The sequence below is a fragment of the Nonomuraea sp. NPDC050680 genome, from assembly GCF_040654555.1.
Lineage (GTDB): Bacteria > Actinomycetota > Actinomycetes > Streptosporangiales > Streptosporangiaceae > Nonomuraea.
Map to the genome: position 1 here is coordinate 905,700 of NZ_JBFAIF010000003.1, position 55,052 is coordinate 960,751.

Consider the following 55,052-nt stretch of genomic DNA (forward strand, 5'->3'; position numbering starts at 1 on the left):
CGCATCGGATGGACGGCCGTCGGCTGCGAGCAGTGGAACTGCCTGCCTCCGGCGCTCGGCACCCTTCTAGTGATCACCGTGGGCATGTTCGCCCTGTCGGCCGTGGTGCTCAACCGGGTGGAGGTACGCCCGGGCTTCCGCGTGGCCTGGGTGACGGCCGCCATGCTGATGGTTTTCCGGGTGGCGGGTGAGGTGCTCCCGTCCTCGTCGTCCAGATTCGCCCACGTGGTGATGTCGGCGGTGGCGTTCGCGATGGCGGGCGCCATGGCGGCCTTCGCGACGGACGTGGAGGTCGCCAAGAGGAGGCGGCTGCTCGTGTCGCTCGGTGTCCCGGCTCTGGTGTTCGTCGCGATCGCGGTGTCCTGGTGGTGGCGCGGTCCTTGATCCGGCGACCCGCCGGACGCGGAGTGGCGCGAAGGGCGCTGGGAGAGCCCTTCCTACGGCTACGGTTGGACCCGTGGCCTTTGACGAGCTGTTGCGTGACCTGCGGGAAGGAGCCAGCGCTCAGGCGGCGGGCATCAGGCGCGGCTACGGAGGCCCGCCCGCCCGCGCGGTGAGCGTCCGCTCCGGCCTGGCCCGGCTTCGCTGCGCCTCGCTGCTCAAGCCGCTGTACGCGTGGGTGTCGGCCGCGCACATCCCCGACGCCGAGCGCTGGCGCCGCCACGCCGAGCCCGCGGTGGTCGTCTCGTCCAACGCCGACACGCTCAACCTCTGGCTCGCGGTCGGGCCACGGGTCATCCTGGACGACATCTACCAGCGCACGGGCGTCGTCTGGGCGCCGCCCAACGGCGATCCGTCGCGCTTCGGCTCGGTCGAGGTGGCGGCCGACGAGGTCGCCATCGCCTACGCGTCGCTCGCCCAGACCGCCGCCGCCGGCGACCCGGTGGCGGCCACGGTCCTCGACTGGATGCGCGAGGTCACGGGCCAGCAGGCGTTCGGCGCCCGCGAGGCGCTCGGCTCGCCGGAGGCCGGGGTCAAGTGCGGCTGGTACGGCGCGCCGGACGAGACCTGCCTGCGCACGCATGCCGTGGCGGTGCTCCCCAGAGGCGGCACCCGGGCGGCGGTCGTGGTGGGGATGACGGCGCAGCCCTACACCGACCCGGGGGAGCGGGAGAACTACCAGGCCCGGGTGACCGAAGGGCTGCCGGTGGAGGGCGAGCACGAGAAGGTGGCGGGCGAGCTGCTGCGCGGGCTGATGCGGACCACGCTGACGGAGCTGGGCCACCGCCACACGTCCTGAGCCCGCTATATTTCCCTGTTCATGGTGAGAATCACGGTGCTGGGCGGCTGCGGGGCATGGCCGGCGGCCGGGCAGGCGTGCAGCGGCTACCTGGTCGAACACGACGGGTTCCGGGTGCTGATCGATCCCGGTTACGCCACCCTGCCCAGGCTGCTGGTGTCGACGGCCGCCGAGGAGATCGACGCGGTGCTGGTCACGCATGGCCACCCCGACCACTGCGCCGACCTGAACCCCCTCCTGCGGGCCCGCGCCCTGGGTGACGCGCCGCCGGCCGCGCTGCCGGTGTACGCGCCGCCTGAGGCCCTCACCGCCGTGCTCGCGCTGGACAAAGCCCGGATGCTGGCCGGTAGCTTCGTCTCGTACGACCTGGCTCCCGACAAGCCGTACGAGATCGGGCCCTTCCGTCTGGACACCTGGTCGCTCCCGCACCATGTGCCCAACGCGGGACTCCGGCTGACCGGCGGCGGCCGGGTGGTCGCGTACACGGGAGACACCGGGCCCGCCCCCGAGCTGGCCGAGCTGGCCCGGGACGCCGACGTGCTGCTGGCCGAGGCGACCTATCCCGAACAGGTGCCCGACGAGGACGCGCCCTACTTGTCGAGCGCTCTGGACGCGGGTCATACGGCGGCCCGCGCCGGGGTGGCCCGGCTGGTGCTCACCCACCTGTGGCCGGACACCCCGCCCGAGCCCGCGCTGGCGGCGGCCGCCAGGACGTATGGCGGCGAGCTGGCCGTGGCCACGGGCGGCCTCACCCTGGACTTCTGATCGTGCGTCAGGTCGCTCGTGGCCATCCGTTGCCTCACGCTGGACGTGTGACCGTGGGTCAGGCCGGTCCCGTCAGCTTGGCTATCACCTCGGCCAGCTCGGGCGGCTCGACGCCGTGCGGCAGCTCGTCGGCGGCGAACCACCGGTAGCCGAGGTAGGCCCGAGCCTCCTCGTCCGTGAGCTCGCCGGGGTCCACCTCGGGGGCTTTCCCGGGGAAACAGGCCAGGTAGAACGGCTCGGTCTTCACGTACCGCACCCCGAGCCAGCTGAAGTCCCGATGCACGGGCACCCACTGATCACGCACCGCCGACCCCGGCAGGCCGGTCTCCTCGGTCAGCTCCCGGGCGGCCGCTTCCAGGGGCGTCTCGCCGGGATCGATCCCGCCACCCGGCGGCTCCCAGATCGCCTCGCCCCTGATGTGGTCATGCCAGCGCACGAGCAGCACCCGGCCCTCGGCGTCCACGCAGACCACCCGCGCTGCGGGACGGTCGCTGCTGATCTGGTGGGACTCCACGCGTCCTCCTCACGCACGTACCGGGTCAGCGTTTCATGGAGCCGTCGGCGATGGCGTCGGCGGCCTCGCCGATGGCCATGCCGACGATTTCCAGGCGGCGCACCAGCTCACGTTGCTTCATCGCGTCGGACGTCAGCTCGCCCGAGAAGATGCGGGCGATCTCGTACTGGTACATCCGCCTGATGGACCTGCCGGTCTTCTTCGCCTCCAGCGCGTCATGGAGCACGGCCGAGGGGCGGGAGGCGAGGTCGCGGACGGCGTTCTCCAGGGCGTCGATGCCATCGATGACCTGGTCGAGCAGCGGTGCGAAGCGGAGCTGGTCCGGCACCCGGTAGAGGTGCGACTCGCGCACGAAGTCGCGCAGCGAGTCCAGGACGTCGTCGATCGAGCGGGAGAGGCGGTAGAGGTCCTCCCGGTCGATCGGCGTGACCAGAGCGGACTTGAGCTCCTCCACCAGGGCGCGCCGCTCCTCGTCGCCGAGGTGCTCGATCACCCGCATCTTCTCGTGGGCGCCCGTCCTGCCCACCTCCCCGCCGATCATGGCCATCGCCAGCCAGGCGCCCTCCTTGGTCGCCGCCAGCTGGCCGAGCAGGGCCTCGGTGAGCGCGCTGTCCATGCGTCCCGACAGCAACGCCTGGGCCCGTCGCAACCGCTTCATAGCGCCTGGTCCCGCCGCGACCGCTTCATGCCGTCACCTCCCTCACCGCGTACGACGCGACCGCGGCCACCAGCGCGCTCATCGGAAGCGTCAGCACCCAGGCGATGACGATCTTGACCGCGGCGTGCCAGCGGACGCGGCCGGCGCCCTGTGCCACCCCGGCGCCGATCAGCCCGCCCGCGATGGCCTGGGTCATGCTCACCGGCATACCCAGGGCCGAGCTGCCGATCACCGCGAGGCCTGAGGCCAGTTCGGCCGCCACACCGTGCAGGGGGCGGAAGACGATGAGCTCCCGGCCCAGCGTGCGTCCCGCCTTGGGCAGGCCGTACACGGTGCCGAACCCGAACAGCACCGCCACCAGCGAGGTGTAGATGAGCGGCGCGTTCGAGAAGCCCCCCGCGACCATCAGGACGGCCAGCACCTTCTGGCCGTCGTTGGCGGAGTAAGCGACGGTCTGCAGCAGGAAGCCCGCCCAGTGCCAGCGCGGAAGCCCCTTGCCGGTCGTCACCAGGAGCAGCAGAAGGATCACCACCCAGCCCAGCAGCCCGCCCGCGACGGGCGCGGCCAGGGCGAAGGCCAGCACCTGGGCGACCGACCCGGCCGAGACCGGCAGCCCCCAGCCCAGGCCGGCCCCGGTGAGGCCGCCGACGATGGCCAGGGTGAGGCTGGTCGGGAGGCCTTTCGCGCTCAGCGTCATGACCACGATCAGCGCGGCGGCCACCGCGACCGTCATCGCGATCTTCGCGCCCGGACCCTGGAACGTGGCCAGCCGGGTCACGAACGTTCGCGCGACCTGATGGGTCACCAGCGGCACCAACGCCATCAGCACCACCAGAGTGAGGGTGCCGACCGCCGGACGGATCGCGGGCAGTTTGAGCCCGGTCGCGAGCAGGGCGCCGCCGTCGTTCATCCCGGACACGAACGCGAACAGACAGGCGATCGCGATCAGTACGGAAGCATCCAAAGGCGGGGACTCCATCCCATTCGGGTCGATCTAGCGGGAGAGGCGCTCCACGTGCGCTGCCCGTCGGCCGTGCCGCCCGCCGGACGGCGATGTGGAGTCCGCCGCTGAGAGGTAGTCTGCCCAGGTCAGCCGGAAGCCACCCCGTGATCTCCTGTCCGCGAGAGTGAAAAGATGAGCTCTGCCGAATACATCCTCACCTTGTCCTGCCCCGACCGACCCGGTGTGGTGGCCGCGGTCTCGGGCCTGCTGGCCGGGCACGGGTGCAACATCATCGAGAGCCAGCAGTTCGGGGACCGGGAGGCGCAGCGGTTCTTCATGCGGGTCCAGTTCGCGGCGCCGCTGCCGGAGGACGAGCTGCGTGCGGCCTTCGCCGCCCTTGCGCCGGAGTTCGGCATGGAGATCAAGCTGCGCGACGTGGCCAGGAAGCCGCGGGTGCTCATCATGGTCAGCAAGTTCGACCACTGCCTCAACGATCTGCTCTACCGGGTGCGCGCCAAGGCCCTGGACATCGAGATCGTCGCCGTCGCGTCCAACCACCCCGACCTGCGTCCCCTGACGCAGTCGTACGGCATCGACTACCACCACCTGCCCGTCACCCCCGAGACCAAGCCCCGGCAGGAGGCGGAGGTGCTGGCGCTGGTCGAGCACTACCAGGTGGAGCTGGTGGTGCTGGCGCGCTACATGCAGGTGCTGTCGGAGGACCTCTGCGAGAAGCTGGCGGGGCGGGCCATCAACATCCACCACTCGTTCCTGCCGTCCTTCAAGGGCGCCCGGCCCTACCACCAGGCGCATGACCGGGGCGTCAAGCTGATCGGCGCGACGGCGCACTATGTCACGTCCAACCTGGACGAGGGGCCGATCATCGAGCAGGAGGTGGCCCGGGTGAACCACAGCCACTCCCCGGCGGACCTGGTGGCGATCGGGCGGGACGTGGAGTGCGTGGCGCTGGCCAGGGCCGTGAAGTGGCACGCCGAGCAGCGGGTGCTGCTCGACGGCCACCGGACGGTCATCTTCCCCCGCTGACGGTCCTCGCTACAGGCCGGTGTGCCGGGCCAGGAACGTCAGCGTGTCAGCCGACAGATCGACCGACCTGCTGATCGAACGGGCGCCATGGCCCACCTCGCTCTCATTGCGCAGCACGATCGGCCCCTCACCCGTGGACGCGTGCTGCAGCGCCGCGCACATCTTCCAGGCGTGCAGCGGGTGCACGCGCGTGTCCGACTGGAAGACCGTGAACAGCGTCGCGGGGTACGCCACACCCTCGCGAACCTGGTGATACGGCGAATAGCCCGCCAACCAGCCGAACCCCTCGGCGTCGGCGGCGGAGCCGTACTCGACGTTCCAGGTCGCCCCCAGCCCGAACTGCTCGTAACGGATCATGTCCAGCAGCGGCGCGGAGCAGGCGACGGCCGCGTACAGCTCGGGACGCTGCGTCAGCGCCGCGCCCACCAGCAGCCCGCCGTTGGAGCCGCCGGAGATCGCCAGCTGCTCGGAGGTCGTCACGCCGGTCGCGATGAGGTGCTCGGCCGCGGCGTGGAAGTCGTCGAAGACGTTCTGCTTGTTGCCGAGCATGCCGGCGCGGTGCCAGTCCTCGCCCTCCTCGCCGCCGCCGCGCAGGTTGGCGATCGCGTAGACGCCGCCCGCCTCCACCCAGGCGAGCACCGAGGCGGAGTAGCCGGGGGTCATCGACAGCCCGAAACCGCCGTAGCCGTACAGGATGGTCGGGCGCGGCCCGTCGCCGTCGACCGGCGAGATGACCAGCATGCGGACGTCGGTGCCGTCCTTGGACCGGTAGACGACCTGGGACGTGCGCACCGGCGGCACGTCCACCACGCCCGGCGAGGCGGCCCAGAGCGTGGTCTCGCCGGTCCTGGCGTCGTAGCGCTGGATGGTCGGCGGCGTGGTGTTGTCGGTGTAGCCGAACCACGCCTCGTAGCCGCCCTCGGGACGCTCGGAGATGCCGCCGATCGAGCCGAGGCCGGGGGCCGGCACCTCGCCGATCCGCTCGCCGGTGGCCAGGTCGTGCACCGTGATCTCGCTGATCGCGTGGCGGGTCCAGCCCACCAGCATGACCGGGCGCTCAAGGTCGTCGAGGATCGCGAAGTCGGACAGCACCGCTTCTGAGTCCTCCGGGATCAGGTCGCGCCAGCTGTCGAAGCCGGGCGTCTCCGGGTCGGTGACGCAGATCCGGACGCGCGGCGCGTCGCGGTCGGTGTGGACGTACAGCCTGCCGTCGCGGCCGAACGAGAGCCCCGTCTGGGCGTCCACGCCCTCCTGCACGACCTGGAGGTCGGGCCTGTCGGGCGAGGACGCGGTCAGGTCGGCCACCCACAGGTCGTTGCGCGGCGCCGTGCCCTCGCTGGCGGAGATCTGGAGCCAGCGGCCGTCACGCGAGACCGAGACGCCGTAGTAGTTGGTCATCTTCAGGCCCTCGCCGAAGATCATCACGTCGTCCTCGGTGGACGTGCCGACGCGGTGCAGGTAGACGCGGCGGTGGAACTGCGACTCGCCCTCCGGCAGCTCCGTGCTCGGCAGCCGGCGTACGTAGTAGAACGCCTCGCCGCCGGGCAGCCACGCGATGGGGGAGTAGCGGCACCGGTCGATCGGGCCCTCGACGCGGGCACCGGTGGCCACGTCCATGACGTAGAGGACCGACTCCTCGTTGCCACCCACCGAGATCTGGTAGGCGAGCAGGCGGCCCTCCTTGTCGGGCTGGACGGCGTCGAGCGTGGTCAGGCCCGACGGGTCGATGGCCATGGGGTCGATCAGGACCCGCTCGGTGCCGCCGGTGCCGCCGGTGCCGCTGGCCCCGTCGTTCTCGGTGTTCTCGTCGTTCTCGGCGACGTAGTAGACCGCGTGCTCCTGGTCCGGCGTGCGGCGGCTGAAGAAGTGGCGGCCGCCGCGCCACGCGGGCACCCCCACGGAGCCCGACCTGAGCAGCTCGGCGATGCGGTCCCCGAACCGCTGCGGCTTGCTCTGCCGCTTGAACAGGTCGGCCTGCGCGAGCAGCCATCCCTGCGTCTCCGGGCTGTCGGGATCCTCAAGCCAGCGATAGGGGTCCGCGACGGGAGTGTCGTGCAAAATTTCGGCGCGTTCCTCGCGGCGTGCTGTGGGGTAGGGCTCTCGCGTCATGCCCGAACCTTACTGCCAAGCAGGGCGCGTAAAGCCCTGGTGAAGTGGGCATAAAACGTACCGTGCGTCCCTCTGGTCATTCCGGCTGGGGGTTATGGGGTGGCGGGGACCACGCGGTAAACGTCAGACTTGGTGACAGGACGGTGCCGTGGTGACCATCCGCTGGACCGTCCGGCGGAGGTCCACGTGACGGAAGCACCAGTGCCCCAGGAGGGGCCGACAGCCGGGACATGCCACGGCATGTCCCCCTTGATACCCATGCAGCAGGGAGAGGCCCGATGACGCGCCAAGTCCTGCTGCTCAACGCTACTTACGAGCCACTCACCACCCTGTCGCTGCACCGAGCCATCGTGCTCGTGCTGCGGGAGAAGGCCGACATCGTCCACCGTGACGGCCGCGGCGCGGTCCTGCGCTCCGCGACGTGCACGCTGGAGGTGCCCTCGGTGATCCGGCTGCGCAGATACGTCCGTATTCCGTACCGGTCTCGCATCCCCCTGACCAGGGCCGCGTTGATGCGGCGCGACGACTACCGCTGTGCCTATTGCGGCCTGCGGGCCGAGACCATCGACCATGTCGTTCCCCGATCCAGGGGCGGCCCCCACACGTGGGAGAACTGCGTCGCCTCGTGCACGCCGTGCAACCACCGCAAGGCCGACAAGTTCCTGGAGGAGCTGGGGTGGACGCTGCGCGTCGCCCCGGCGGTGCCACGGGGCGCTCACTGGCGGCTCATCGGCGCCTCGCTCGTCGGCGATCCCCAATGGGCGCCCTACCTGGAAGCGGCTGCCTGACCTTCGGGCCCGGATCCCTCGGATCCGGGCCTGAAATGTCTTTGTCGTGCTTCACGACTCCTGGCAGGATTTCAGGGCATGTGGACCTTCACCGCCGACGTCGAGGAGTACGCGACCGCCGCCGAGGCGTTCCTGCTCGCCGACCCCGTGGGCAACACGGTGCCGCTGACCGTGCTGGCCAACATTCGCGCCGGGATGCCGGCCGATGACGCCTCCTTCGGCTGGTGGACCACCGACGGCGAAGTCCGGGGGGCGGTCTTCCGTACGCCGCCGCATCCGATCGGCCTGGCCCGCATGCCGGTCGAGTCCATCGGGCCGCTCGTCACGGCGTGGAGGGGCGAGATCACAGAGGTCCTGGGCCCGCTGGAGCTGACCGGCGCGCTCGCCGAGGTTCTGGGCGAGCCCCGCTCCGTGCTGTCGGAGCGCCTCTACCGCCTCGGCACCCTGATGGTCCCCGCGACGGCGGGCCACGGCCGCCTGGCGGGTGTCGCCGACTTTCCCCTGCTGGTCGCCTGGTTCCAGGCGTTCGGCGAGGAGGTGGGTCTGGGCGTGGGCGGGGATCCCGTTCAACAGGTCGAGCACCGGCTGGCCGGGCGGCAGCTGTACATGTGGGAGGCGGACGGGGTTCCGGTGTCGATGGCCGCCCTGTCGCCCGCGGCGGGTGGCGTCTGCCGCATCGGGCCGGTGTACACACCGCCGTCCTGCCGCAGACGGGGGTACGGCGCCGCGGTCACCGCGTTCGCCAGCCGGGTGGCGCTGGAGACGCGCTGTGAGCAGGTGGTGCTCTTCGCCGACCTGGCCAACCCGACGAGCAACGCCGTCTACCGGTCGATCGGCTACGAGCCGGTCGACGACTACGCCCAGGTGACCTTCGGATCTTTGCCGTAGCCGTGTTTGCCGTAGTCTTGGGGGCATGCCGCGCTATGACTTTCGCTGCCGTGCCTGCGGGTCGACCTTCGAGGTGACCCGTCCGATGGCCGCCTCCGACGAGGCGGCCGCGTGCCCCGAGGGGCACGACGACACCGTCAGGTTGCTCTCCACGGTCGCGATGACCGGCGGCGCCGCCGCGCCGAGCTCGGGCGGCAGCTGCTGCGGCGGGGGTTGCTGCGGCTGACGCCTGGCTTCACCGGCCGGCCCGCCGCGCCGACGGTTAGGGCGCCGCAGGTCGTCCGGCTTCACCGGCCGCCCAAGCCCGCCCTGCGGTGCCTCAGGCCGCCCAAGCCCGCCCCGCAAGCGCCGGAGGCCACCAGGCCGACCCGCCGCGCGCGGACGGCTGGGGCGCGACGGGTCGAGCCCCGCCCAGCCTTCCAGGCGGGGTGCTCGCTGGGCGGTTCGAGTGTCTCCGGGCGTGCGCTCCTTAGGCGGCGCGAGCCCGCTTGCGTCGCTGGAACGGCAGGAACCGGTCGGCCAGGTGCGGCCGGGACGGGGTCAGCGTCGGTTCGACCGCGAGAATCCGGTCGAACCGGAACGCCCGAATGGCCCGCCGCATCCGGCAGATCCCGACGAGATACCAGTATTCGCGATGCACCAGACACGTCACCGGTTCGACATCCCGAACCGTGACATGTCCTGAGGCATCGCGATAGTGCAGACGAATCATCAGCCGGCTGGTGATGGCGTCCGCGATGAGCCTGGCCCGCGACGCGATGTCCACGGGCAGCGGCTCGGTGAGCGTCGTGAGGGTGGTGGCGATGACCTCGTCATCGAGCTCCAGATGCTCGAGCGCGTGTTGCAGACCGCGCCTGGCGGTGACGGCCTGCGGACCGGACCCCAGATGAGCGAGGGACAGAGCGAGGGCAGCGATCTCGGCGGTGGTCAGCGGGCGAGTGTGGGAGTTCACGCCTGTAGCCATACCCCCACAATAGAGATGACCACCGACAGTTTTCGAAAGCCTGTACGGCTGGTAAGTACCATGTATCGAACGGATAAGGCCCATCAGCCGCCACGTCACCACTGACGAAATGACGGAGGCCATGGCCGGCAAGACGCACGTCACGGCGCTCAGCCGGTGAACCGGAGGAGCGTGCCCCTGGACAGACGCCAGCAGGCACGGTGGGTGGGGCCCACCGTGCCTGCCGTAAAGAAAACTTATCGAGACAGCTGGGAGAGGTCGCGGGAGGCGCCGGTGGAGGCCGAGGTCGTCATGGCCGCGTACGCTTGGAGGGCGGCGCTGACGGGACGGTTGCGGTCGCGGGGCCGGTAGCCGCCCAGGTCGGCGAGCAGGCGCGTACGGCGCGTCGCCAGCTCGGCCTCGGAGACCCGGAGCTCCATCGACCGGTTGGGGATGTCGATCTCGATCGTGTCGCCGTCCTCGACCAGCGCGATCATGCCGCCCTCGGCCGCCTCCGGAGAGGCGTGCCCGATCGACAGCCCGGACGTGCCGCCGGAGAAGCGGCCGTCGGTGACCAGCGCGCACGCCTTGCCCAGGCCCCTGCCCTTGAGGAACGACGTCGGGTAGAGCATCTCCTGCATGCCCGGCCCGCCCTTCGGCCCCTCGTAGCGGATGACGACCACGTCGCCCTCCTTGACCCGGTCCCCGAGGATGCCCTCGACCGCCTGCTCCTGCGACTCGAACACCACCGCCGGCCCGCTGAACTTCCAGATCGACTCGTCGACCCCGGCCGTCTTCACCACGGCACCGTCACGTGAGATGTTGCCGTAGAGCACCGCGAGCCCGCCATCGGAGCTGTAGGCGTGCGCCAGGTCGCGCACACAGCCCTCGGCCCGGTCGGTGTCGAGGGAGTCCCAGCGGTTGTCCTGCGAGTATGGCTTGACCGTGCGGACGTTGCCCGGCGCCGCGTGCCACAGCTCCAGGGCCTCGGGCCGCACCGTGGGCGACTGGGGGTCCCAGGCGGCGATCGTCTCGCCGAGCGTGGCGCCGTTGACCGTCGGCACGTCGCGGTGGAGCAGCCCGGCGCGGTCGAGCTCACCCAGGATGGCCGGGATGCCGCCCGCGCGGTGCACGTCCTCGACGTGGTACTTGCTCGTCGCCGGAGCCACCTTGCACAGGCACGGCACACGCAGGGAGATCTCGTTGATCTCCTTGAGCCCGAAGTCGACCTCGGCCTCGCGGGCCGCGGCCAGGATGTGCAGGATCGTGTTGGTCGAGCCGCCCATCGCCACGTCCAGCGCCATCGCGTTCTCGAAGGCCTCGCTGGTGGCGATCGAGCGCGGTAGCACCGACTCGTCGCCGTCCTCGTAGTAGCGGCGGGTGATCTCCACGAGCTGGCGCCCGGCGTCCTCGAACAGGTTCTTGCGCGCCTTGTGCGTGGCCAGGATCGTGCCGTTGCCCGGCAGCGCGAGGCCGATCGCCTCGGCCAGGCAGTTCATGGAGTTGGCGGTGAACATGCCCGAGCACGACCCGCAGGTCGGGCAGGCGTTCTCCTCCATCTCCAGCAGGTCCTCGTCGGAGACGCTGCTGTCGGCGGCGGCGATCATCGGGTCGATCAGGTCGAGCTTGCGGCCGGGCGTCTTGCCCGCCTCCATCGGCCCACCTGAGACGAAGATCGTCGGGATGTTGAGCCGGAAGGCGGCCAGCAGCATGCCCGGCGTGATCTTGTCGCAGTTGGAGACGCAGATCATCGCGTCGGCGCAGTGGGCGTTGACCATGTACTCGACGGAGTCGGCGATCAGCTCGCGCGACGGCAGCGAATAGAGCATGCCGCCGTGGCCCATCGCGATGCCGTCGTCGACCGCGATCGTGTTGAATTCGCGCGGGATCGCCCCGGCCTCGCGGATCGCGGCGGACACCACGTCGCCGACGTCGCGTAGATGAACGTGGCCCGGCACGAACTGCGTGAAGCTGTTGGCCACGGCGATAATGGGTTTGCCGAAATCGCTCCCGGCTACGCCGGTCGCCCGGAGGAGGGCGCGGGCGCCGACCATGTTCCTGCCATGGGTGACCGTACGAGACCTGAGGGCGGGCATTGAACTTCTCCCATCGTTGCGAGTCCTCACATCGTACGACCATTTGCCCGGTTGCTGAGACAGCTGTCCATCGCTCGGAACGCGTACGGCGGCGAGCTGGGTGGATCCCGGAATGCCAGAGGCACGCCCGCCGGGACTGCCGACGGGCGTGCCTTCAGGAGATCAGTCGGTCAGTCCTCGCCGTATCTCGCGGGCAGGACCCTGGAGGCGATGTCGTGCAGGCGGTCGATCTCGGCCTTGGTCAGCGCCCGCTCCCGCTTGGTGATCCACTTGCGGGCACGGGCGCCCTCGTAGACGTCCACGCCGCGGATCGTCATGATCTTCCACGGCACGGGCGGCCCGTAGATGGCCAGCGAGGGCACGACCGAGATCTCCTTGCCGTAGGCCTCGCTGATCAGCTCGCTGGCCCGCGAGGCCTCCCACTTGGCCTCGGTGAGACGCGGCTTCATGTCGAACGGCCCATGGAAGAGCTTCTTGCCCATCTGGACGCGTACGGGCAGCCGTTTGTCCCACTTCTCGGAGTCGACCGCGTAGACGCCCGTCGGGCCCACCACGAGGTGGTCGATCTGAGCTTCGCTGTCCGGGATCGCCCGCGCGTGGAGTGTGCGATAGCCGTTGCGTTCGAGCTTGCGTAGTTGGGCCTCGGTGCGGCGCTCCGCGATGGAGGAACGGCGCCAGGCCGGCACGGTCGAGTTGGACCGCGCCCGGTAGACAGTGTCGAGGATGGCCGCGATCACGCCCGCGGTCACGCCTACCCGCCAGTCGCCCACGAGGATGCCCACGACCACGCCAACCAGGATCGCCAGCAGAGCGCGGTTGCGCATGCGGCGGAAGCGTGGCTGTTGGAGCAGGCTGCGCACGGATGCGCGCTCGATGGGTGCGTAGGTTGACGTGGGCGCCGATTGCTTCGCGGGGGCCGGCTCGCCTTCGGGTCGGTCACTCACCCAGATGGGTGACGCGTTCTGACCGTCTTCTCGCTGATGGTCGGAGTCCACGTAACTCACCGTAGCCCGTGGTTCTTGTCGATTCCTAGTGCTGCCTTGTCCATAGTTTTATGGCCCAGCTCACCGTGTTCTACGCCCGTTTTCCGGGTATCTATTACGTTCTTCTCTAGAGATGCCTAGTGTGCGGTAGCCCTCGAACAGGCGCACCGCCTGGCCAAGTAGCTGCCAGCCGGACCCCTTGCCGGAGTGCCGATCCCCATAAAGGATCTTAACCTGGTGAAGGACGTGCCCATCATGTTCGGGTCGTCGACATACCGGGGTTTCGTCGCCCCGGTGGACGACACGGTGGTCGAGCGCCTGCGTGACGCGGGCACGGTGATGCTGGGGAAGACCGCGACACCGGAGTTCGGGCTGCCCTGCTACGCCGAGACCGCCCTCTCGCCGCCCGCCCGCTCGCCATGGATCCGCGTACCTCCGCGAGGACCGGCCAGCCCGCCGCGAACCTGCCACTGCACTGGACGGCCGACGGGCTGCCGATCGGCGTCATGGTGGCGGGCCGCCTGGGCGCCGAAGGCACGTTGATCTCCCTGTCGGCCCAGGTTGAGGCGGCCAGGGGCGGCTTCTGGGGCGACCGGCGATCCGGCGGCCCTGGAACCTTATCGTTGCCGGTGTGCTGCCTGCTGTCGCTGTCGCTGTCGTTGCCGCTGGCGTGATGGTCGGTGGTGGCTGTCAGGACTGATACTGATCCCGATATTTCAGGACCTGCTGTACGTGGGCCTTCCACTTGGACGGCACGCCCTGTTCCCGTCTCACGGGCACCACCCCGGACACGTAGAGAGCGGCCAGGTTGGCGGCCGGGTCCCCCGGCACGTCGGCGATCTGAGGGCCGAGCCCGCAGAAGAAGCGGCCCATCGCGGGCAGGGACAGTTCGGGGGAGAAGGGCGGCTTCGGCATCGGGTCGTTGATTCCGTTGGGCTGCCAGTACTGGAGGACTCTGGGGGTCCATCTGGCGATGCCGTACTCGTCGGCGACCGGGTCGCTCAGATTGGGGTCGAAGTCGCTGGCCGCCTTGACGACTCCCGCGACCAGCGCCGGCGACAGGCCCTTGACGTCGTGGCACCAGGTACCCGCCTGGATGATCAGCGCCCGGTACTGAGGCGGGATGTCCGCATTCGCCCGCAACCCCATCCCCGCCTTCGGCGACTCCGGTTCAGACGCCCGTGGCGTCCTGACCGCGCCCGGAGATCCGGCCGGTGAACCGGACGCCGTGGACGACCGGTCGGTGGGACGGAGCGTGAGCACCGCGACGACCACGACCAAGGCGACAGCCACAGCGCCCACCCCGGCCAGCGCCGCCTTGCCCCGCCCCGCACCCGTCTCCACGCCCGCGCCAGCGCCGCCACCCGCGCCCCCAAAGGGGTCTCCGCCTGGGGCTGCACCTGCGTATGCGTCTGCATTTGCGCCCGCATCCGCACCCGCACCCGCATCCGCATCCGCACCCGCACTCGAACCCGAACCCGCATCCGCACCCGCATCTGCACCTGCGGTCGCACGGCCGCTCGCGTCCTCGCCGGTGCCCGTGTTTCGGTGCGCGGCGGTCTCGTCATCCGTAGGTCCGGGGTGCGCGGTGCCCGGTCGCCGCTCCGAGTCTGCCCCGCCCACCGGTCGCGCTCTCTCCGGCAGTCTGTCCTCCGGAAGTCCGGCCCCCGGGAACTGGACGTCCGGGAGCGCTCCTTCCGGGACCTGGACGTCCGGGAGGGCCCCCTCCGGGAGCCCGTCGCCCGCGTACTCCGGGAGCCCGTCGCCCGGGGGCGCGTCGTCCCGGGCGCATAGGGCGGCGGCGAAGGAGGTGATGCTTGGCCAGCGGCGGTCCGGGTCCGGGTCGATGGCCTTCATGATGGCCGCCCCCACCCGTACCGGAACCTCTGGTCGCAGCCGGTGCGGTGCCGGCCGTACCGAGCCCGAGGCGGGCAGCCGGCCCGTGAGCAGGTGGTAGGCCATGGCGCCCAGCCCGTGCACGTCGGCCCGCTCGTCCGGTGCGCCGTCGAGGCGCATCTGCTCCGGCGCCATGTACCCGGGCGAGCCCGCCGCGATGGTGTGGCTCGTGGCGTCGGCCAGTGAGCGGGCGACCCCGAGGTCGGCCACCATGAGGCGTTCGCCACCCCCCGGTAGCGCGCGGAACAGCACGTTCGACGGCTTGAGGTCGCGGTGCACGATGCCGAGCCGGTGCAGCACCGTCACGCCCTCGGCGATCTCGCCGAGGACGCGGAGCGCCTCGAGTAGCGGCAGCGGGCCATCGAGGACGCGCCCCGCCAAAGACCCCATGTCGGCATAAGTCATGACGAAGTACGGGCGGCCATCCGGCAGTTCGCCGATGTCGTGGACCTGGACGATGCGCGGCGAGTCCGCATGGCGCAGCAGCCGGGCCTCCTTGACGAACCGCTCGCGTACGGCCGGTTCGGCGGACCAGTTGTCGGCCAGCACCTTGATCGCCACATAGGAGTCGAGCCGGTCGTCCCGCCCGAGCCACACCGTCGCGAACGCGCCCGCGCCCAGAACGCGCTCGACGGGATATCTTCCGATCGCATCCACAGTTGAGTTGACCTTGTCTGGGGGATCTTGAGTCAGACTCTCTCACGACCGGGTCTGGCCGGACAGCCGAACCGGGATTACGTTCGTGGGTGTGGACAGCGCGCTGGAGATTCTGGCTTTTCTCATGGGAGTTTCGCTCGCTCTGTTCGTGCTGATCAGCCTGGCGGTCCTGGTGCCGGGGCGGGGTTCGGCGCGGAGGATGGAGACGGGCCCGGTGTGGCTGGGCGGTCCGTCCAGGAGTGAGCACGGCGTGAGCACCTCGGGCCTGGTGCTGGCCGACCGGGTCGCTCATTGGGCGCCGGTGCCCGAGTCCGACTGGGTCGCGATGGCGGAGACGGCCGAGCCCGGCAGGCGCGTCGGCGGCGCTTCGGCGGGATGGTGATGGCGATGCGTGGACTGACCTCGGCCCAGGCCGACGACATCAGGCAGGCGCTCACCGTCGCCGAGCGGCGCAGCGGCCTGCGCTTCGGCGCCTTCCTCGGCGCGCCGGTCGGCGGCCGGCGACACTTCGCCGAGCGGCTGCACGCCGCGCTCGGTGAGGAGGCCGACGAGGCTGTGGTGATCTTCGTGGACGTCGCCGGACGGGCCCTGGAGATCGTGACCGGCGAGAACGCCCGGCGGCGGCTGCCCGACACCACGTGCCGGCTGACCGCTATGTCGATGGCCACGGCGTTCAGCGCCGGCGACCTGGTGGGCGGGCTGCTGTACGGCATCGGCATGCTGGGCGAGCAGGCCACCGCCAGGCGGTAGAAACGGGCGTCGCCTGCGCCCCCGCGGTAGGCGACGCCCACTCCGCCTTTGAAAGCGAGGCGGGCGGCGGGGTCTTCCAGGGGGTCAGCGTTCGGGAAAGCCCAGGGTCAGCCTGGAGGGCTTCCAGGGGGTCAGCGTTCGGGAAAGGCCCAGGGTCAGCGTTCGGGAAAGGCCCAGGGTCAGCGTCCGGGAAAGCCCAGGGTCAGCGTTGGAGCAGGCCGGCGACGTGCTCGCTGACGCCCGCCAGCAGCGTGGCGGGCACGATGGGGGCGCGGCCGATGGCCGAGAACAGCGCGGGCAGGCCGGGCAGCGGGAACCCGTCATCCTGGAGCGCGGCCGAGCCGATCTCGTTCTTGTCGAGCGCCGACCGGCTGCGCTGCCAGGCGTCGAGCACCTCTTCCGGCGAGGGCACACCGAAGCCGTGGCCGACGGGCGCCGCGTGCCGCAGGCGTACGAGCGGCGTCTCCGCGAACGCCAGCGCGGTGCGGGCCCGTACGTGCAGGTCGGCGCGTTCTTCCGGCTCGATCCAGTGCATCGCTGTGCACGGGTTGCGGCAGGTGGCGACGCAGACGGCCATCGCGCCCGCCACCTGGCTGTGCTGCCGGTCGAAGTACGCGCGCCAGCCCTCGGGCGGCTCGCTCGCCACCCGCAGGGTCCGGTTGGTGGCCGACTGCTCGGACTTGGTGTGGTCGCACTCGCGGTCGCCGATCACGCCGAACCTGCTGCCCGGCGCGCTCAGCTCCGCGGGCCAGCGCGCGGGGTCCCCGGCGTGGCCGAGGTGTGGCTCGTAGGCCAGCAGCGGCAGGTATTCGCTGGCGATGTGGACGGCGGCGATCATCGAGCTCAGCTCGCGGCGTTGCCAGCGGATGGCGATGACCTCCAGCAGCAGCCCGTAGGCGGGCCGCAGCGACTCCAGCGCGCCGCGTGGCTGCTCGCGCGCGGTCTGCGGCATGTGGCAGGCCCGTGCCCGCCGCCGCAGGTCCGCGGGCACGGACCTCGCCTCGGCCGCGAAGTCCTCCGCGTCCAGCGAGAGCAGTCGGCTGCCGAACTCGCACACGTCGGCGATCTCCTCGGATGAGGCCAGTGCCCCGAGGTCGGCGAAGGCGTAGCGGCGGGCCAGCGCTACGAGCAGATCGCGAGTGGTATCCACCCGATCACCCTACTCATGACCGGATAGTCGCCTGTCCGGCCGAGACTGCCGGGAGGCTGCTAGGTGTGGCAGGGCGCCTTGATGCACTGGATCGTGTCGGTCGGCGGCTCGCTGACCGGGGGCTCGATCGTGGGCTTCGTCGGCTCGGGCGTGGTGGGCTTGTCGGTCGGCTCGGGGTCGTCGGAGGTCGGGGTGGCCGTCGGAGCGGTCACGGTCGGTCGGGCGGTGGCCGTCGCGGTGGCGGTCGGTGTGTGGGAGACGACCGGCCGCGCGCTGGGGGAGTGCTTCGACGGCGGCGCCAGCGGCTTCTTGCTCGGCGTGGCAAAGGTAGAGCGTGCGCTCGTGGCGGTCGTGGCGGTCGTGGCGGGGGGCAGGACGCTGCCGCTCTGCTCGGCCATCTGGTCGCTGCGGACCCACACCGAGCCGGCGACCGCCAGGGTCACCAGGACCGCGACGGCCACGGCGAGCCCGGCGGCCAGCGCGCGGCGGCCGCGTGGCGTCGGCGGCAGGTCCGGCGTGGGCGGCAGGTCCGGCAGGTCTGGTGTGGGCGGCAGGGCCGATGAGTCCAGCGAGTCAGGCGCGTCATAGGCCTTCCTCGCCGCCTCGGCCATCAGTGTGACCGTCGGCCAGCGCCGGTCCGGCGTCTTTTCCAGCGCTCTCGTCACGACCTGGCGCGGCCCCGGCGGCACGTCGGCGGGTAGGTCTGGGACGGGGGCGTGCAGGTGCTTGTAGATGATCTGGACGGGAGTGTCGCCATCGAACGGCAGCTGCCCGGTCAGGCACTGATAGGCGACCACGCCGAGCGCGTAGATGTCGACGGCCGGGGTGACGTCGCTGGCCGTGGCCATCTCGGGGGCGCAGTAGCCGGCCGAGCAGAGCATGGCGCCGGTGGCCGTGAGCTGGACCGCGGAGACCGAGTGGGCGATGCCGAAGTCGGTGAGCGCCACGCTGCCGTCGGGACGGACCATCAGGTTGGCCGGTTTGACGTCGCGGTGCACGATGCCCTGCGCGTGGGCGGCGGCCAGCGCGTCGCCGACCGCGGCGACCAGCCGCATGGTGGCCGCCGGCTCGAGCGCGTTTCGGCGCAGGACGCGGTCGAGCGACTCGCCCTCGACGAACTCCATCACCAGGAAGCTCACCTGGCGCCCGTCCACTTCGGAGGTGCCGTAGTCGTAGACGTCGACCACGCCGGGATGCCGCAGCGTGGCCATCGCCCTGGCCTCGTTCTGGAACCGCTGGGCGAACTTCGGGTCCTCGGTCAGGGCGGGGATCAGCACCTTTACCGCGACGGTCCGGCCGAGCACCGTGTCAGTGGCCCGCCAGACCTCGCCCATGCCGCCGCCGCCCACGCGGCTGATCAGCGTGTAGCGATCGTTGAGGCTGGTCCCGGATCCGAGCACGTCTTCGAGGCTAACACCGCGACCTCGATGGACGCGCCGGATCCGGCGCTCAGAACGCCCCTGTGGTAGTGCCTCCCGCGCCCGAGGCGGGGCTGGTGAAGGTGCTGTTGCCACCGGACCGCCACTGGTCGGCGGTGTCGGGGAAGTTCGCCGTGCTGCCGCTGAGCTGCTGGCTCAACAGCGTCGTGCGTACGGCCCCGCTCTGGTAGCCGGTCGTCGCCCCGTCGTCCTCGTACAGGGTGGAGTTCGAGGCGGCCGGGCCGGCGTAGACCCGGGCCACCAGCTCGTTCCTGGTGGTGGAGTCGGTCCGCTTGTCCACCAAGCGTCTAACCGCGTGGGCCGGAAGGCCAACCGCCAAGCAACAGCAGCCCAGGCCACCGCACAGACGGAGCCCGAGCTGGCTGGAATCCCCCGACCTTGGTTGTGGAAAGCGCTTCAATCCGGTCGGGTTGTGGAGGTGGCGAACACGGGTGAGAGATGAGGCCAGTGCTCCGCCGCGCAGAGGACCGGCGGGCGGTCGAGCGGCGCGGGCAGCGTGACCTCGCGCCCGCCGCGATGGGCGCGGCCGGTCCAGACGTCGACCCAGTCGCCTTCGGGCAGGTAGACCGGTTGCTCCGCGACCTCGGGCACCGTCACCGGGGCCACCAGCAGCGCGTCGCCCAGCTTGTACTGCAGCGGATGCTCCCAGACGCGCGGGTCGTCCGGGTGGTCGAAGAACAGCCCGCGCATCAGCGGCGCCCCACCGCCGACCGCCTGGCGGGCCTGCCCCGCCAGGTACGGCACGAGCCGCTCGCGCACCTTGGCCAGCCGCCTGAAGACGGGCAGCACCCGGTCGTCGCCGGTCCGCTCGGCCACGTTCCACGGCGTGCGGTCCCTGAGGGGCAGGCGGTGGTGGTTGAACTCCGAGTGGTACTGCATGATCGGCATGAACGCCGCCGCCCCGGCCGCCCGCAGATAGAGCTCGGCATCCGGCAGGTCACCGGAGAACCCGGCCAGGTCCCAGCCCCAATAGACGATCCCGCAGGCGGAGGCGGTGATCCCCGCCCTGATGGACGACCGGAACGCCGCCCAGGTCGAGTCCTCGTCCCCGGCCCAGAACGCCCCGTGGGGCTGGGACCCGGTGAACCCGGCCCGGCTGAAGGTCACGGGAGCCTTGCCGTAGCGCTCCAGCAGCTCGCCGAAGGCGCGCGCGTAATGCACGGGGAACAGGCCGTTGCCCTCGTCGCCCCGGCGCCCGTCGGCGTAGCGCAGGTCGTGACCCCACGCGTGCTCGCCGCCGTCGGTCTTGAACCCGTCCACCCCCACCTCGTCCACCAGGTAGGCGCGCTTGGCCGTCCACCAGTCGCGGACCTCGGGCGAGGACAGGTCGGGCATGAGCGCCAGTGGGAACCACCAGCCCCGGTTCCGGTAGGGCCGGCCGTCGGCCTCCCTGACGCCGTAGCCGCGCTCGACCAGCTGCCGGGCGTCCACGGCCGCCTGGTGCCGGGGATGTGGGCGCATCTTCTGCAGCGGGATCTGCCAGAGCAGCACCTTGACGTCCCGCTGGTGCAGCTCGTCCACCATGCCCTTGGGGTCCGGCCACGGCCCGTCCGGCGGGAAGGCGTAGTCCGCCAGCCGGTGCGGCTCCTCCGACGGCTCGTACGCGGCCCCGCGGAACGCCGTGAACGTCGTCTCGTCGCTCCACGCCTCGATTACCAGCGCGCCGACGGGGATGTCGTGCTCGCGGTGCCGGTCCATCTCGGCCATCACGCGCTCCTGCGTGTTCCACTCGTTGCCGCTGGCCCACAGCCGGAACACCCACGAGGGCAGCTCCGTCGGCCGCCCCACCTCCTCCAGGAAGTCCCGCAGCACGTCGGCCGGGGTCACGCCGTCATAGAGCCGGACCGAGGGCTCGCCGTCCGGTCCCACCTCCGCCTCCACGACCAGCCGGTCCGGGGTGGACGCGCCGACGTCGTACCAGGTCCGCCTGGACGTCTCGACGTGGAACCCCCAGCTCGCCGCCCCGCCGACCACGAGCGCGAACGGCATCGGCAGGTACGTTCTGCCGTGCGCCCCCTGGGCCTTGTACTGCTCGAACACGACCGCGTCCAGCCGCCGCCCGCGCTGGTCCACCGCGTCGAACCGCTCGCCGAACCCCACTACGTGCTCACCGCCGGCCAGCGCCAGCTCGAACCGCACCCGCCGCGCCCCGTCGCCGCCGACCAGCCACCGCACGCTCCCCGGCACCACCCGGTCGGCGCCGCGCACGACGAGCTTCCCGCCGGTCCGGCCCCACGTCGCCGCCGTCACCTCGAACCACCTGCTGGTACGGCTTCCCCCGCCGTCCAGCGCGGCCCGGAAGCGGTAGGCGTACCGATGCCCGGCGCGCAACACGGGCGAGCGCACCACCCACGATCCGGCGGCGGCCCGCGCCGCTCTGGCCTGCGCGCCGGCCAGATGCCCGCCGTCAACCGTCTTGGCCGCGTCCGGGGTCGAGTCCGGGCCTTCGTCCGGGCTCGCGTCCTGTGCTGTGTCCTCTGCGGTGGCACTCGATCTGGTCAGCGGGAGGTCTGCCGACGCGCCGTCGGTGGCCCATTCGCACACCACCGAGACGACCTTCGCCGAGGCCCGCACCCGTAGCTCCACCGCCTCGCCGTCCATCGGCCAGGCGGGCACGCGCTGGTCCTCGGTCGTGGCGTACGGGTGCCCGGACCCGTACGGCCGATGCCGGATCATGCCCGCACCCCCAGCTCATTCAGCTCATCGGGCTTGTCCAGCTCATCCATCTCGTCGGCGAGGATCAGGTACATCCCGTGCGACCACAGCAGCGGCGTGGCCACGCTGCCCCATCGGTCCAGCCACTCCTGGAGCCGGTCGGGCGCCAGCAGCCGGTCGGACACCTGCTCGGGCAGGTCACCCTCGGGGGTCGCCTGGGCCGCCATCCAGTCCAGGTATCGCCGGGCCTCCGTGCGCCGCCCGGCTCGCGCGTGGTTCCAGCCGAGGAACCCGGCCAGCAGCACCCAGCGCCCGCCGCCGTAGAAGGTGTCGGCCAGGTAGCGGTACACGCCCCCATCGACGGCGAGCTGCCGCTCCACCTCGGCCACCGTCGCCGCGCCGACCGGGTGATCGGCCGCGTAGAGCCCGAACGGCTCGACGCACGCGAGCAGACTGGCGTCCACGGCCTCACTGCCCAGCCATTTCGTGAGATATCCGGACTTCGGAGCCCCAGCCTCGGACGCCCCGGCCCCGGACGCCTCGGCTCCGGACGCCTCGGCTCCGGACGCCGTGGCGGAGGTGGCGCCCGAGACGCCCTCGGCGGCCACCAGGGCCGCGATGCCCTCCACCGCGCGCCCCGCGGCCTCCGACTCGGGCCCGCTCAGCACACCCAGCGCGACGGCCGCCCGCAGCCCCGCGTGCACCGCGCCCAGCGTCGCCACGTGCCGCTGCTCGACGTGCTCCTCCCACCAGTCGTAACACGGCATGTCCCAGAACGAGGTGAGATACCGGACCGCCGTCCGCACCCCCTTCTCCACCCCCGGGACCGCCCGGCCGTGCCGGAAGGAGTGCTCGCGCAGGGCCCACAGCCACGTGCCGTACCCGTCGAGCTGGAAGTCCCACCAGTCGACGTCCCCGTCCACGCCGTCGAGTGTGAACCGCGTCGGCAGCATCTCGGCGGGCGAGACCGGTTCACCGCGTCCGGCACGCGAGACGAGCGAGTCGACCTGCCCCGCCCGGTCGCCGATCACCCTGGCGCACCAGGCGTGGAAGGCGTCCGCACCGGCGGCGTCGCCGTGCCTGCTCACCCCCTCGGCGATGAACGCCCCATCACGCAGCCACGAGTAGCCGCGGTAGGCGGAGAAGGTGGGCGAGGCCGGATAGGCGCCGCTGGGGGACTGGAGCCTCTGGATCAGGTCGAGGCTGTGCGACACGAGTGTCAACGAACTTCTCCTAAGACAGCAGGGCGTCTACGTCGGCGGCGGCGCTCTTGAGCGCCTCCTCCACCGGCTTGCGTCCGGCGGCGGCCTCGGTCAACTGCTTGGTCACGGCGTCCTGCATCTCCTGCTGGCGCTTGATGACCGGCGGCAGCGCGATCGACTTCAGCGAGTCGAACACCGCCTGGCGGTTGGCGGGCTTGGGGTCCTTGAGATAGCCGGACAGCACCGCCTGGTCGGCGACCGGCGGCAGTTCCCACGACGACTCGACGCGGGTGGTCGCCGCGGTGTTCGACGACGACAGGTACCGGGCCCAGGCCCAGGCCTCCTTGCCGTGCTTGGTGCCGGAGGAGGCGGCGACGGCGTTGTGGAAGACGGCGCTGGCCTTGGCGCTCTCACCGGGCTCGACGACCACGTCCCAGGTGAAGGCGGCGTCCTTCAGCCCGGCGAACTGCCAGATGCCGTTGTGCCACATGGCGAGCTTGCCGGACTTGAAGAGGTTGGTGTCGTAGTCGGCGGTGCCGCCGATCTCCGCCTCGGTCGGCATCGTCTTGCCGACCTTGGAGACCAGCCACCGCGCCGCCTTGACCCCGGCCGGGTTGTTGAACGCCGACTTCTTGCCGTCGGCCGACAGGAACTCGCCGCCCGCCTGCTTGAGCGTCTTGTAGAACTCGAAGAACTGCACCGGCTGGAAGTCGCCGAAGACGCCCTTCTTCTTGTCCGTCAGCTTCGCGGCGGCGGCCTGCTCGTCGGCCCAGGTCCAGTCGGCCGTGGGCGGGGCCACTCCGGCCTTGTCGAACAGGTCCTTGTTGTAGAAGAGGACGACCGTGGAGAACGAGGCGGGCAGGGCGTACTGCTTGCCGTCGCGCTTGAACGCCTCGAGCGACTCCTTGGCGTACACCGACGGGTCGCCGTCGCCCTTCACCGTGTCGAGGTCGAGCAGGGAGCCCGCGCTGGCGTAGGTCACGAAGTTCTCGTAGTTGAGCTCGAAGGTGTCGGGCGCGGTGCCGCCGGCGATGCTGGTCTGGAGCTTGGTGAAGTACTCGTCGAAGGGGGCGGTCTCCACCACCACGTCGACCTTCGGGTTCTCCTTCTCGAAGGCCTTCTCGATCTTGTCCAGGTCCTTCACGTGGTCGGGCGCGGCCGAGAACGTGAAGTAACGCAGCGTCACCTTGCCGCCCTCACCGGACGGGGCCTTCGTCGCCGAGCCCTGGGAGCAGGCGGTGGCGAGCAGCGCGGCGGCCGCCAGGGAAGCGGCAACCCTGAATTTCTGGGACATGGGGGGACTTCCTTTACTTGTGCACAACTACTTGAGCCCGCTCTGCGCGACACTGGCGATGACGTGCTTCTGCGCGAAGACGTAGAGGATGAGGATCGGCACCACGCTGATCACCGAGCCCGCCATGACCACGTCCCACTCGGTGGTGAACTGACCGTGCAGCGTGGCCAGGCCCAGCGGCAGCGTCATGAACTCGGGCGACTTGATGATGATCAGCGGCCAGAGGTAGCTGTTCCAGCTGGCCATGAAGCCGAAGATGGCGAACGTCGCCAGAGCCGGCCTGATCAGCGGCAGCACCACATACACAAAAATCCGGAAATGTCCGGCGCCGTCCAGCACGGCCGCCTCGTCGAACTCCCTCGGCACCTGGTTGATGGCCTGCCGCAGCAGGAATACCCCGAACGCCGACGCGATCGTCGGCGCCAGCAGCGCGAAGTAGGTGTCGACCAGGTTGAACGTGCGCATCTCGATGAACAGCGGCACGACCAGCACGGGCAACGGCATCATCAGCGTCGCCAGGTAGACGGCGAACAGCGCGCTGCGCCCCGGGAACGGCAGCCTGGCGAACGCGTAGGCGGCCATCGCGCTGGTGAGGAGCTGCAGCGTGGTGGAGGCCGCCCCGATCCAGGCGCTGTTCGCCACGATCCGCCAGAAGGGCAGCGTGTCGAGCAGTTTCCCGTAGGCGTCGAGGCTCGCGTTGTCCGGCGTGAAGTCCGGCGGTACGGCCAGCACGGCGTCGCTCGGCGTGATCGACGTGATGACGGCCCAGGCGAACGGGAAGAGCATGACCACCGCGCCGAGAGCCACCAGCAGATAGCGGATCGCCTTACCCATAGGTCACCCACCGCCTCTGCCCCCGGATCTGCACGATCGTCACGAGCAGCACCAGGGCGAACAGCAGCCACGACAGCGCCGAGGCCGCGCCCGCCCGGCCGTACCGGAAAGTGAGGTCGTAGATCTGCGACACGACGACCTGCGTCGCGCCGCCCGGCCCGCCACCCGTCATGATCTTCACCTGGTCGAAGACCTGGAAGCCGTTGATCAGCGAGATCACCACCACGAAGAACGACGACGGTGACAGCAACGGCAGCGTGATGTGCCTGAACCGGCGGACGGCGCCCGCCCCGTCGACCATGGCGGCCTCCTGGAACTCCTGAGGGATGGCCTGCAGCCCCGCCAGCAGGATGATCATCACGAAGCCCAGGTCCTTCCAGGCCGAGGCGAAGATGATCGACGGCATCGCCCAGTCCGGATCGGTCCACCAGCCGGGCCCGCTGACGCCGACCAGGCCCAGCGCCCAGTTGACGACCCCGCTGGCCGGGTTGAGCAGCCACTTCCACATCAGCGCCACGACGACCCAGCTGGTGATGACGGGCAGGAAGTAGACACCGCGCAGCAGCCCGCGTCCCGGCATCGCCCTGTTCAGCAGCAGCGCCAGCCCCAGCCCGCCCAGGTAGACGAGTGGCAGGTAACCGGCGATGAAGTACAGCGTGTGCAGGAACGCGGCCCGCGTCCCGGCGTCGCCGAGCAGCTCGACGTAGTTGCCGAGGCCGACCCAGCGCATCTCGGTGATGAGGTCCCATTCGTGGAGGCTCGTCCAGAACGAGGCGACCATCGGGATCAGCGTGTAGAGCGTCAGCGGGATCAGGCTGGGCAGCAGGAACACGGCCACGGTCCCGGCGTAGCGCCATCGCCGCCGCGGTGCCCGCCGCTCGTCCGTGCCCCCGGCCTTCGGCCGGACGGCGGTGAGGGTCATGCGTTCGCTCCCTGGTAACCGGCTCATGGCGTCGTCCCGATCAGGCGGGCCCGTACCAGGCGGCCCTGCTCGCCGGCGGCCCCGGCGGCGTCGAAGGGGGTGGCCAGTACGAGGGCCGCCGCGCCCTGAGCCCAGCTGGTGTCGTCCCAGCTCTCCACCTCGATCGAGATGTCTCTGCGCCCCGGATACAGCTGCGCCCTGACGGCCGGGTCGAAGCCCACCTGCCAGAGCGGCCAGTCGGCCGTGCCTTCGCCGAGCACCACCACGACCTCGGGATCGACCACGTTGATCAGCCCCGCCGCGGCCCGCCCGAGCACGGCCCCCGCCTCGGCGAACACCTCCCGTGCCGCCGGATCGCCCGCAGCCCCGGCCTCTCCCAGCCCGCCAAGACCGGCCGAGCCGCCCTTCTTGGCGCGGGCCGCCGCCAGCAGCCCCGCCGAGCCGACGTACGCCTCCAGGCACCCGCGCGCCCCGCACCCGCACACCGGCCCCGCCGGATCGACGGGCACGTGCCCGAACTCCCCGGCCCCGCCCCTGGCCCCCCGGTAGACCCGCCCGTCGGTCACGATCGCCGCGCCGACGCCGCGCCCGATGGTCAGCACCAGGAAGTCCCGATGGGTCCGCCCCCGGCCGTAGAGCCGTTCGGCCGCCGCCAGCGCGTTCACGTCGTTCTCCACCAGCACCGGCAGCTTGAGCCGCCGCCGCAGCCGCTCGCCCACCGGCATGGCCTGCCACCCCAGGGTCGGCGCGTTGACCGTGCCGACCGCCTGGTCCTCCACGCTGCCCGGGACCCCGACCCCGATCCCGAGCAGGGGCGGCGCCTGCCCGTGGTCGGCCGAGGCGGACGTACGCGCCGTCAGCCCGCGCCCGCTGCCCGAGACCACCGCCTCGACGGCGTCGGCCAGCCGGTCCAGCGCCTCAGGGGACGACGGGTCGAACGCGCACTCCCAGGCCCCCAGCACCTCGCCGTCGAGCCGCACGTCGACCAGCACCAGATGGTCGGCCGTCACCTTCACGCCGAGCGCGCGGCCCGCGCTGCCCACCAGCCCGAGCCGCTGGGCGGGCCGCCCGCCGCGCGACGGCTTGAGGTCGAGCTCCTCGAGCATCCCGTAACCCATGAGTTCGCGCGTGAGCTGCGTGACGGTCGCCGGGCTCAGGTCCAGCTCGCGCGCCAGCTCGGTGCGGCTCAGCGGCCCGACGGTGCCGAGGAGCGCGAGGATCGCCGTCCTCGTGAGATCACCACGATCAGTGCCTGCCATGTGATGAGAACGACTTTCTTTAGAAATAAAGTTAGTGGTGAAAATATGAGGCCGCCGCAGGCCGCTGTCAAGAGTCCGGGAACGCGAAAAGGGGCCCCCGTCACCGGAGACCCCTTCTCAAGAGCGGTGCGCTAGGACGCGTCCTTCGCACGGTTGCGCAGGGCGCGGCTGACGCCGTCGGCGCCCTCCAGGATCATCCGGCGCAGCGCCTGCGGCGGCTGCTCCTTCTCCAGGTAGGACTCCGCCGCCCGCACGGTCTCCGGCTCGATGAGCAGCGCGGGGAAGCAGCCGACCGTGAACGTCTGCGCCTGGTCGAACGTCCACTCCCGGTAGATCCGGCCGATCTCCGCGAAGTACTTCTCCCGGTAGGGGGCCAGCAGCTCCGGGTGGTGCGGGTCCTGGAAGCCGTTGACCGTCGTACGGGCGATGTGGTTGGCCAGCTTGCCGCCCACGATCGAGGCCCACGCGGCGGCCTTGCCCTCGGCCGTCGGGATGGCCGCCCGGCACAGCGCCGCGGAGCGCTCGCCGGTGGCGGTGGCGTCGCGCGCCAGCTCGGCGTCGATGTCGGCGCCGTCCAGCCGGCCGCCCACCACCAGCGCGTGGACGAGCGTCCAGCGCAGGTCGGTGTCGACGGTCAGCCCCTCGGGCACGGCCGAGCCGTCCAGGATGCCGGAGATGATCGCCAGGTCGGCCTCGGAAGTGGCCGTGGGCGCGAACGCCTGCAGGAAGGCGAGCTGGTGGTCCGAGCCAGGCGCCGCCGCGGCGAGCAGCTTGCGCAGCTCGGTGGCCAGCAGCGACAGGCCCTCGGCCCGCCAGGCCGGGTCGGCGTACTGCTGCGCGGCCATCCGTGCCTGCCGGAGCACGGCCTGCAGGACCGTGATGTCCTTGACTGTGCCGACGCCCGAGACGACCAGCTTGACGTAGTCGTGGGTGGACATCTCGCCGTCGCGGGTCATGTCCCAGGCGGCCGACCAGCACAGGGCCCGGGGCAGCGACTCGGTGAAGCCGGCGATGCCACCGTCGACCAGGGTACGCAGCGACCGCTCGTCCAGGCGGATCTTGGCGTAGGTCAGGTCGTCGTCGTTGACCAGGACCAGGTCGGGCTGCTCCACGCCGATCAGCTCCGAGACCGTCGTACGGGCGCCCACCACGTCCAGCTCGACCCGCTTGGTGCGCGTCAGCACGCCGTCGGCCAGCGAGTAGAGGCCGACCGCGACCCGGTGCGAGCGCAGCGTCGGGTAGTCGGCCGGCGCCTCCTGCAGCACCTCGAAGGTCTCGAAGCGGCCGTCGGCGACCGTGAACGACGGGCGCAGCGTGTTGACCCAGGCGGTCTCCAGCCACTCCTTGGACCACGAGGACAGGTCGCGCCCCGAGGTCCGCTCCAGCGCCCCGAGCAGGTCCTTCAGCTCGGTGTTGCCCCAGGCGTGCTCGCCGAAGTAGTCGCGTACCCCGGCCAGGAAGTTGTCCAGCCCGACGTACGCGACCAGCTGCTTGAGCACCGAGGCGCCCTTGGCGTAGGTGATGCCGTCGAAGTTGACCTCGACCGCCTGCATGTCGGGGATGTCCGCGGCGATCGGGTGCGTGGACGGCAGCTGGTCCTGGCGGTAGGCCCAGGACTTCTCCACGTTCGCGAACGTCGTCCAGGCGCCCTTGCCCCAGCGGGTCGCCTCGGCCTGGGCGAGCACCGACATGTAGGTGGCGAACGACTCGTTCAGCCACAGGTCGTCCCACCAGCGCATGGTCACGAGGTCGCCGAACCACATGTGCGCCATCTCGTGCAGGATCGTCTCGGCGCGCCGCTCGACGACGGCGTCGGTGACCCTGGACCGGAAGACGTAGTCCTCCAGGAACGTCACGCAGCCGGCGTTCTCCATCGCGCCCGCGTTGAACTCCGGCACGAACAGCTGGTCGTACTTGCCGAACGGGTAACGGACGCCGAACACCTTGTGGAAGAAGTCGAAGCCCTGCCGGGTGACCTCCAGGATGTTGTCGGCGTCGAGGTGCTCGGCGAGCGAGGCGCGGCAGTAGATGCCCAGCGGGATGCCGTCGTGCTCGGAGGTCACCTTGTAGTACGGCCCGGCCACCAGCGCGGTGATGTAGGTCGACATGACCGGCGTGGCGGGGAACATCCAGCGCTTGGCCGCCCGCACCGCGCCGTGCTTGCCGGCCTGCTCGGGCAGGTGCTCGACCGAGGAGGCGGCCGCGTTGGAGACGACCTCCCAGTCGGCCGGGGCCAGCGCGGTCAGCTGGAAGGTGGCCTTGAGGTCGGGCTGGTCGAAACAGGCGTACATGCGGTGCGCGTCGGCCGTCTCGAACTGGCTGTGCAGGTAGACCTTCTGGTCCACCGGGTCGACGAAGCGGTGCAGCCCCTCGCCGCTGCGCATGTAGACACAGTCGGCGTCGACGCGCAGCTCGTTGGACTCGGCCAGCGAGGGGAGCGGGAAGCGCCCCTTCTCCGCGTCGTAGGTGGAGACGTCGAGGTCGGCCCCGTTGAGCGTGACCTGGCGCACGTGCGCGCCGTGCAGATCGATGAACGTGGCCGAGCCCGGCCGGGTGCTGCTGAACCGGACGGTCGTGACACTCTCGAAGCGCTCGTCTCCCTCGGTCAGATCGAGTGCGACCTCATACGACTCGACCTTCAACAGCCGGGCGCGCTCGCGAGCCTCGTCCCGGGTCAGGTTGCCTGCCAAGTTCCACTCCTTTTCGCACTTCTTTTCGCCACTTTATGGAGGTTTGTCGGTATCCTGCCACGCGGGGAATAGGACATCGACACCCCAGGTTATGGCCCTCGTGACTGACACGACCCCCGTAGACCTTTGGTTCGATCCTTTCTGCCCATTTGCCTGGGTGACGTCACGATGGCTGCTCGAAGTCGAGAAGGTTCGTCCGATCGAGCCTCGCTGGCGCATCATGAGCCTGCAGGTCCTCAACGAGGACAAGGACGTCTCCGACGACTACCGTGCGTCGTCCGCCCGGGGCACCAAGCTCATCAGGGTCATCGCCGCCGCCGCCGACCGCTTCGGCGAGGAGTACGTCGGTCGCCTCTACACCGAGTTCGGCACCCGCCTGCACAACGAGGGCCGGGGCAGAGACCTCGACACCCTGCGCGTGATCGCCGAGGAGTCGCTCGAGGCCGTGGGTCTCGACAAGGGCCTGGCCGCCGAGGCCATGGACTCGACCGAGTACGACGACGTCATCCGCAAGTCGCACAACGAGGGCATCACCCTGGTCGGCCAGGAGGTCGGCACCCCCGTCATCCGCGTCGGCTCCAACGCCTTCTTCGGCCCGGTGGTCACCACCATCCCCAGGGGTGAGGACGCGGGCCGGCTCTGGGACGGCGTGCTGCTGGTCACCGAGTTCGACGACTTCTTCGAGCTCAAGCGCTCGCGCACCCGGCGGCCGAGCTTCGACTGACTCTCACCTCGCAGCGGCTTCTTCCGCAGCGGTTTTTTCCGCGGTGGCTTTTTCCCCGGTGGCTTGTTTCGCTGACATGTAGCGGCGCAATCCGCGCCTATCCGGTGCGTCCGGCCGTACTCTTCTGAAGGAGCAGCCGCACAAGGCGCCACGCCCTCGCTCAGCGACGGCCGGCGCGCGAGGATGGGGGCTATGCGTCAGCTGTACATCGGCGGTGCCTGGACCGCTTCGGTCTCCGGCGAGCCCATCGAGGTCGTCAATCCGGCCACGGAGCAGATCATCGACCGGGTGCCGGCCGGCGCCCCCGACGACGTCGAGGCGGCTGTACGCGCCGCGCGGAGCGCCTTTCCGTCCTGGGCGGCCACTCCCGCCGCCGAGCGCGGCAAGCTGCTGGCCGCCGCCGCCGAGCTGCTGACCGAGCGCGCCGGCGACATCGCCAAGACCATCGCGACCGACATGGGCTCGCCCCTGGGCTTCGCGCTCAAGGTGCAGACGCTGATGCCCGCGGGTGTGCTGGCCGGCTACGCCCGGCTGGCCGAGAGCCATCCGCGCGAGTCGCGCGTCGGCAACTCGCTGGTGCTCAAGGAGCCGGTCGGCGTGGTCGCCGCGATCACCCCGTGGAACTACCCGCTGCACCAGATCGTGTGCAAGGTCGCCCCGGCTCTGGCCGCCGGCTGTACGGTCGTGCTCAAGCCGTCCGAGGTGGCGCCGCTGGCGGCGTACGCGCTGACCGAGATCTTCCACGAGATGGGCCTGCCCGCCGGGGTGTTCAACCTGGTCAGCGGGCGCGGTCCGGTGGTGGGCGAGGCCATGGCCGCGCACCCGGAGGTCGACATGATCTCCTTCACCGGCTCGACGGCCGCCGGGCGCCGAGTGGCGTCGCTGGCGGTCGAATCGGTCAAGCGGGTGGCGCTGGAGCTCGGCGGCAAGTCCGCCAACCTGATCCTGCCCGACGCCGACCTGGGCGCCGCCGTCAAGGTCGGCGTCGCCAACTGCTTCGTCAACGCCGGCCAGACCTGCTCGGCGTGGAGCCGCATGATCGTCCACCGCGACCAGTACGACGACGCGGTCCACCTCGCCGTCGACGCGGCGCGCCGCTACACCGTGGGCGACCCGTTCGACGAGAGCACCCGCATCGGCCCGCTCGTCTCCGCGGCCCAGCGCGCCCGCGTGATCCACTACATCAACCGGGGCCAGGAAGAGGGCGCCAGGCTGGTGACCGGGGGCACCGAACGCCCGCACCCGCACGGCTTCTACGTCGAGCCGACCGTCTTCGCCGCGGTCGAGCCGGGCATGACGATCGAGCAGGAGGAGATCTTCGGCCCGGTCCTGTCGATCATCCCCTACACCAGCGAGGATCAGGCCGTCCGCATCGCCAACGACACCCCCTATGGCCTGGCCGGCGCGGTGTGGGCGGGCACCCAGGAGCGCGCGGTCGCGGTGGCCCGCGGGCTGCGCACCGGGCAGGTCGCGATCAACGGCGGCGCGTTCAACCCGCTCGCCCCGTTCGGCGGCTACAAGCAGTCGGGCATCGGCCGTGAACTGGGCGAGCACGGGCTGGAGGAGTATCTCGAGGTCAAGTCGCTGCAGCTCTGAAGTCTCCGTACCCGAGAAGCCGTTGCCCCTCAGGCTCAGAAGCTGGTGCGGTTTGCAGCCGACGCGGCTCAGAGGAGCAGCCCGCCGGCCGCCAGCAGGTTCTGGCCGGTGATCCACCGCCCGTCGGGCCCGGCCAGGAAGGCGACCACGGCCGCGATGTCGTCCGGCTTCCCCAGCCGTCGCAGCGCGGTCATCGCGGGCATCTGTTCGAGCGCCTCCGGCGGATTGTTGTCGCGCAGCATGTCGGTGTCGGTCGCGCCGGGCGAGACGATGTTGGCCGTGATGCCGCGCCCGCCCAGCTCACGCGCCGCGACCTTGGTGAACTGCTCGACGGCCGCCTTGCTCCCCGCGTAGAGGGAGATCCCCGGGCCGGGCACGCGCGTGTTGAGCGTGGAGATGTTGATGATCCGCCCGCCGTCGCGCATCACCCGCCCGGCCCACTGGATGGCCAGGAACGCCGAACGCGCGTTGACCGCGAACGCCCGCTCGTAGGACTCGTCCGTGACGTCGGCGATGAGTCCCTGCCCGGTCTCCGCCGCGTTGCCGACCAGGATGTCGAGCCCCGGCAACAGCTCCTCGGCCGTGGCGAACAGCCGGTCGAGATCCGCCCTGCTCGCCTGATCGGCTTGTACGGCATGCGCTCCGGTCGCCGCGGCCACCTCCTTGGCCGACTCCGCGTTGCCGCGATAGGTGAAGACCACCTCGGCGCCGTCGGCGGTCAGCCGCTCGACGATGGCCCGGCCGATGCCCCGGGAGCCACCTGTGACCAACGCGCCTTTGCCCGAAAAGACCTTTCCCGAAGATTCACTCATGCGACCAACCTACGTTCTGAGCATGATCTTGCGCGCCTCCGGCTTCGGCAGCCGGTCGACGTACAGCTTCCCGTCCAGGTGCTCGGTCTCGTGCTGGAAGCAGCGGGCCAGCGAGCCGCGTGCCCTGACGCGCTGCGGGCGGCCGAGCCGGTCGAACCCCTCGACGGTCACTCCCGCGGCCCGCGCCACCGGGGCGTAGATCGGCGTGCCCGTCTCCCGGTCGGGCACCGACAGGCAGCCCTCCTCGTCCAGCACCTCTTCCGGATCGTCCACGGTCAGCACGGGATTGATCATGTGGCCCTTGCGCCGGCTGATGTCATAGACGAACAGCCGTCGCGGCACACCGATCTGCGGACCGGCCAGGCCGACGCCGTCCACCGCGTACATCGCCTGGAACATCTCGTCGATGAGGCGGCGCAGCTCACGGTCGAAGCCTTCGACGGGCTCGGCGGGTGTGCGCAGCACAGGATCGCCGAGGACGCGGATCTCGCGCATGATGCTCTACTTCCGTAAGGACTGGATAACCGATGAGGTCCTTACTCTAGCCAGCTGACGCGCGCGTGCGAGGCACGTGTGCGGCGCTGTGGAAGACTGGGCGCGTGCGTGTCTACATCGGTGCCGACCATGCCGGCTATGAGTTCAAGAACCACCTCGCGTCCTGGCTCAAGGACCACGGGCACGAGGTGACCGACTGCGGTCCGTTCGTCTACGACGCCGAGGACGACTATCCGGCGTTCTGCCTGCGGGCCGCCGAGGGCGTCGCCGGCGATCCAGGCAGCCTGGGCGTCGTCATCGGGGGATCGGGCAACGGCGAGCAGATGGCCGCCAACAAGGTGCGCGGCATCCGGGCCGCCCTGGCCTGGAGCCAGGAGACGGCCAGACTTGCCCGCGAGCACAACAACGCCAACATCGTCTCCATCGGGGCGCGCATGCACTCCGACGACGAGGCGACCGGCTTCGTGGAGACCTTCCTCGCCACCCAGTTCTCCGGCTCGGAGCGGCACGCCCGCCGCATCGCGCAGGTGACGACCTACGAGACGATCGGCCAGCTGCCCTCTCTGCCCTAAGCGCGCCGCTTGGGGTCGCGTCTGGGCATCTCGTCACGCAGGGGCCGCCGGTCGGCGGCCTCCTGCTGCTCCTTCGAGGGCCGCGACACGTCGCGGGCCCGCATCGCGGTGATCGCGGTGATCTGCAAGCTCTGCAGTGCCATGCCCGCGAGCCTACGTCAAAGGGGCCCGCGTGGCTCGCGTCCGAGGGGCCCGCGCGGCTCGCGTCCGACGGGACCGCGTCAGAAGGACAGTCCTCCCCACGGCTTCGGGCTCCACGCCATGGCGGCGGCGAGCCCGCGTACCGAGCCCGCCGAGTGCTCGCGCAGCAGCCCCGCGTCGAGCTGCGCCGCGAGCAGGCCGTCGCCCATGTACGCCGAGCCGAGCGAGGAGACTCGCAGCGACAGGTCGGGCTCGTCCTCCACCGGCTTGCACTCCGCGCCGGAGGTGTCGGCGCTGAGCCGCCAGCGGCGGGCGTTCCACGGGCACACGTCGTCCTCGACCTCGATCACCACGTCGACGGCCGACGAGTACGCCCGCGAGGTCAGCGCCCGGTCCACCTCCACGAGGCGTACCCACAGTTCGTCGATGCAGCTCGCCCGGAGCTGCCGTGGGTCGGCGAGCAGCGCGAGGAGCGCGTCGTCCACCGCCCGGCTGCCCTCCACCCGGGAGACCAGGTCGCGGTCGAGCACGCTGCGCCACAGCAGCGCGCGGGCGGCGGGGTCGGCCGCCTCCAGCTCCACCAGCTTCAGCAGGCCGTCGGACATACCGTTGTCGTCCCAGTTCGCCTTGACCCTGAACAGCGCGTAACCGCGTACGCCCCGGTCATCCTCGGCGATCACCGAGCGGAGCGCCCCGTCCCCGCGCCGGTCGAACTCCTCGTCGGCCAGCAGAGCATCCCAGAAGTGCTCGTTACGGAGGTAGCGCCCGGGGCGGGCGGTCACCACGGAGGCGAACAGCCGCTCGAACTCGGCTCGGGCCTCGGCCGGCTTGGCCACCCTGAGGCGCAGCGCGGGGTCCGTGGGGGCGTTCGCCACGAAGGCCGAGCCGTGCTTGGCGATGCTGAACCCCATCTCGGTCGACGCCCTGCCGTAGCCGAACCTGCCGTAGATGACGGACTCCGAGGCGTACAGGGCGGCGACGGACTCGCCCCGCTCGCGCACGTCGGACAGCTGCCTGCGCATCAGGCTCGACAGCACGCCGCGACGGCGGTGGGAGGGGAGCACGCTGACGGCCGTCACTCCCGCGACGGGGATCTGCGCGCCGGGGACCGACATGGTGAAGGAGTAGACGGCGGTGACACCGGCCATGAGATCGCCGTCGAACGCGGCGAGCGTCCGATCGAACTCGATCTGCGCCTTGGCTCGTTCGAATTCCTGGGGATGGGGCGTCCAGTTGAAGCCTTCAGAGAGCACATCGGCGAACTTCGGCCACTCGGCTTCGTCCACCGGACGGATCGGATACGTCATCCGTCCACGGTAGGAGCGGGCAAAGGGGGAAGGCCACCCAATATACGTGCTTAATGATCAAGGCCTTGGTCAAGTGGGCTGCCCAAAGGGAGGCCAGAGCGCTACAGTCAGGCGCATCATGAGTTCCCGTTCGGCGCTGCAGATACCGCCACGGCTCCGCGCGCTCCTGGTGCGGGTGCCGTTTCTGGTGTCCGCCGTCCGGTTTCTCAGGAGGGGCTCCTTGGCCCGAGACCGCAACCTGCTGGTCACCTTGACGATGCTCACGCTCGTCCTCGGCCTGCTCGCCGCGCAGATCTCGACCGAGTGGTTCTCGCCCTCGCTGCTCATCCTCGTCCTCCTGGTGGGCGGTCTGCAGCTCCGGCTGAACAGCCTGATCAAGCTGCTCGTCGCGGTGATCATCTCGCTCGGCTATATCGCCGGCACCCTCGGGGTCGGCCAGATCGGCCTCGGGCTCATGGTGACGATCGGCTTCACCACGGTGCTGGCGGTGCTGATGGCCCGCACCCGGGGCAAGCTCGGCGTGCAGGGGCTGCGCGGCGACGCCATGCTGCTGGAGCTGCGCGACCGGCTCAGGAGCCAGGGTGAGCTGCCCGCGCTGCCCAAGGACTGGGGCGGCAAGGTCGTGCTCAAGCAGGCCGGCGGCTCCTCCTTCGGCGGCGACTTCCTGGTCTCCATGCGCGACGAGGACAAGGTGGAGATCGCGCTGGTAGACGTGTCGGGCAAGGGCGTCGACGCGGGCACCAGGGCGCTGCTGCTGTCCGGCACGTTCGGCGGGCTGCTCGGCTCGGGCGTCGACTTCCTGCCCGCCTGCAACACCTATCTGCACCGTCAGCGCGGTGACGAGGGGTTCGTGACAGCCGTGCACGTACGCCTCGACCTGGCGACGGGCGACTACACGATCACCTCGGCCGGCCACCCGCCGGTGGTCAAGTTCGACGCGGGCACGGGTAACTGGCAGGTCGCCACGGCCAAGGGCGTCGTCCTCGGCGTGGTCCCCGACCTGCACTGCGAGCCCGACAGTGGCACCCTGCGCAAGGGCGACGCGCTGCTGCTCTACACCGACGGGCTGATCGAGCAGCCGGGGCGCGACATCGACGCCGGGCTCGACAAGCTGCTCGGCGAGGCGGAGCGGCTGCTGCCCTCGGGCTTCCGTGACGGCGCGCGGGCCCTGGTCAACGCCATGGCGTCGGGTCACAACGACGACTGCGCGCTGGTGCTCATCTGGCGTCCGTGACGAATCACACGGGTCAAGGGGTGAACAAGGTCACTGGCAGCGCTTGATCGACCTTGAGATGCTCGAAGAGTTCACCACTCCGGGTCTCGGTGGAGCGGCGCGGCTTCACCGGGGCCCGGTCTCCTTGTTAGTGGGCCTCACAGCACTAGAGGGCCTCACAGCCAGCCTGAGTCGCTCGCGATGCGTACCGCGTCGATGCGGTTGCGGGCCCCGGTCTTGCACATGATGCGCGACAGATGGTTGCGTACGGTGCCCACCGACAGGAAGAGCTGGTCGGCGATCTCCGTCGAACGGGCCCCGCCCGCCGCGATCCGCAGCACGTCGAGCTCGCGCCTGGTCAACGGGTTGGCGACCGACTGGAGGGCGGCGATCGCCAGGTCGGAGTCGACCGCGCGGCGCCCGGCGGCGACCAGTCGCAGGCTCTCGGCGAGCCGCTCGGGCGCGACGTCGAGGCTCATGAACCCGAGCGCGTGCGTGGCGAACGCCCTGCGCACCTGACCGGGATTGGGCTGCGCCGACAGGATGAGTACGTGACAGCCCTGCTCGCGCAGCCGCGCCGCGGGGAACAGGCCACCCCCGCCGGGCAGGTCCAGATCGACGATCGCCGTGTGGGGCGCGCAAGCGGCCGCCGCGGGCAGGACGCCGTCCGCGTCTTCCACTTCGGCGACCACCCGCAGGTCGGGCTCCGCGTCGAGCGACGCCACCAATCCGCGCCGGACCAGCGGCAGATGCTCGGCGACCAGAATCCGGATCAAGGGCTCCCACCTCCGTCATCCCCCAGAGTGATCGCTTGATCGCCTACTGTCAACGAAATGTGGCGCCGCGGCAAAGGGTGCGCAAGCCATCGAGGTGCAATGACTTCGACTACTCTGGGGGCTGTCGGGACCTTCTGTCTGCCCTGGAGCGGGACTAGATGAACTGGCTTTACCTCGCGGGGATCGTAGTCTTCCTGATCGGGCTGATGGCGTCTGTCGCGTTGCACGAACTCGGTCACTTCGTGCCCGCCAAGATCTTCGGCGTCAGGGTGCCCCAGTACATGGTCGGCTTCGGCTCGACCGCCTGGTCCATCCGGCGAGGTGAGACCGAGTACGGCATCAAGTGGATCCCGCTGGGCGGCTACATTCGCATGATCGGCATGCTGCCGCCACGGCCCGGCGACGATCCCACCAAGCTCAGGGGTTCCTCCACCGGCCCGTTCCAGGGTCTCATCGAGACCGCCCGCGACGCGGCGCAGGAAGAGGTGCGACCGGGCGACGAGGAGCGGGTCTTCTACCGGAAGAAGTGGTGGCAGAAGGTCATCATCATGTCCGGCGGCCCGTTCATGAACTTCGTGCTGTCGTTCATCCTCTTCTCGGTCCTGCTCGTCGGCATCGGGCTGCCCGCGCTGACCCCGGTGGTGTCCCCGCAGACCAACACCTGCGTGATCCCGATCAGCGAGCAGCGCACCGACTGCCGCGCCTCCGACCAGCCGACGCCCGCCGCCAAGGCCGGCATGAAGCCCGGGGACCGGCTCGTCTCCTTCGGCGGCCAGAAGATCGCCTCGTGGGACGACGCCACCCGCCTGATCCGCTCGCACGGTGCCGGCCCCGTCGCCGTCGGCATCGTGCGCGACGGCAAGCCGATGACCCTCAACGTGACGCTCATCGCCCAGGACCGGCCGTCGCCCACCGACCCGAAGAAGATCGACAAGGGAGTCGGCTTCCTCGGCGTCATGCCCACCGAGGTCATGGAGCAGCAGAGCCTCGGCGTCGTGGTCGGCTACATGGGCCAGCTCACCGGCCGGGTCGCCGACTCGCTGCTGAACCTGCCGCAGAAGATGGTCGGCGTGTGGCACGCCGCGTTCTCCGGCGACAAGCGCGACCCCGAGGGCCCGGTCGGCGTCGTGGGCGCCGGACGCATGGGCGGCGAGATCCTCTCCTCCGACCTGTCGGGCGAGAAGAAGGTCGCCTTCCTGGTGAACCTGCTGGCCGGGTTCAACCTGGCGATCGGCATGTTCAACCTGATCCCGCTGCTGCCGCTCGACGGCGGCCACATCGCGGGCGGCCTCTGGGAGGGCCTCAAGCGCGCCTACGCCCGCGTCACGCGGCGTCCCGAGCCCGCGTACGTGGACATCGCCAAGGTGCTGCCGCTCACCTATGCCCTGGCCTTCGTCATGATCATCATGGCCGGCCTGCTCGTCTACGCCGACCTGATCAACCCGCTCACGCTCACCGGCTGACTGGCGGGCGGCGGTCAGGTCTGCCGGGAGCTCAGCGTCGCTGGGCGCCCACGTCGTAGCGGGCGGAGCGCGGCTGACCTGGCCCACCGGGTGCCGTACATTCGGTGCGTGAATGTGTCGGAAGCGATCCGGGTGCGGTAGATGTTCGTCTTCGCGCTCCCGCACAGCGGCCGGCTCACGTGGCCGCTCCGCGCCGTCCGGCTCGCCGGGCTGGTGGTCCTCCTGGTCACCATCATGCGGACGGATCCCGGCCTGATCGACCGCCGTCCCGTCGTGATGGCCGGGCTGCTCGCGGCGGCGAGCGCGGGATGGCTGCTCTGGCTGGCCTCGGACTGGCTCGGCCGCCGTTCGCTGGTCGTGGCGCTGCTGCTGATGGGCGTCGCGGGGGCCGCGCTGACGGGTGCGGGTGCGGGCGTGGCCGTCGCGTTCCCCGCCGTGGCGCTCATCGACGCCGGAGCCAGGCTGCCGCCGCGCCAGGTCCTGCCGATCACGCTCGCGACCGTCGCGGCCACGGTCTCGCTGAGGCCCTCCCCGCCCTGGCCGTACCTGGTCGCGCACGTCTCGGTGCTGGTGGCGTGCGTGTTGCTCGGGACGTTCAGGAAGCAGGTGCTGCAGCGCGCGGAGCAGGCAGAGCTGCTCCTGGGCAACGCCGAACGGGCGGCGCAGGAGCGGGCCAGGGCGGCGGCGCTGGCCGAGCGTTCGCGGATCGCCAGGGAGATCCACGACATCCAGGCGCACGCGCTGTCGGCGCTCTCGGTGCAGCTCAAGGTGGTGGACGCGCTGGTGGAGGAGGGGGCGGAGGACGAGCGGATCAGAGTCTTCCTCCGGCGGGCGCAGGAACTGGCCGACGAGGGGCTGGTGGAGACCAGGCGCGCCATTCTCGCGCTGCGGGACGAGGCGCTGCCACTGGAGGAACTGCTGACCGGCCTGGCCACGGCCTACGCCGACCGTGCCGGCAAGCCCGCGGAGCTGGAGATGGAGGCGGCATCCGCGGAGCTGTCCGCCGACGTCGCCCTGACGCTGTATCGGGGTGTGCAGGAGGCGCTCACGAACGCACGCAAGCACGCGCCGGGAAGCCCCGTGCGCATACGCCTCGCATACGGCACACACGCCACGCTGAGCGTTGTCAGCCAGGGCCCTGCCGCGCCGGTCGGCCCCGGCTTCGGGCTGCGCGGGCTCAGGGAACGGGCGGAGCGGCTGGGCGGGACGCTGAGCGCGGCCCCCAAGGGAGAGGAGTGGCACGTCGACGTGCGGATCCCGCTGTGATCAAGGTGGTTGTGGCCGACGACCACCCGGTCGTCCGCGACGGACTGGCGGTCCTGCTCGGCCTGCTGCCCGACGTGGAGGTGGTCGCGACGGCAGGCACCGGCGCGGACGCGGTCGCGGCCGTGGCGGCGCACGGTCCCGACGTGGTGCTGATGGACCTGCGCATGCCCGAACTCGACGGCGTCGAGGCCATCCGGTGGATCGGTCGTGAACACCCGCGGACCGGCGTGGTCGTGCTCACCACCTACTCCGATCAGCGGGAGATCGCGGCGGCGTTGCGCGCGGGCGCGCTCAGCTACCTGACCAAGGACGCCTCACGCGAGGACATCTACCAGGCGGTGGCCGCCGCCGCTGAGGGACGCAGCCTGCTCACCAAGCGGGTCCGCGAGTCGCTCTTCGACGCCGCTCCGTCCCCCGAGCCTCCGGACGGGTTGACGAACCGCGAGCTGGAAGTGCTCAAGCTGGTCGCGGCGGGGCTGTCCAACCGGGAGATCGTGCAGCGGCTGCGCGTGAGCGAGGCCACGGTGAAAACGCACATCAACCGCATCTTCGCGAAGATCGGGGCGCGGGACCGCGCGCAGGCCGTCCGTTACGCCTACCGGCGGGGGATCGCCTCCGACTCTCAACCCACGGGTTGACGCGAACCAACCTCCGGCTTGACGATCGGCCCCGGCCCTGCGGCCTACCGTCGTCTGCCATGAGCGATGTGAGCGTAATCCTCCTCAACCTGATCATCTTTGCGATCGCCATCGAAAGCGACATCGGCCGGCGGAAGGTGGGGCTGTTCCGGCTCCTGCGCCCTGTGGCAGGGGCGGCGGCGCTGGTTCCGATCTTCTTCGACGGCTTCGAGCTGTCGGGCACCGGGCTGCTGCTCGAAGCCGCGGCCACCGTGCTCGGCCTGGCGATGGGACTGGCCGCGGTCTCGTTCATGCGGTTCGAGTACGTGCCGGACAAGCAGGCCGTGTACTCCAGGGCCGGGCTTGCCTACGTGACCGCCTGGGTAGCCATCACCCTGACGAAGCTCGCCTTCTCGTACGGCGCGACGCACGTGTTCGGTCCCGAACTGGGCCGCTGGATGGCCGCGCACGACGTGGGAGCGAACGCGCTGAAGGCGGCGATCATCCTGCTCAACGTGTCGACGATGCTGGCCAGGGTCGGCGGCATCCACGTCAGGGCAAGGGCGACGGCCGCGCCGCGACCGGCTCCCGTTCCGGTCGGCGGGCCCGGCTCTTAGCACGTGAGATCCGGGCAGCTCAACGCCGGCACCAGGCGGTCGCTCCCGTACACGCCGTCATAGTCCCCGCGGAACTCGTTGACCAGCCACAGCTCTCCGCTCGCGGGCCAGTACGCGACATTCTGCGCGTTGCCGGGTGCGGTCGTCAGGTAGTGGACGTCGAGCGTGGCGCGGTCGGCGGAGACCGTGACGCGGTGCAGGCAGGACTTGCGGTAGTCGCCGTAGATGTTTGCCGTGCCGCCCAGCATGTATGCCGCCCGGCATGTATGCCGCCCGGCATGTAGCTGACGGGAGGCGCACCGTCGGGACACAACCCGACGACGATGCCGTTGCCGCCGGTGAACACGCCGCCCTGGAGTGCCCACACCGGGCTGGTCCACCCCTCGGTGGGGTGAACCAAACCGTCGGAGCCCGTCTTGAGCAGGGCGGTACGCCCTCACAGACCGACGGCCGGCTAAAACGCCTTCTTCAAGAGCGCGAATAGCTCATCAGATGCTATTCGTCTCCTTCTAGAACATCGAAATGTGCACATGGTCGAAGTGGTTCTGGGTGATGCTGCCGCGATCGGACATCGAGCTCCACCCCGAGCCCTGGTTGATGCGCTGCTTCCAGATCACGTACTTGACCCCGAGCTTGTCCTTGTTCTCCAGCGCCCAGGCCGCGACGCGGTCGCCGAGCGCCTGGTGGGCCGAGCTGGGCATGCTGCCGCCGGTGCTCATCATGAAGTCGCACGCGCGCCCCAGCGGGTGCTCGCCGCCGCCGCCCGAGCGGAAGCAGCCCACCTCGTACGGCAACGCGAAGTCCTTCTGGATCAACCCACGGATCACCCGCATCCGGGCGGTGATGTTGTCGGAGCCGGCCGGCAGTTCGGGCGCCCAGCTTCCGTCCGAGCGGCGGCCGGGGCCGAACGGGATGAGGCTCTTCAGCTTCTTCTGGATGTCCTTGATGACGTCCTGCGCGTCGTCCCGCTGCTGGGCCACGTTCGCCGCGTCGTCGCGGATCTTCGACTCGAGGGCGGTCGCCTGGTCCACGGCCGCCTTCTTCTCGTTTCGGGCGGCGGCCACGCCCTGCACGATCGCCTGTTGCTCGGCCGCGAGGTGGTCCAGCAACGCCGCGCTGGAGGCGTCGGTCGGAAGGGTGAGGTTCGGCAGCGCGCCGGTGCCGTTCTGGTACTGCAGGCGCGCGAGCTCGGCGACGCGTCTCTGGGCGGTGATGAGCTGGGTCTCCGCCGTGGCCAGCCGTTTCTTGGTCGTTTCCGAGTCCTGTTTGGCCTTGGCCAGTTCGACGCGCTTGAGGTTGTAGGTCTCGATGAGCTTGTCGACCTTCTTGTCCAGCTGCTTCAGCTCCGCGCGGAGCTGAGCCTCGCTGGGCTTGGGGGCGGCAGCGGCGGGCGCGGCCGTGAAGGCTCCGAGGGCCATGGAAGCGGAGGTGATGAGAGCGATGGCAAGACTCGAGGGGGACGCAGCCGCCACGGAGGGTTCCTCTCCCTATGCCGGCCGGGTTAGCTGACGGGTTCGGGCAGGGAGATGCCGCCTTACCACCTGAGTGGATTCACCCCAAGACGCGATGGGTCCCCGGCTCCCGGGCCACGCGCCCGGGATTAGGCCGGCACCGACCGTTACGGTCGGTGCTGAAATGGGATATTAGTGGTAAATCCAAGGTCATGCGACTCCAAGCGGAAACCAATTAGAGATCTACCTGTGATTTAAGCATGCGCGCGGCTTCCTCCGGCAGGACATCGTTGACGAACGCGCCCATGGCCGACTCCGAGCCCGCCAGATACTTGAGTTTCCCGGGCGCCCGTCTGATGCTGAACAGCTCCAGGTGCAGATAGCCCAGGTCACGATCCTGCCGGACCGGCGCCTGGTGCCAGGCCGAGATGTACGGCATGGGGACGCCGAACAGCCCGTCGAGCGCCCGCAGCACGGATGTGTAGAGCGGGGCGAAGGCGGCGCGTTCCTCCTCCGACAGCGCGGCCAGGTCTGGCACCTGCCGGTGCGGATACACGTGCACCTCGAACGGCCAGCGGGCGGCGGCGGGCACGAACGCCGTCCACAACTCGTTGGCCGCCACCACGCGCACCCCGGCGGCCCGCTCGGCCGCCAGCACATCGGCGAAGAGGTTGCCGCCCCGGTGCCGGGCGGCCGCGGCGAGCTGGAGCTTGGTCCGCGGGGTCACGTACGGGTAGGCGTAGATCTGTCCGTGCGGGTGCGGCAGCGTGATGCCGATCTCCTCGCCCCGGTTCTCGAAGCAGAACACCTGCTCGACGCCCTCGATCGCGGACAGCTCGGCCGTACGGTCGGCCCACGCCTCCATGACCAGGCCCACCTGCTCGTCGGAGAGCCGCGAGAACGACGACGAATGCTCAGAGGTGAAGCACACCACCTCACACCGCCCCACCCCCGGCCGGACCTCGCTCAGCCCCCCGACATCCCCATAAGTCCCGAAATTTCCGGAAAAGGAGGGGAAGCGGTTCTCGAAGACCGCCACGTCATAGTCGTACGCCGGGATCTCCGAAGCCCTCGTCTCGGACGACGGGCACAGCGGGCACTCGTCGGCCGGAGGCAGGAACGTACGCGTCTGGCGGTGCCCCGCCATCGCGATCCACTCCTCGGTGAGCGGGTCGTAGCGCAGCTCCGACGCCATCGGCCTGGGGTCGAGCGCCCGCCGGTCGATCGCGCTCCGGTCGGCGTCGTCGCGCCGGTCGAAGTAGATCAGCTCTCGGCCGTCGGCCAGCTGGGTGATGGTGCGTTTCACTGCGAGTCCTCCGCGATGATCAGTTCGCCGGCGCGTTCGCCCAGCTCCATACGTGCCTCCTCGGGCAGTCCCGAGTCGCTGATGACCGCGTCGGCCTCGGTCAGATCGGCGATCGTGCTGATGCCGACCGTGTTCCACTTGGTGTGGTCGGCCGGGATGACCAGCCGGTGCGCCGCGTGCACCAGCTCCCTGTCGGTCTCCGACTCCAGCAGATTGGGCGTGGTGAACCCGGCCCGCACACTCATCCCGTGCACGCCGAGGAACAGCGTGTCCACGTGCAGCCGCCGGATCGCGGCCACCGCGACCGGGCCGACGAGGGCGTCGGACGGTGTGCGTACGCCGCCGGTCAGCACGACCGTGCGGTCGGCGCGCGGGTTGCGATGGAAGACGTCGGCCACCGGGATCGAGTTGGTGATGACCGTGAGCTCGGGCACCGAGATGAGGTGGTGGGCCAGGGCCCAGGTGGTGGTCCCGGCCGACAGGGCGACCGCGGTGCCGGGCCGGACGAACTGGGCGGCGCGGCGCGCGATGGCCTCCTTCTCCTGCTGCTGGCGGGCGGACTTGGCGGTGAAGCCCGGCTCCTCGGTCGAGCCGGGACCCAGCGCGGTCGCGCCGCCGTGCACCTTCTCCAGCAGCCCGCGCTCGGCGAGCACCTCGAGGTCGCGGCGGACCGTCATGTCGGAGACGCCGAGCTCGCGAACGAGGTCGGCCACCCGAACGCCGCCGCTGCTGCGCACGCGTTCGAGAATCGCCTGCTGGCGCTGCTGTGCGAGCACGCCCCCGCTCCTTCCAACAGATTCCACCAAATTATGACACGACTTTGTTGGGGAATGTTAGGTCGCACGGGTTGTGCGGTAGACCACAGCGCGAGACGTTGGAACGCGGACCAATCACTGGAGGTATCCATGGCGAAGCGATCTCGCAAGACCAAGGCGCGCAAGAAGAAGAAGGCCAACCACGGCAAGCGCCCGAACGCGAACTGATGGCCGGCCGGCCGTGGTGAGCTCCTTCACCCCGGCCGGTGCAACGGCTCAGCGGGGGAGACCGCGCAGGGCCCCGTCGATTCAGCCGGGGAGACCGCGCAGGGCCCCGTCGATTCAGCCGGGGAGACCGCGCAGGGCCCCGTCGATTCAGCCGGGGAGATCGTGCAGGGCCTCCTCGATGCGCTCCTGCGGGAGCGGGTAGTCCTCCATGCGCCCTGACAGGTAGCGGTCGTAGGCGGCCAGGTCGAAGTGGCCGTGCCCGCACAGCGCGGTCAGGATCACCTTCTCCTCGCCGCTCTCCCTGCACCGCAGCGCCTCGGCGATGGTCTCGGCCAGCGCGTGCGTCGGCTCCGGCGCCGGGACGATGCCCTCTGTACGGGCGAAGCGCACACCTGCCTCGAAGCACTCGGTCTGCGACCTGGTCACCGCCTCGAACAGGCCCAGCTCGTACATGTGCGACAGCAACGGCGACATGCCGTGATAACGCAGCCCGCCCGCGTGGATCGGGTCGGGCACGAACCCGTGGCCCAGCGTGTGCATCTTGAGCAGCGGCGTGAAGCCCGCCGCGTCGCCGAAGTCGTAGGCGTAGACGCCCCGCGTGAACGACGGGCACGCCTCGGGCTCGACGGCGCGCAGCGTGACGTCGAGGTTCCCGGCCAGCTTCTCGCGCAGGAACGGGAAGGTGAGCCCGGCGAAGTTCGAACCGCCTCCGGTGCAGCCGATGATCAGGTCGGGCATCTCCGCCAGCTGGGCCAGCGCCTCCTCACCGATGACGGTCTGGTGCATGAGCACGTGGTTCAGCACCGAGCCGAGTGCGTAGCGGGCGTCCGGGTTCGCGCCGGCCACCTCGACCGCCTCGCTGATCGCGATGCCGAGACTGCCGGGCGAGCCGGGGTCGTCGGCCAGCACCTTGCTGCCCACCCCGGTCACGGTCGAGGGACTGGGGTACACCGTCGCGCCGTACACCCGCATGAGCGAGCGCCGATAGGGCTTCTGATCGTAGGAGGCGCGGACCATCCAGATCTGGCACTCCAGATCGAACTGCGCACACGCGAACGCCAGCGCCGACCCCCACTGTCCCGCACCGGTCTCCGTGGTGAGCAGCCGGACGCCTTCGCGGGCGTTGTAGTACGCCTGGGGGACGGCGGTGTTCGGCTTGTGCGACCCGGCGGGGGAGACACCCTCATACTTGTAGTAGATCCGCGCGGGCGTGCCGAGCGCCTTCTCCAGCCGACGCGCCCGGATCAGCGGGGTGGGCCGCCAGAGCCGGTAGACATCGAGGACCTCCTGGGGAATGGCGATGTACCGCTCGGTGCTCACCTCCTGGCCGATCAGCTCCATCGGGAACAGCGGCGCCAGGTCATCGGGTCCCACCGGCTGCCGCGTGCCCGGATGCAGCGGCGGAGGCGGTGGCGCGGGCAGATCGGGCACGATGTTGTACCAGCTGCTGGGAATGCTGGAGCTCATGGCCCCAGTGTGCGCTGGTCACCGCCCGCTCTCCATCAGGATGGCCATTCGTCCGGGATGGTCCGCGCGTACGGCAACGTCGGCGGTCCGCAACGGATCGGCCTCCCGCTCGTAGCGCGCGTACGCGGGCAGCCGCCACCGCTCGTCCTCCCCGGTCATCCGCCCCAGCGCCCCCTCCGACAGCCACAGATGCACGCTCACCTCGAAGGGCAACCAGCGGCCCAGCAGCAGCGTCCCGTCGAGCAGCAGTACGGCCCCCTGAGGCAGCGTCTGGTACGGCAGGCGGTACGCGCGGTCGGCCCGGCTGTCCCAGAGCGCCGGCAGTACCTTGCCGGTCCCCTGGGGCCCCAGCGGGCCGAGCACCTCCCGGGTCAACGCCCCGGTGTCGAGCCAGTCGTCGTAGAAGGCGTCGGGGTTCGTCCGGCCGTACTCGAGCCTGAGGGACGCGGGCCGCAGGAAGTCGGCAGCGGACACCCGCAACACGGCCCTGCCCCGCGCCCTGAGCGGCGCGACCAGCTCGTCCGCCAGCCGTTCGGGCTGGGCGGGCGGCGCTCCGTCGACGGCGACCCGCGCGTAGGAGTCGCGCGGCAGACCCGCGATCCGCTCGGCCAGTTCCTCGACCAGGGCCTCTCGGGAGATCGCTCGCGCACGCATCACCCCGAGCCTACGCGCTCCCCCCGAAACCGCTCAGGTGGCGCCGGGAGCACTGGGGCGGTCGCCGGGACCACTCGGGCGGCGGCGGGACCGCTCAGATGGTGCTGGGACCGCTCAGGCGGTGCCGCGTGGCCACGTAGGCCCGTCGTCCTGCCTGGTGTGCTGTCCCCGGCGCACGCAATCGGGACACACAGGTTCCCGCCGCGACCGAGCCAAGGCTTCCGGCGTGGGCTGTGTGCCCGGGGCGGTCATGCTCGGCGGTGCCGCGGGATCGGGGTCGACCAGGAACATCGTGACGCGTTCCGGGTCGAAGCCGAAGGTGCGCTTGCAGCCGTAGCACCGGCCTATCGTCGTGATCCCTTTGTCCGCCATGCGGCCTCCCTAGCGGGCACGCCCGGTACCGAGATCAAGAGCGTAACCGAGCTGGCCTCACGAAGCGCGAAAACGGCCGAAACCACCGCAAGATCGTCTCAGACCGCGTACGCGGGACGACTGACGCGCGCCCTCGCATGATGGATACGTTGCCCCATATGGGCGACAGGACAAGATCACTGAACCTGACGGATGCAACTACGGCGTTGGACATGGCGCTCGACGCGCTCGGAACTGTGAACATCAACCCGGCGTATCGCGTGTGCGGCACAAGCGCCGCACTCCTGCAAGGCGTCCCACTCCCTGCCGGAGACATCGACATCCTGCTCGCCAGCCGAGAAGATGTAGACACGTTCGCCGCGGCACTCTCCTCGTTCCCCTGCCTAGATCCCGCCTCATGGCTCCCCGAATTTTCGCAGTACTTCACCAGGTTCGAGGTGAACGGGGCCCACGTGGAGCTCAGCACGGTCGAGCGGCAAGTCGATTCGGACGCGTGGGAATGTGTGGGCAGCGGACCATGGCAGCATTACGTCCTGATCACCTGCGGCTCTCACCAGGTGCCGGTAGTGCGGCTGGAACTCCGATTGGTCACGGAGCTCCGCCGAGACCGGGCCGATCGATACGACCCGCTCCTCGACCACATGAGCACGCACGGGTTCGATGCTGCCCTGTTGCAACGATCAATGAACGCCCGCCACATTCCCGCGCACCGTCAGCGCCTGGTTCAATCCCGCCTGGCGCGGCAGCCAGGGGCGCGAGCTTCCGAGCGCTGACGCCCCGGATGGCGCACTCCTCCACGACACGGGTGGCGCTGATCTAGCGGCCCGCGACACAGGAGCGCGCGACCAGGCCATCGCACAAGCGCTCGGCAAGACGCTCAAGACCGAGCAGAAGAGCTCAAGACCGAGCAGAAGAAGCGATCGGGCACGCACAACCGGCAAAACGAAACGAAGATCACAAAGGCCAGGCTCCCTGTACGGGATGACCTGGCCTTTTGTCGTGAGAGCGGACGACGGGAATCGAACCCGCGTAGCTAGTTTGGAAGACTAGGGCTCTACCATTGAGCTACGTCCGCGCGAACCGGTCGAAGTCTGGTCTAGACTTCATCCGGTCGTCAGGGCGTAAGCGTACCGGAGTCACGGAGCGCGTGCGTACCCGGCGAGACGGGGCGTGGCGCAGCTTGGCAGCGCGCTTGCTTTGGGAGCAAGAAGTCGCAGGTTCAAATCCTGTCGCCCCGACCAGCTCGACCGTACGAAGGCCACTCACCAGGTTGGTGGGTGGCCTTCCGTGTGACTATCGTTCCGCGCTGCCCAGTGTTCGGGGGGACTGAGCGCGGCACATGCCGCGCACGGAGGCACCGGAGTGGCGGCGCTGGGCGTACTCCCGGTCGTCGAGCAGGCGGTGGCCGCCCAGCGCGGCTGTCCCGGCCGGCCGCCTTCGCCGTCGGCTACGGGGTGGACTGACCGGTGTCTCCCGGCGGGGTGTCGTCGTCGGCGCCTTCATCGGTGGCGGGGTGTTCGCTGCGCCCCCTGCGTCCGTGGTACTCCGAGTCGGGGTCGCTCTCGGCAGGGGCGAAGGGGTCGAACGGGGAGGTCTCCGGGAGGTCGCCGACGCTATTGCTTGGTTCGGAGTCGAAGAACGACTCCAGGGGGCCGGGGGGATTGAGGGGCTCGAATGGCGGAGTCCAGGCGGCGGTGTCCTGAGGGTCCGTGCCGGAGCCGAGTATGGGCGAACTGGTCTCGGGTCGGGGGTCCTCCTGTCCGTAGGGTGCGCCGGGTAGGACATTTTCCCGTTGGTCGAAGGCGGCGGCCTCGATGGCTTCCAGGAGTTGCCGCCTCCACCGGTCGCCCTCGTCGGGCTCGGCGGTGCTGTGGTGAAGGTCGGGCGTGGATGGGATGGGTTCCACGTATCCGGCGGTGGCCAAGCGGGTCCCGCGGCGGGCCTTGGCCACGAGCACTGTGAGCACAGCCAGCAGGGCCGCCACGACCACCACGGCCGAGGTGATCATCGTTGGAGTGGACAAGCTCGGTAGTGGGTTGCTGATCGCGGCGTTGAAGTGTGTGGGGAAGGCTCTTGGAGCCATGGTGCTGGACGCCGTCGGCGTGGCAGCGCTGTCCTCCGTAACGGTGAGCTCGGTTGTGGAGGTCTCGGCCGGCATGGGCGAGGACGAAGTGGTGGTCGTCGCATCAATGGAGGTGGCGGTCGGCTCGGCTTCGGAGGTGGCCGCGGCTGACGGCGAGTCCGACGTCGTGGCGGTGTCCGAGGGCGTCGTGGCGGTGTCCGAGGGCGAGGGCGAGCCGGATGTGGTGGGGGTGGGGGTGGAAGACGGTGAGTCAGACGGCGTAGGGGTGGCAGTGGGGGAGGACGAGTCCGACGCGGTGGGGGTGGGCGTAGTGGACGGCGTACCGGAGGTGGGAGTGGCAGCGGGTGTGTCTGAAGTTGGCCGTGGAGTAGCTGTGGTTGAAGGTGCGTCGGATGGCGCGGTGGCTGTGGCTGTGGGTGTGTCGGAGCTTGGCTGAGGGGCGGTGGTGGGTGTGTCTGGGGACGGCGCCGGTGCGGTCGCGGATGGCGGCGTGTCCGAGGCGCGGGTCGGTTCAGGTGCAGGACGGGTCGCGGTCGGCGAAGGGTCGACGCCCTCCTGGTGGGAGCCGTTTCGGCTGGTGCCGTCTTGGTCGGGGCTCGCTGGCCCGGTCGGCTCCCCCTGAGTGCCCTGGTGCTTCCCGTGAGAGTCCTGGCGGTCTTCGGCGTCCGAAGGCGGCCGCTGAGAGGGCCGGCCCGCCGGTTGGCCCGCGTGGTCATCGGCAGCCGGTGGAGCGGTTGGGGCATTTTGGTGCGCCATGGAAGTGTGGGACCTCCGGGACGAGGCCGGATTTGCCCATACAGATCCTGACAGAAGGGATGACTATGGACTGCTGTGGCTAAACCGGAAGCTTGTGGTAGGGCGAGAGTACCTTGCCATTTCCGCAGGTCAAGTGCCTCTAAAGAGGCAGCGGGGGACTCTGCCGAGAGTAAAAGGCCAGGTCAAGGACGGTGTCGGAAATGTCATATAACGGGAACTATGGGTAGAAAGATCTACCAATTTCGTAGCCCGCATCCGTCAGCAGTGACCCATGTAGACGCGTGGCTCTCCATCGTGGAGGTCTCCTGGCATCAAGCTCCTCGGCCCTTTTACTCCAAGGCAGCACCGGGAGACAGCCTCGCGCCCGAGTGTGCCCGGGGAGTGAAGTGATCAGAGGTGCGGAAGGCGTTCATGGAGAACGCCAGGCTGCGGACCGGCAACGGTGCTGTCGCTGGCGCCGTTCAACGGCCCGCACGATGTGACCATCAGCGAGGAGGTCTTTGCGGATATGTGACGCGGGGGCAGCCATGCCGTCCGCAAGTGGCTTCGCTTCGAAGTGGTCAGGACGATGGCGTTCGCCTACTCCGCCACAGTGATCATCAAGTGTTTGTCCAGGGCTGAGATGAGCCGGTCAGCCACCCGTGGGGTAGTGGCGGTGGCCCATCGCTGGGCGAGGCTGAGGAATCCGGTGAGTCGCTGTTGCGCTGTGGCGAGCAGGTTGGAGAGTTCGCTCCGAGCGATCTCGATGGGGACGCCCTGATCGTGTTGCCGGAGCTGGATGATCTGGCCATCGTGGGTGACGCTTGGTGTGGGGTCGTGGCCGAGCCAGATCTCTTGCCCGTCGGCCACGCTCCACCAGTCGCGCCAGTTCTCCAAGCCGAAGCAGCATCCGGGCGAGACGTTGACATTCGTGATGGTGTCGCGGAAACGCAGCCCACCTGGAGCGATGAGGGCCGCCCTTTCGGCGAAATGCTGTTCCAGCTGGGCGTCGGTCATGTCGGCGGCGTGGACGACCGGGATGTGGTTGTAGCTGAAGATGACGGCCATGGCCGTCCCGACTTCGGCGGGGGCCATCTGGCCGGAGAGAGCGAGCAGGCGGTCACTCGACGGCTCTGCGATCGGCCAGGCCGTGAAGTCCACCACGTCGTTGGTTTCCAAGACGACGTCGACGATGATCATAGCCGCCAGTATCCAGCCATCCCGCGCCGGCCACGAAATGCCGGAGGGCAGCCGTGCGGGGCAGGTCAGCCGGTGCCAGGGCGGCATGGTCCGGCACACCTACAACCGGCGGTCGCTCCCCTCCGGATGGCTGGACGGGCGCCAGTCCATCCGCGTGTGGGTCTTCCCGCCCACCGAGCTCATCGGGCAGGCGTCACTAGACGGCTGCGCCGTGGCCGACAAGCGGAAGGGAACCTGCGACGGCAGGTACGCGGCTCAGGAACTGATCAGGTACGACGTCGCCCTGGAATTGGCCGCCGACCTGGGAGCCAGGCCCGGAATGTGGTCCGCCGGGGTCTACGACAAGAGCTGACAGGACATCGGTGTACGGCGGCGAGGTCGCCGCGGTAACGACGCTTACCGGCCGTTCTATATCGCCATAAAGCATGACGTACTACCGTGGCGCGGTGCATTCGATCATTTCCCTCTTACTCACCGCGGCGGTAGCCGTGCCGGGCGTTCCCGACAAGGGTCTCTCGGAACCGGTGGCGGACCCCGTCTACCCCGCCTACGGCAACCCCGCGATCGACGTCCTCCACTACGGGCTGAAGCTGGACTGGAAGCCGTCCAAGCGCCGGCTCACCGGTACGGCTCGGCTCACCGTCAGAGCCGTCAAGAAGATCGACAAGATCTCGCTCGACTTCGGCCGCGCGTTGCGCGTGGACGGGGTGACGGTCGCCGGAAAGACGGTCAAGGCCCGGCACCCAGGCGATCACCTGGTCATTCCGCTGCGCTCCCCGGTGGCGGCGGGCAAGCGGGTCGAGGTGGCCGTCCGCTATCACGGGGTTCCCCAACCTGTGAGCACGGGGCAGTACCGGTCGGACACGAGCAAGCTCGGCCTCCGCTCGGCCGCCGACGGGTCGGCGTGGGCGCTGAGGAGCCGTACGGGGCCTTCACCTGGTTCCCTGTGAACGACCACCCGTCCGACGAGGCCCGCTACGACGTGGCGGTCACGGTGCCGCGCGGGTGGGCGGCGGTGGCGCACGGGCGCTTCGAAGGCCGCAAGGGGAACACCTACCTCTGGCGCTCGACCGAGTCGGTGGCCAGTTATGTCACGCTGCTCACCGTTGATCGCTACCAGCGCTTCGACGCCAAGGGGCCGCGCGGGATCCCGATCACGTACTGGCTCCGCCGTGATGACCGGAAGGAGTACCTCCCCGTCGTACGGCAGACCCCGGCGATCCTGCGCTGGCTCGAGAAGCGGCTGGGTCCCTACCCCTTCAACAGCGCGGGTGTCGTCGTCACCAGCGACTCCGGGATGGAGACCCAGCAGATGGTGACGCTGGCCCCCGAATTCCTCACCGCCAACGTGGTGGCGCACGAGATGGCGCACCAGTGGTTCGGCGACGCGGTCACGCCCCGGACCTGGCGAGACGTCTGGTTGAACGAGGGCTTCGCGATGTACTTCGAGTGGGCGTGGGCCGCCGACCATGGCGGCTCGAAGCTGGAGAGCTATCTCAGCGACGCTCGGGCGCTCGACGGGAGGCTGCGCAACCAGTTCGGGCCGCCGGGGCACTACCAGGCGAGCGCGTTCGGGGCGAGCAACGTGTATTACGGTCCCGCGGTGATGCTGCACGAGATCCGCAAGCGGCTCGGGGACGAGCGGTTCTTCTCGACCCTGCGCGCCTGGGTGCAGGAGCACAAGGGGACCACGCAGGACCGGGCGTCGTTCGTGAAGTGGCTGAACGAGCGGACGGGGGACGACTTCACCGCCCTGATCGACGACTGGCTCGACTCGCCGACCACACCAACCGCTCAGTAAAGCCCAGTACAAGGGGCTATCCCATGAGCCGCCGCACCCGTACGTGCACGTGCGGGTGCGTGGCCATCAAAGAGCCCTTCTTCGTACGGCAGGCCACCAGCCCCAACGCCGGCACCCCGCGCCGCAGGTCGGTCAGCGGGATGCCGTCCTCCGCGTGCACCTTGAGCAGCGCCGAGGCGAGCAGCCCCGGCTGGCCGAGCAGGTCGGCGGCGGCGCGGTCGGCGGCCAGTTCCCTGGAGCGGCTGAGCCAGCGCAGCGGCAGGTGCGCGAGGTAGCTGGCCAGCCCCGCGGCGGCCCCGCCCGTCAGGACCGCCAGCCCGACGACCAGCCCGACGGGGAACTCCTCGAAGAACAGCCCCGGAGCCTCCACCGCGGCCCGCCCGGTGCCCTTGGCGAACGCCGCCAGCGCGATCGCGAACGAGCTCGCCAGCGTCATCACCGCCACGTCCCGGTGCTGGATGTGCGCGATCTCGTGGGCGAGCACCGCCGTCAGCTCGTCGGCCTCCAGGCGGGCGCGCAGCCCTTCGGTGACGATGATCGTCGCGCTGCGCCGCGAGCGGCCGACCGTGTAGGCGTTCGGGGCGGGGGAGGGGCTGATCGCCAGCCGCGGCTTGGCCACGTCGCTCAGCGCGCAGAGCCGATCGAGTACGGCGTGCAGTTCGGGCTCCTGCTCGGCCGTGACGTACCGGGCCCGGGTCATCCGCCGCGCCAGCACCTCGGTGGACCACCACTGCACGAGCAGGATGAGAACCGCCCCAAGGGCGACGTACAGGACCGGAATCCCGATCAGCACCAGACCGGCCAGAACGGCCGAGTAGATGGCCGCGAGCAGGGCCATGGGGATGAGCATCCGCATCTTGGAACCTCCAGCCGACTACGACGGGCCGGAAGGTCTCCCTCGCCGCACAGGGCCCGCCTGACCGGGCCGCGCGGGCCGTCATGACGATCAGGCGTGTTCGGAGGTACTCCCCTTCACTCCAAGAAAGAGTAATGAATCAGGAGTCAGTACGGAAGAGGGCCCATACGGCTTTGCCGCCACGAGCCAGCGGGTCCCAGCCCCAGCATTGGCTGTAGGTCTCGACGATGTAAAGGCCACGGCCGTTCTCGGAGATGAAGTCGGGCTCCTTGGGCGTGGGGATCTTGTCGCTCGGGTCGGCCACGGCCAGCAGCACGTGGGGGGCGACCCGCATCAGCAGCAGCTGGATCTCCCGCCGGCCTCGCGCGTACATCGCGTACCTGACCGCGTTCGTGACCAGTTCGGACACGACCAGCGCGGCGTCGTCGCCCAACTCCGGCAGGCCCCAGCCGCGTAAGGTGGAACGGGTCACGTCCCTGGCGGTCTTCACGGAGTCGGCCTGGAAGGGCAGTGGACACGAGGTCGTGTACGGCTTGCCCGAGCTCAACAGGCTGTCGAACCCCACTTCACGGGTGATCTGCAGGCAGTCGGCAGTGGCCAAAGGGTCCTCCACCATCCCGCCGATACCTCCCGATTGTTCCTGGGTTCGTGCATGTTTGGCCCAATATGCACTAGGCCATCATGGATCACGATCCCCGGCCGCTGCAAGACCCAAATGCACGTGCATGTGCAATGTGCAGCAGCATGAGCGGCTACGGGTAGGGGTATCCGAATCGGACACCAGGTTGAGACCTTGTCATACCCGGCAATGTGGTGTCACTGTGTG

At 70.0% G+C, this 55,052-nt stretch carries 57 protein-coding genes, 2 tRNA genes, 1 pseudogene and 1 riboswitch (1 of these 61 only partly in view); of the genes and pseudogenes, 25 read left to right on the plus strand and 35 right to left on the minus strand.

The features are described 5' to 3' along the window. From AB0H88_RS15335 to AB0H88_RS15345, 3 genes are all read left to right on the plus strand, one after another. Positions 1–384: the 3' portion of a hypothetical protein gene (locus AB0H88_RS15335; protein WP_357644632.1), read on the plus strand. The gene continues 72 nt to the left of window position 1, outside the view; 384 of the gene's 456 nt are visible here — the last part of the coding sequence; its start codon lies beyond the left edge, outside the window; the stop codon is at positions 382–384. 73 nt (positions 385–457) lie between these two features. Beyond that, a complete protein-coding gene (locus tag AB0H88_RS15340; RefSeq protein WP_357644634.1) occupies positions 458–1,240 on the plus strand; it encodes a hypothetical protein in 783 nt (260 codons plus the stop codon). Between the two features lie 21 nt (positions 1,241–1,261). Next, a complete protein-coding gene (locus tag AB0H88_RS15345) occupies positions 1,262–2,005 on the plus strand; it encodes an MBL fold metallo-hydrolase (RefSeq protein ID WP_357644636.1) in 744 nt (247 codons plus the stop codon). Between the two features lie 58 nt (positions 2,006–2,063). On the opposite strand, the gene AB0H88_RS15350 is transcribed toward AB0H88_RS15345, so the two are convergent. From AB0H88_RS15350 to AB0H88_RS15360, 3 genes are read right to left on the minus strand one after another with little or no spacing between them, the layout of a single operon-like run. Beyond that, complete coding sequence (locus AB0H88_RS15350) at positions 2,064–2,519, minus strand: NUDIX domain-containing protein (RefSeq protein WP_357644638.1); 456 nt, start codon at positions 2,517–2,519, stop codon at positions 2,064–2,066. Positions 2,520–2,544: 25 nt separating this feature from the next. Beyond that, positions 2,545–3,177 (minus strand): DUF47 family protein, encoded by a 633-nt coding sequence (locus AB0H88_RS15355; RefSeq protein ID WP_357644640.1) that lies wholly within the window; start codon positions 3,175–3,177, stop codon positions 2,545–2,547. 25 nt (positions 3,178–3,202) lie between these two features. Further along, on the minus strand, positions 3,203–4,141 hold the full coding sequence (locus tag AB0H88_RS15360; protein ID WP_357644642.1) for an inorganic phosphate transporter: 939 nt from the start codon (positions 4,139–4,141) through the stop codon (positions 3,203–3,205). A 171-nt stretch (positions 4,142–4,312) separates the two neighbouring features. Here AB0H88_RS15360 and purU point away from each other — a divergent pair, with 171 nt between their 5' ends. After that, on the plus strand, positions 4,313–5,164 hold the full coding sequence (purU, locus tag AB0H88_RS15365) for a formyltetrahydrofolate deformylase (RefSeq protein ID WP_225292544.1): 852 nt from the start codon (positions 4,313–4,315) through the stop codon (positions 5,162–5,164). Positions 5,165–5,173: 9 nt separating this feature from the next. On the opposite strand, the gene AB0H88_RS15370 is transcribed toward purU, so the two are convergent. After that, positions 5,174–7,273 carry a prolyl oligopeptidase family serine peptidase gene (locus AB0H88_RS15370; RefSeq protein ID WP_357644644.1) on the minus strand — a complete coding sequence of 700 codons (2,100 nt, stop codon included), beginning with the start codon at positions 7,271–7,273 and terminating at the stop codon, positions 5,174–5,176. Between the two features lie 278 nt (positions 7,274–7,551). On the opposite strand from AB0H88_RS15370, the gene AB0H88_RS15375 reads away from it, so the two are divergent. The 3 genes from AB0H88_RS15375 to AB0H88_RS15385 all read left to right on the plus strand — a co-directional run bounded on the left by AB0H88_RS15375 (position 7,552) and on the right by AB0H88_RS15385 (position 9,175). Further along, positions 7,552–8,061 carry an HNH endonuclease gene (locus AB0H88_RS15375; RefSeq protein ID WP_357644646.1) on the plus strand — a complete coding sequence of 170 codons (510 nt, stop codon included), beginning with the start codon at positions 7,552–7,554 and terminating at the stop codon, positions 8,059–8,061. Positions 8,062–8,139: 78 nt separating this feature from the next. Next, positions 8,140–8,949, plus strand: coding sequence for a GNAT family N-acetyltransferase (locus AB0H88_RS15380; protein ID WP_357644648.1), 810 nt, complete (start codon positions 8,140–8,142; stop codon positions 8,947–8,949). 25 nt (positions 8,950–8,974) lie between these two features. Next, positions 8,975–9,175, plus strand: coding sequence for a zinc ribbon domain-containing protein (locus AB0H88_RS15385; protein ID WP_357644650.1), 201 nt, complete (start codon positions 8,975–8,977; stop codon positions 9,173–9,175). A gap of 243 nt (positions 9,176–9,418) precedes the next feature. Here the strand turns inward: AB0H88_RS15385 and AB0H88_RS15390 are convergent, their stop codons facing one another. The 3 genes from AB0H88_RS15390 to AB0H88_RS15400 form a co-directional block, all read right to left on the minus strand. Further along, complete coding sequence (locus AB0H88_RS15390) at positions 9,419–9,913, minus strand: WYL domain-containing protein (protein ID WP_357644652.1); 495 nt, start codon at positions 9,911–9,913, stop codon at positions 9,419–9,421. A 236-nt stretch (positions 9,914–10,149) separates the two neighbouring features. Further along, positions 10,150–11,988, minus strand: coding sequence for a dihydroxy-acid dehydratase (gene ilvD, locus AB0H88_RS15395; RefSeq protein WP_357644654.1), 1,839 nt, complete (start codon positions 11,986–11,988; stop codon positions 10,150–10,152). A gap of 170 nt (positions 11,989–12,158) precedes the next feature. Then, the gene (locus AB0H88_RS15400; RefSeq protein WP_357644656.1) at positions 12,159–12,812 is read right to left on the minus strand and encodes a nuclease-related domain-containing protein; all 654 of its coding nucleotides are present in this window, start codon (positions 12,810–12,812) and stop codon (positions 12,159–12,161) included. Between the two features lie 405 nt (positions 12,813–13,217). On the opposite strand from AB0H88_RS15400, the pseudogene AB0H88_RS15405 reads away from it, so the two are divergent. Then, positions 13,218–13,334, plus strand: a pseudogene (locus tag AB0H88_RS15405) (amidase family protein); the annotation flags it as partial. A 56-nt stretch (positions 13,335–13,390) separates the two neighbouring features. Further along, a complete protein-coding gene (locus AB0H88_RS15410; RefSeq protein ID WP_357644801.1) occupies positions 13,391–13,645 on the plus strand; it encodes a hypothetical protein in 255 nt (84 codons plus the stop codon). A 16-nt stretch (positions 13,646–13,661) separates the two neighbouring features. On the opposite strand, the gene AB0H88_RS15415 is transcribed toward AB0H88_RS15410, so the two are convergent. Then, positions 13,662–15,524, minus strand: a complete 1,863-nt coding sequence (locus AB0H88_RS15415) for a serine/threonine-protein kinase (protein WP_357644658.1) — start codon at positions 15,522–15,524, stop codon at positions 13,662–13,664. A 91-nt stretch (positions 15,525–15,615) separates the two neighbouring features. Between AB0H88_RS15415 and AB0H88_RS15420 the strand changes: the two genes are divergently transcribed. Both AB0H88_RS15420 and AB0H88_RS15425 read left to right on the plus strand, forming a co-directional pair. Continuing rightward, positions 15,616–15,906 carry a hypothetical protein gene (locus AB0H88_RS15420; protein ID WP_357644659.1) on the plus strand — a complete coding sequence of 97 codons (291 nt, stop codon included), beginning with the start codon at positions 15,616–15,618 and terminating at the stop codon, positions 15,904–15,906. A gap of 5 nt (positions 15,907–15,911) precedes the next feature. Further along, on the plus strand, positions 15,912–16,274 hold the full coding sequence (locus tag AB0H88_RS15425) for a DUF5130 family protein (RefSeq protein WP_357644661.1): 363 nt from the start codon (positions 15,912–15,914) through the stop codon (positions 16,272–16,274). 202 nt (positions 16,275–16,476) lie between these two features. On the opposite strand, the gene AB0H88_RS15430 is transcribed toward AB0H88_RS15425, so the two are convergent. The 10 genes from AB0H88_RS15430 to pepN form a co-directional block, all read right to left on the minus strand. Next, the gene (locus AB0H88_RS15430) at positions 16,477–17,424 is read right to left on the minus strand and encodes a hypothetical protein (RefSeq protein ID WP_357644663.1); all 948 of its coding nucleotides are present in this window, start codon (positions 17,422–17,424) and stop codon (positions 16,477–16,479) included. Positions 17,425–17,483: 59 nt separating this feature from the next. Further along, positions 17,484–18,824 (minus strand): serine/threonine-protein kinase, encoded by a 1,341-nt coding sequence (locus AB0H88_RS15435; protein WP_357644665.1) that lies wholly within the window; start codon positions 18,822–18,824, stop codon positions 17,484–17,486. A 49-nt stretch (positions 18,825–18,873) separates the two neighbouring features. Continuing rightward, entirely contained in the window at positions 18,874–19,143 is a 270-nt protein-coding gene (locus AB0H88_RS15440; RefSeq protein WP_357644793.1) for a DUF5110 domain-containing protein, read from the minus strand. Positions 19,144–19,259: 116 nt separating this feature from the next. Next, the gene (locus AB0H88_RS15445) at positions 19,260–21,539 is read right to left on the minus strand and encodes a TIM-barrel domain-containing protein (RefSeq protein WP_357644667.1); all 2,280 of its coding nucleotides are present in this window, start codon (positions 21,537–21,539) and stop codon (positions 19,260–19,262) included. Further along, on the minus strand, positions 21,536–22,732 hold the full coding sequence (locus AB0H88_RS15450; RefSeq protein ID WP_357644795.1) for a glycoside hydrolase family 15 protein: 1,197 nt from the start codon (positions 22,730–22,732) through the stop codon (positions 21,536–21,538). Before AB0H88_RS15450 ends, AB0H88_RS15445 begins: the two co-directional genes overlap by 4 nt. Positions 22,733–22,751: 19 nt before the next feature. Then, positions 22,752–24,014 carry a sugar ABC transporter substrate-binding protein gene (locus AB0H88_RS15455; protein ID WP_357644669.1) on the minus strand — a complete coding sequence of 421 codons (1,263 nt, stop codon included), beginning with the start codon at positions 24,012–24,014 and terminating at the stop codon, positions 22,752–22,754. Between the two features lie 27 nt (positions 24,015–24,041). Then, positions 24,042–24,848: a carbohydrate ABC transporter permease gene (locus AB0H88_RS15460; protein ID WP_357644671.1), complete on the minus strand. Its 807-nt coding sequence runs from the start codon at positions 24,846–24,848 to the stop codon at positions 24,042–24,044. Beyond that, a complete protein-coding gene (locus tag AB0H88_RS15465) occupies positions 24,841–25,770 on the minus strand; it encodes a sugar ABC transporter permease (RefSeq protein ID WP_357644673.1) in 930 nt (309 codons plus the stop codon). Before AB0H88_RS15465 ends, AB0H88_RS15460 begins: the two co-directional genes overlap by 8 nt. A 23-nt stretch (positions 25,771–25,793) precedes the next feature. Then, positions 25,794–27,029, minus strand: coding sequence for an ROK family transcriptional regulator (locus tag AB0H88_RS15470; RefSeq protein WP_357644675.1), 1,236 nt, complete (start codon positions 27,027–27,029; stop codon positions 25,794–25,796). Positions 27,030–27,160: 131 nt separating this feature from the next. Continuing rightward, entirely contained in the window at positions 27,161–29,719 is a 2,559-nt protein-coding gene (gene pepN / locus AB0H88_RS15475) for an aminopeptidase N (protein WP_357644677.1), read from the minus strand. 220 nt (positions 29,720–29,939) lie between these two features. Here pepN and AB0H88_RS15480 point away from each other — a divergent pair, with 220 nt between their 5' ends. Beyond that, on the plus strand, positions 29,940–30,443 hold the full coding sequence (locus AB0H88_RS15480; protein ID WP_357644679.1) for a disulfide bond formation protein DsbA: 504 nt from the start codon (positions 29,940–29,942) through the stop codon (positions 30,441–30,443). A 192-nt stretch (positions 30,444–30,635) separates the two neighbouring features. After that, positions 30,636–32,039 (plus strand): aldehyde dehydrogenase family protein, encoded by a 1,404-nt coding sequence (locus AB0H88_RS15485; protein WP_357644680.1) that lies wholly within the window; start codon positions 30,636–30,638, stop codon positions 32,037–32,039. A gap of 68 nt (positions 32,040–32,107) precedes the next feature. On the opposite strand, the gene AB0H88_RS15490 is transcribed toward AB0H88_RS15485, so the two are convergent. Together AB0H88_RS15490 and def are read right to left on the minus strand one after the other, a co-directional pair. Next, a complete protein-coding gene (locus AB0H88_RS15490; protein ID WP_357644682.1) occupies positions 32,108–32,851 on the minus strand; it encodes an SDR family oxidoreductase in 744 nt (247 codons plus the stop codon). Between the two features lie 9 nt (positions 32,852–32,860). Beyond that, complete coding sequence (gene def / locus AB0H88_RS15495; RefSeq protein ID WP_357644684.1) at positions 32,861–33,346, minus strand: peptide deformylase; 486 nt, start codon at positions 33,344–33,346, stop codon at positions 32,861–32,863. A 104-nt stretch (positions 33,347–33,450) separates the two neighbouring features. On the opposite strand from def, the gene AB0H88_RS15500 reads away from it, so the two are divergent. Continuing rightward, positions 33,451–33,918, plus strand: coding sequence for a ribose-5-phosphate isomerase (locus tag AB0H88_RS15500; protein ID WP_357644686.1), 468 nt, complete (start codon positions 33,451–33,453; stop codon positions 33,916–33,918). Here the strand turns inward: AB0H88_RS15500 and AB0H88_RS15505 are convergent. Together AB0H88_RS15505 and AB0H88_RS15510 are read right to left on the minus strand one after the other, a co-directional pair. Further along, entirely contained in the window at positions 33,915–34,061 is a 147-nt protein-coding gene (locus AB0H88_RS15505) for a hypothetical protein (protein WP_225292569.1), read from the minus strand. The genes AB0H88_RS15500 and AB0H88_RS15505 overlap by 4 nt on opposite strands. Before the next feature lie 78 nt (positions 34,062–34,139). Continuing rightward, the gene (locus tag AB0H88_RS15510; protein ID WP_357644688.1) at positions 34,140–35,366 is read right to left on the minus strand and encodes a GNAT family N-acetyltransferase; all 1,227 of its coding nucleotides are present in this window, start codon (positions 35,364–35,366) and stop codon (positions 34,140–34,142) included. Between the two features lie 118 nt (positions 35,367–35,484). On the opposite strand from AB0H88_RS15510, the gene AB0H88_RS15515 reads away from it, so the two are divergent. Beyond that, positions 35,485–36,600, plus strand: a complete 1,116-nt coding sequence (locus tag AB0H88_RS15515) for a PP2C family protein-serine/threonine phosphatase (protein WP_357644690.1) — start codon at positions 35,485–35,487, stop codon at positions 36,598–36,600. A gap of 155 nt (positions 36,601–36,755) precedes the next feature. Here AB0H88_RS15515 and AB0H88_RS15520 read toward each other — a convergent pair whose 3' ends face one another. Beyond that, complete coding sequence (locus AB0H88_RS15520) at positions 36,756–37,355, minus strand: response regulator transcription factor (RefSeq protein WP_357644692.1); 600 nt, start codon at positions 37,353–37,355, stop codon at positions 36,756–36,758. A gap of 158 nt (positions 37,356–37,513) precedes the next feature. On the opposite strand from AB0H88_RS15520, the gene AB0H88_RS15525 reads away from it, so the two are divergent. From AB0H88_RS15525 to AB0H88_RS15540, 4 genes are all read left to right on the plus strand, one after another. Beyond that, positions 37,514–38,818: a site-2 protease family protein gene (locus AB0H88_RS15525; protein WP_357644694.1), complete on the plus strand. Its 1,305-nt coding sequence runs from the start codon at positions 37,514–37,516 to the stop codon at positions 38,816–38,818. Positions 38,819–38,959: 141 nt separating this feature from the next. Then, positions 38,960–40,084: a histidine kinase gene (locus AB0H88_RS15530; protein WP_357644696.1), complete on the plus strand. Its 1,125-nt coding sequence runs from the start codon at positions 38,960–38,962 to the stop codon at positions 40,082–40,084. Then, positions 40,081–40,722 (plus strand): response regulator transcription factor, encoded by a 642-nt coding sequence (locus AB0H88_RS15535; protein ID WP_357644698.1) that lies wholly within the window; start codon positions 40,081–40,083, stop codon positions 40,720–40,722. Before AB0H88_RS15530 ends, AB0H88_RS15535 begins: the two co-directional genes overlap by 4 nt. A gap of 59 nt (positions 40,723–40,781) precedes the next feature. Further along, positions 40,782–41,318 (plus strand): hypothetical protein, encoded by a 537-nt coding sequence (locus tag AB0H88_RS15540; RefSeq protein ID WP_357644700.1) that lies wholly within the window; start codon positions 40,782–40,784, stop codon positions 41,316–41,318. On the opposite strand, the gene AB0H88_RS15545 is transcribed toward AB0H88_RS15540, so the two are convergent. From AB0H88_RS15545 to AB0H88_RS15575, 7 genes are all read right to left on the minus strand, one after another. Further along, positions 41,315–41,566, minus strand: a complete 252-nt coding sequence (locus AB0H88_RS15545) for a hypothetical protein (protein ID WP_357644702.1) — start codon at positions 41,564–41,566, stop codon at positions 41,315–41,317. The two genes, AB0H88_RS15540 and AB0H88_RS15545, sit on opposite strands and share 4 nt — an antisense overlap. A gap of 261 nt (positions 41,567–41,827) precedes the next feature. Next, entirely contained in the window at positions 41,828–42,736 is a 909-nt protein-coding gene (locus AB0H88_RS15550; RefSeq protein WP_357644704.1) for a hypothetical protein, read from the minus strand. Between the two features lie 58 nt (positions 42,737–42,794). Continuing rightward, a riboswitch (cyclic di-AMP (ydaO/yuaA leader) is annotated at positions 42,795–42,935 on the minus strand. Between the two features lie 69 nt (positions 42,936–43,004). Continuing rightward, entirely contained in the window at positions 43,005–44,075 is a 1,071-nt protein-coding gene (gene galT / locus AB0H88_RS15555; RefSeq protein WP_357644706.1) for a galactose-1-phosphate uridylyltransferase, read from the minus strand. After that, entirely contained in the window at positions 44,072–44,851 is a 780-nt protein-coding gene (locus tag AB0H88_RS15560) for a DeoR/GlpR family DNA-binding transcription regulator (RefSeq protein ID WP_357644708.1), read from the minus strand. Before AB0H88_RS15560 ends, galT begins: the two co-directional genes overlap by 4 nt. A 354-nt stretch (positions 44,852–45,205) precedes the next feature. Beyond that, positions 45,206–46,525: a TrpB-like pyridoxal phosphate-dependent enzyme gene (locus AB0H88_RS15565; RefSeq protein WP_357644710.1), complete on the minus strand. Its 1,320-nt coding sequence runs from the start codon at positions 46,523–46,525 to the stop codon at positions 45,206–45,208. Between the two features lie 18 nt (positions 46,526–46,543). Next, positions 46,544–47,179 (minus strand): uridine kinase, encoded by a 636-nt coding sequence (locus tag AB0H88_RS15570; RefSeq protein ID WP_357644712.1) that lies wholly within the window; start codon positions 47,177–47,179, stop codon positions 46,544–46,546. A gap of 114 nt (positions 47,180–47,293) precedes the next feature. Beyond that, positions 47,294–47,551, minus strand: a complete 258-nt coding sequence (locus tag AB0H88_RS15575; protein WP_357644714.1) for a hypothetical protein — start codon at positions 47,549–47,551, stop codon at positions 47,294–47,296. Positions 47,552–47,709: 158 nt separating this feature from the next. Between AB0H88_RS15575 and AB0H88_RS15580 the strand changes: the two genes are divergently transcribed. Continuing rightward, complete coding sequence (locus tag AB0H88_RS15580; protein WP_357644716.1) at positions 47,710–48,324, plus strand: hypothetical protein; 615 nt, start codon at positions 47,710–47,712, stop codon at positions 48,322–48,324. Between the two features lie 231 nt (positions 48,325–48,555). Here the strand turns inward: AB0H88_RS15580 and AB0H88_RS15585 are convergent. After that, positions 48,556–48,626 (minus strand) — tRNA-Gly (locus AB0H88_RS15585). 89 nt (positions 48,627–48,715) lie between these two features. Between AB0H88_RS15585 and AB0H88_RS15590 the strand changes: the two genes are divergently transcribed. Then, positions 48,716–48,792, plus strand: a tRNA-Pro gene (locus AB0H88_RS15590). 206 nt (positions 48,793–48,998) lie between these two features. On the opposite strand, the gene AB0H88_RS15595 is transcribed toward AB0H88_RS15590, so the two are convergent. Beyond that, on the minus strand, positions 48,999–49,559 hold the full coding sequence (locus tag AB0H88_RS15595) for a hypothetical protein (RefSeq protein WP_357644718.1): 561 nt from the start codon (positions 49,557–49,559) through the stop codon (positions 48,999–49,001). Between the two features lie 7 nt (positions 49,560–49,566). Between AB0H88_RS15595 and AB0H88_RS15600 the strand changes: the two genes are divergently transcribed. Next, on the plus strand, positions 49,567–50,070 hold the full coding sequence (locus AB0H88_RS15600) for a hypothetical protein (protein ID WP_357644720.1): 504 nt from the start codon (positions 49,567–49,569) through the stop codon (positions 50,068–50,070). An 899-nt stretch (positions 50,071–50,969) separates the two neighbouring features. Here the strand turns inward: AB0H88_RS15600 and AB0H88_RS15605 are convergent. After that, positions 50,970–51,569, minus strand: coding sequence for a hypothetical protein (locus AB0H88_RS15605; protein WP_357644722.1), 600 nt, complete (start codon positions 51,567–51,569; stop codon positions 50,970–50,972). Between AB0H88_RS15605 and AB0H88_RS15610 the strand changes: the two genes are divergently transcribed. The 3 genes from AB0H88_RS15610 (at position 51,562) to AB0H88_RS15620 (ending at position 53,370) form a co-directional block, all read left to right on the plus strand. Next, positions 51,562–51,921, plus strand: coding sequence for a hypothetical protein (locus tag AB0H88_RS15610; RefSeq protein ID WP_357644724.1), 360 nt, complete (start codon positions 51,562–51,564; stop codon positions 51,919–51,921). The genes AB0H88_RS15605 and AB0H88_RS15610 overlap by 8 nt on opposite strands. Positions 51,922–52,015: 94 nt before the next feature. Continuing rightward, positions 52,016–52,519 (plus strand): hypothetical protein, encoded by a 504-nt coding sequence (locus AB0H88_RS15615; RefSeq protein WP_357644725.1) that lies wholly within the window; start codon positions 52,016–52,018, stop codon positions 52,517–52,519. After that, positions 52,474–53,370 (plus strand): M1 family aminopeptidase, encoded by an 897-nt coding sequence (locus AB0H88_RS15620; protein ID WP_357644727.1) that lies wholly within the window; start codon positions 52,474–52,476, stop codon positions 53,368–53,370. Before AB0H88_RS15615 ends, AB0H88_RS15620 begins: the two co-directional genes overlap by 46 nt. A gap of 16 nt (positions 53,371–53,386) precedes the next feature. Here AB0H88_RS15620 and AB0H88_RS15625 read toward each other — a convergent pair whose 3' ends face one another. Together AB0H88_RS15625 and AB0H88_RS15630 are read right to left on the minus strand one after the other, a co-directional pair. Beyond that, positions 53,387–54,226, minus strand: a complete 840-nt coding sequence (locus AB0H88_RS15625; protein ID WP_357644729.1) for a M48 family metalloprotease — start codon at positions 54,224–54,226, stop codon at positions 53,387–53,389. A gap of 139 nt (positions 54,227–54,365) precedes the next feature. Further along, the gene (locus AB0H88_RS15630) at positions 54,366–54,827 is read right to left on the minus strand and encodes an ATP-binding protein (protein ID WP_357644731.1); all 462 of its coding nucleotides are present in this window, start codon (positions 54,825–54,827) and stop codon (positions 54,366–54,368) included. Positions 54,828–55,052: the final 225 nt, after the last annotated feature.

What these genes read in the sequence shown, in the direction of transcription:
- AB0H88_RS15345 (WP_357644636.1), top strand. Translation starts at nt 1,262, where the DNA reads ATGGTGAGAATCACGGTGCTGGGCGGCTGCGGGGCATGGCCGGCGGCC.
- AB0H88_RS15355 (WP_357644640.1), bottom strand. Translation starts at nt 3,177, where the DNA reads ATGAAGCGGTTGCGACGGGCCCAGGCGTTGCTGTCGGGACGCATGGAC.
- purU (WP_225292544.1), top strand. Translation starts at nt 4,313, where the DNA reads ATGAGCTCTGCCGAATACATCCTCACCTTGTCCTGCCCCGACCGACCC.
- AB0H88_RS15370 (WP_357644644.1), bottom strand. Translation starts at nt 7,273, where the DNA reads ATGACGCGAGAGCCCTACCCCACAGCACGCCGCGAGGAACGCGCCGAA.
- AB0H88_RS15375 (WP_357644646.1), top strand. Translation starts at nt 7,552, where the DNA reads ATGACGCGCCAAGTCCTGCTGCTCAACGCTACTTACGAGCCACTCACC.
- AB0H88_RS15380 (WP_357644648.1), top strand. Translation starts at nt 8,140, where the DNA reads ATGTGGACCTTCACCGCCGACGTCGAGGAGTACGCGACCGCCGCCGAG.
- AB0H88_RS15385 (WP_357644650.1), top strand. Translation starts at nt 8,975, where the DNA reads ATGCCGCGCTATGACTTTCGCTGCCGTGCCTGCGGGTCGACCTTCGAG.
- AB0H88_RS15390 (WP_357644652.1), bottom strand. Translation starts at nt 9,913, where the DNA reads ATGGCTACAGGCGTGAACTCCCACACTCGCCCGCTGACCACCGCCGAG.
- ilvD (WP_357644654.1), bottom strand. Translation starts at nt 11,988, where the DNA reads ATGCCCGCCCTCAGGTCTCGTACGGTCACCCATGGCAGGAACATGGTC.
- AB0H88_RS15400 (WP_357644656.1), bottom strand. Translation starts at nt 12,812, where the DNA reads ATGCGCAACCGCGCTCTGCTGGCGATCCTGGTTGGCGTGGTCGTGGGC.
- AB0H88_RS15410 (WP_357644801.1), top strand. Translation starts at nt 13,391, where the DNA reads ATGGATCCGCGTACCTCCGCGAGGACCGGCCAGCCCGCCGCGAACCTG.
- AB0H88_RS15425 (WP_357644661.1), top strand. Translation starts at nt 15,912, where the DNA reads ATGCGTGGACTGACCTCGGCCCAGGCCGACGACATCAGGCAGGCGCTC.
- AB0H88_RS15445 (WP_357644667.1), bottom strand. Translation starts at nt 21,539, where the DNA reads ATGATCCGGCATCGGCCGTACGGGTCCGGGCACCCGTACGCCACGACC.
- AB0H88_RS15455 (WP_357644669.1), bottom strand. Translation starts at nt 24,014, where the DNA reads ATGTCCCAGAAATTCAGGGTTGCCGCTTCCCTGGCGGCCGCCGCGCTG.
- AB0H88_RS15460 (WP_357644671.1), bottom strand. Translation starts at nt 24,848, where the DNA reads ATGGGTAAGGCGATCCGCTATCTGCTGGTGGCTCTCGGCGCGGTGGTC.
- AB0H88_RS15465 (WP_357644673.1), bottom strand. Translation starts at nt 25,770, where the DNA reads ATGACCCTCACCGCCGTCCGGCCGAAGGCCGGGGGCACGGACGAGCGG.
- AB0H88_RS15470 (WP_357644675.1), bottom strand. Translation starts at nt 27,029, where the DNA reads ATGGCAGGCACTGATCGTGGTGATCTCACGAGGACGGCGATCCTCGCG.
- AB0H88_RS15480 (WP_357644679.1), top strand. Translation starts at nt 29,940, where the DNA reads ATGAGCCTGCAGGTCCTCAACGAGGACAAGGACGTCTCCGACGACTAC.
- AB0H88_RS15485 (WP_357644680.1), top strand. Translation starts at nt 30,636, where the DNA reads ATGCGTCAGCTGTACATCGGCGGTGCCTGGACCGCTTCGGTCTCCGGC.
- AB0H88_RS15490 (WP_357644682.1), bottom strand. Translation starts at nt 32,851, where the DNA reads ATGAGTGAATCTTCGGGAAAGGTCTTTTCGGGCAAAGGCGCGTTGGTC.
- def (WP_357644684.1), bottom strand. Translation starts at nt 33,346, where the DNA reads ATGCGCGAGATCCGCGTCCTCGGCGATCCTGTGCTGCGCACACCCGCC.
- AB0H88_RS15505 (WP_225292569.1), bottom strand. Translation starts at nt 34,061, where the DNA reads ATGGCACTGCAGAGCTTGCAGATCACCGCGATCACCGCGATGCGGGCC.
- AB0H88_RS15510 (WP_357644688.1), bottom strand. Translation starts at nt 35,366, where the DNA reads ATGACGTATCCGATCCGTCCGGTGGACGAAGCCGAGTGGCCGAAGTTC.
- AB0H88_RS15515 (WP_357644690.1), top strand. Translation starts at nt 35,485, where the DNA reads ATGAGTTCCCGTTCGGCGCTGCAGATACCGCCACGGCTCCGCGCGCTC.
- AB0H88_RS15525 (WP_357644694.1), top strand. Translation starts at nt 37,514, where the DNA reads ATGAACTGGCTTTACCTCGCGGGGATCGTAGTCTTCCTGATCGGGCTG.
- AB0H88_RS15530 (WP_357644696.1), top strand. Translation starts at nt 38,960, where the DNA reads ATGTTCGTCTTCGCGCTCCCGCACAGCGGCCGGCTCACGTGGCCGCTC.
- AB0H88_RS15540 (WP_357644700.1), top strand. Translation starts at nt 40,782, where the DNA reads ATGAGCGATGTGAGCGTAATCCTCCTCAACCTGATCATCTTTGCGATC.
- AB0H88_RS15545 (WP_357644702.1), bottom strand. Translation starts at nt 41,566, where the DNA reads ATGCTGGGCGGCACGGCAAACATCTACGGCGACTACCGCAAGTCCTGC.
- AB0H88_RS15550 (WP_357644704.1), bottom strand. Translation starts at nt 42,736, where the DNA reads ATGGCCCTCGGAGCCTTCACGGCCGCGCCCGCCGCTGCCGCCCCCAAG.
- AB0H88_RS15565 (WP_357644710.1), bottom strand. Translation starts at nt 46,525, where the DNA reads ATGAGCTCCAGCATTCCCAGCAGCTGGTACAACATCGTGCCCGATCTG.
- AB0H88_RS15570 (WP_357644712.1), bottom strand. Translation starts at nt 47,179, where the DNA reads ATGCGTGCGCGAGCGATCTCCCGAGAGGCCCTGGTCGAGGAACTGGCC.
- AB0H88_RS15575 (WP_357644714.1), bottom strand. Translation starts at nt 47,551, where the DNA reads ATGGCGGACAAAGGGATCACGACGATAGGCCGGTGCTACGGCTGCAAG.
- AB0H88_RS15580 (WP_357644716.1), top strand. Translation starts at nt 47,710, where the DNA reads ATGGGCGACAGGACAAGATCACTGAACCTGACGGATGCAACTACGGCG.
- AB0H88_RS15595 (WP_357644718.1), bottom strand. Translation starts at nt 49,559, where the DNA reads ATGATCACCTCGGCCGTGGTGGTCGTGGCGGCCCTGCTGGCTGTGCTC.
- AB0H88_RS15610 (WP_357644724.1), top strand. Translation starts at nt 51,562, where the DNA reads ATGATCATAGCCGCCAGTATCCAGCCATCCCGCGCCGGCCACGAAATG.
- AB0H88_RS15605 (WP_357644722.1), bottom strand. Translation starts at nt 51,569, where the DNA reads ATGATCATCGTCGACGTCGTCTTGGAAACCAACGACGTGGTGGACTTC.
- AB0H88_RS15625 (WP_357644729.1), bottom strand. Translation starts at nt 54,226, where the DNA reads ATGCGGATGCTCATCCCCATGGCCCTGCTCGCGGCCATCTACTCGGCC.